The following is a 57671-nucleotide window of genomic DNA, read 5'->3' on the forward strand; positions in this document are numbered from 1 at the left end:
CGAACACCTGCTCGGCCTCGGCGGCGTTGCGGGTGAACGCCTTCTCGACGAGCACGTGCTTGCCGGCGGCGATCGCGAGGAGCGCGTGCTCGAGGTGCTCGGAGTGCGGGGTCGCGACGTACACGGCGTCGACCTGCCGGTCCTCGACGAGGTCGCGGTAGCCGATGTGGGTCGTCGGGACGCCGTGCGCGGTCGCGAAGCGCTCGCAGCGGTCCCGGTTGCGGGAGCCGACGGCGACGAGCTGCGCGCGGGTGTGCGCGTTCACCGCGTCGGCGAAGGCACCGGCGATGTTGCCGGCCCCCAGGATTCCCCAGCGGATGGACGGAGCGGTCGACGGGTCCTCGGTGCGAGCCATGCGGCCAACCTAGTACGGCACGGCTCGACGGTCCTGCGGGTCCGGGTGACGATCAGCACGTCCGGGCACAGCCCCGCGCCGCGCTCCGCCGCAGGCCGGCCGCGCGTGCAGCGGAGCCGCGGCGGGCCCGGTCAGGACTTCGCGGCCGCCTTCTTGCGCGGGGCCGCGGCCTTGCGCGCGGGGGCCTTCTTCTTGACCGGTCCGCGCGCACGCTTCTCCGCGAGGAGCTCCTGCGCGCGCTCGGGCGTGATCGACTCGACCGCGTCCTCCTTGCGGAGCGTCGCGTTCGTCTCGCCGTCGGTCACGTAGGCGCCGAAGCGGCCCTCCTTGACGACGATCGGCTTGTTCGACACCGGGTCCTCGCCGAGCTCGCGCAGCGGCGGTGCGGCGGTCGCGCCCCGGCCCCGCTTGGGCTGGGCGTAGATCGCGAGCGCCTCCTCGAGGGTGACCGTGAACATGGCCTCCTCGGACGGGAGCGTGCGCGAGTCGGTGCCGCGCTTGAGGTACGGGCCGTAGCGGCCGTTCTGGGCGGTGATCTCGGTCCCGGTCTCGGGGTCGACGCCCACGACGCGCGGGAGCGAGAGCAGGCGCAGCGCGTCCTCCAGCGTGACGGTCTGCAGGTCCATCGACTTGAGCAGCGACGCGGTGCGTGGCTTCGGTGCGGCCGCGAGGGCCCGCTTCTTCGCGGCGGCGCTCAGACCCGGGTCGATCTCGGGCTCGGGCAGCAGCTCCGTGACGTACGGGCCGTAGCGGCCGCTCTTCGCGACGACCGTCGTGCCCGTCACCGGGTCCTCGCCGAGCACGAGGTCGCCCTCGGGCTGCGTCTCGAAGAGCTCGCGGGCCTTCGGGACCGTGAGCTCGTCCGGGGCGAGGTCCTCGGGGACCGAGGCGCGTCGCGGCGCACCGTCGGGCCCGCTGAGGTCGCGGGTGTCCTCGAGGTAGGGGCCGTAGCGCCCGACGCGCAGCGTGATGCCGTCGCCGATGTCGATCGAGTTGACCTCGCGCGCGTCGATGTCGCCGAGGTTCGCGACGAGGCCGCGCAGGCCGCCGCCCTCCGCCGCACCCGGGTTCTCCCCGAAGTAGAACTGGCTCAGCCACGCGCTGCGCTCACGGTTGCCCGCGGCGATCTCGTCGAGGTCCGCCTCCATCGCGGCCGTGAAGTCGTAGTCGACGAGCCGGTCGAAGTTCTCCTCGAGCAGCCGCGTCACCGCGAACGCGAGCCAGCTCGGCACGAGCGCCTGCCCGCGGCCGGTCACGTACCCGCGGTCCTGGATCACCGAGATGGTCGCCGCGTACGTCGACGGGCGGCCGATCCCGCGCTCCTCGAGCGCCTTGACGAGGCTCGCCTCGGTGTAGCGCGGCGGCGGGGACGTGCGGTGGCCGTCGGCGGTGAGGTCGGTGCCCGTGAGCGCGTCGCCCTCGACCATGTTCGGCAGGCGGGCCTCGCGCTCCTCGGCGGCCTTGCCCTTGCCCTTGGCCTTCGCGCTGGGCTCGTCGGCGCCGCCCGTCGCACCGTCGGCCCCGTCGGCGCCTGCGACGGCCGCGGGCGCGTCGTCCTCGTAGCGGTCGGCGTCGCGCCCCTCCTCGTACGCGGCCATGAAGCCGCGGAACGTGATGACCGTGCCGGACGCGGCGAACACCGCGTCGACGTCCCCGTCACCGAGCGGCGAGCCCGAGGCGCCCGGGGCACCCAGCCGGGCCGTCGCGCCGATGCGCACCGAGGCCGTCGAGCCGCGCGCGTCCGCCATCTGCGAGGCGACCGTGCGCTTCCAGATGAGCTCGTAGAGCCGGAACTGGTCGCCCGAGAGCTCGCGCGCGACCTGCGCCGGCGTGCGGAACTGGTCACCGGCGGGCCGGATGGCCTCGTGGGCCTCCTGCGCACCCTTGGCCTTGCTCGTGTAGACGCGCGCCTTGGCGGGCACGTACTCCGCGCCGTAGAGCTCGCCGGCCTGGCGGCGCGCGGCGTCGATCGCCTGCGACGACAGCGCCGGGGAGTCCGTACGCATGTAGGTGATGTAGCCGTTCTCGTACAGGCCCTGCGCGGTCCGCATCGTCTGGCGCGAGCCCATGCGCAGCTTGCGGCTCGCCTCCTGCTGGAGGGTCGACGTCGTGAACGGCGCGGCCGGCTTGCGGGTGTACGGCTTCGTCTCGAGGCTGCGGACCTCGAACGACGACTCCCCGAGCCCCGCGACGAGCGCGCGCGCGGCGGGCTCGTCGAGGTGGCGCACGTCGGGCTGGCGGAGCCGGCCACGGTCGTCGAAGTCGCGCCCCGACGCGACGCGCTGCCCGTCGAGCTGCACGAGCCGTGCACCGAACGTCCCCGCTCGGGTCTCGTCACCGCGCGTGTCGACCTGGCCGAACGTGCCCGTCACGTCCCAGTACTCGGCGGTGCGGAACGCCATGCGCTCGCGCTCGCGCTCGACGACGAGGCGCGTCGCGACGGACTGCACGCGGCCCGCGGACAGGCCCTGGCGGACCTTGCGCCACAGCACCGGCGAGACCTCGTAGCCGTAGAGCCGGTCGAGGATGCGGCGGGTCTCCTGCGCGTCGACGAGGCGGTCGTCGAGCTCGCGGGTGTTGGCGAGCGCGCGCTCGATCGCCTCGCGGGTGATCTCGTGGAACACCATGCGCTTGACGGGGACCTTGGGCTTGAGCTCCTGGAGCAGGTGCCACGCGATGGCCTCGCCCTCGCGGTCCTCGTCGGTCGCGAGGAAGAGCTCGTCGGACTCCTTGAGCAGCCGCTTGAGCTCCGACACCTTCTTCTTCTTGTCGGCGTCCACCACGTAGTAGGGGTCGAACCCGTTGTCCACGTCGACGGCGAACTTCCCGTACGGGCCCTTCTTCATGTCCGCGGGCAGCTCGCTCGGCTGCGGCAGGTCGCGGATGTGGCCGACGCTCGCCTCGACGTCGTACCCCTCGCCGAGGTACCCCGCGATCGTGCGCGCCTTGGCGGGCGACTCCACGATGACGAGCTTGCGACCTGCGGACATGCGTTCCTGCTTCCTCGTGGGGTGGGGGACGGTTCGCAGGCCGTGCCCCCGGTGGCGGACGGTCGTCGCCCCGCGCCGGGCCGGCTGGTGCGTCGACACCGTCGCTCCGGCACTCTACGACCTTGCGTCAAGGAGCCTCGACGCGCGCGGTGGCGGCGTGCCGCACGAGGAGGATCACCGCGAACGCGAGCGCGCTCACCGCGACGACGCCGAGCACCGCCCCCGCGTACGCGGTGAGCAGGTCGGCGCGCGCCTCGAGCTCGCCGGCCCGGTCCCACGTGCGGCGCAGCGACAGCGCGGACGGGACGGCGGCGGCGACCCCGGCGAGCCCGAGCAGCAGGGCCCCGGTGCGCGAGCCGGCGACGGACGACCGCGAGCTGCGGGCGAGCGCGATCTCGCCGGTCGCGGTCCGCGGCGCGTCGCCGGGCACGCCGGGGTGGCGCGCGACGAGCACGCACGTGACGCACGTCCAGAACAGGACGACGAGCACCCCCGCGATCACGTCGCTCGGCCGGTGCCACTGCCCGACGAGCGTCGAGACGCCCGTCGCCGCGGTGTACCCGGCGCCGAGCACCGCGGCCCAGGGCCGGACGCGCGGCGGCACGACGAGCACGAGCACCGCCGAGACCGACGCGGCCGCGGTCGTGTGCCCGCTCGGCAGCGCGTTCATCTCGGGCCCGGGGACCCCGAGGTCGGGGCGGTCGGTCACGACCTTCTTGATGAGCTGCGTCGTGATGTTCGAGCCCGCGACGAGCACCACGACCTGGATCGCGAGCGCCCACCTCCGGCGGAAGACCGCGATGAGCATCGCCGCGACGAGCACGAGCGCGATGTAGCTGACCGAGACGACGTCGAGCACCGGCTCGGCGACCGTCCACAGCGCGCCCTGGCCGTACTCGGCGCCGCGCAGCACGGCCTCCTCGGTCCACTGGCCCGCCCAGGTCTCGACGAACACGCGCCACGTCGCGACGACCCCGAGCACCGCGACGACCGCCACGAGGACCCCGGGCAGGCTGCTCGCCCGACGGGGGCCGCGGTCCCCGCGGAGGCGCGCGGGGACGACCGGACGCTCACGGGGCGGGCTCGCGGAGGACACGGCTCTACGGTAGGCGACGAGCGACGGCGGCAGCGGCCGACCCGCGCCCGGCGACCCCGCCGCGGCGTCGCTCGTGGCGGCCTTCACCGGGTCCGACCGGGTCCGACCGGACGCCTCCCCGAGGGCGAGGCTGGACACGCTCGCTATCCTGCCGGTGGGGCATTTGTCCGCCGATCCCGGTCCGTCCGCGGCTCGTCGCGCCCCGCGTGGTCCCCCTGCCACACCGTCCGTCGGTCGCCGACCAACCGCAGGAGCACCATGAGCACCACCGTCGCCGAGCAGCAGCCCGACACCGTCCGCCGAGCCGAGCTCGGGTCCTTCCTGCGCCGCTGCCGCGAGCGCCTGTCCCCTGCCGACGTCGGCTTCCCGAGCGGCGGACGCCGGCGCACGCCCGGCCTGCGCCGGGAGGAGGTCGCGGTCCTCGCCCAGGTCGGGGTCTCCTGGTACACGTGGCTCGAGCAGGGCCGCGACATCGGGGTCTCCGACGGCGTCCTCGACGCGGTCGCGCGCGCGCTCCAGCTCGACGACGGGGAGACGGCGCACCTGTACCGGCTCGCGGGCAAGTGCCCGCCGGCGCGCCCGGTCCGGGCCCCCGACGACGTCGAGCGGATCCAGCGCATGATCGACGGCTTCCTGCCCCGGCCGGCGTACGTCGTCGACCGGTACTGGGACGTCGTGGCCCTCAACGGGGCGGCGCGGCGCGTCTTCGGGATCGAGGTCGGGGGCAACTGCCTCGTGCAGTTCTTCACCGACGAGGCCACCGCCCGCCGGTACCCGCACCGTGAGCTCGCCGAGCGGATGATGGTCGCGCGGTACCGCTCCCACGCCGCGACCTACCCGGACGACCCGCACTTCGCCGGGGTGGCCGACGACCTCGCGGCACGCTCCCCGAGGTTCCGCGCGCTGTGGGACGAGCACGTCGTCGGGGGCGAGGTGCACGTCGACACGGTGTACGACCACGACGACCTCGGCCGGCTCGCGTTCGAGCCCGTCACGATGCAGGTCGTCGGCGGCTCGGACCTGCGGGCGATCCTGCACCTGCCGGCCGCCGGCACCGGGACCGAGGCGGCGCTCGCCCGGCTGGGCTGAGGCCTGCGGCGGGCGAGCGGCGCTCGGGCGGACGGACGGGCGCGGGGGCGCGCGGCCGGCGGACGGGCGGGCGCGGGGGCGCTCGGGCGGGCGGACGGGCGTGGGGGCGCTCGGGCGGGCGGCGACCCTGGTGGTCCCGCACCCCGGACACCGCGGCCCTGGTCCGCACGCCGCTCCGCGCGCAGCCTTCCGGCATGACCGGACTGCGGCTCGTGTGCTTCCACCACGCCGGGGGCACGCCCCGCTCGTTCGCCCGGTGGCAGGGCGCCCTCGCCCCCGGGACCCGGGTGCACGCGCTCGGGTACACCGGGGTCCCGGGGGAGAGGGCGCCCGGCGCCGCGCTGGACGACCTCGTCGGGGACGCCGCGGCGGCGGTCGCCCGGCTGCCCGGGCCCGCGGTGCTGTACGGGCACAGCCTCGGCGCGCTCGTCGCGTTCCAGGTCGCGCTGCGGCTGACGGCGCGGGACCCGGCGCACGGGGTCCGGGCCCTGCTCGTCGGTGCCGCGGCGCCGCCCGGCACCGCCGACGCGGAGCTCGTGCGGCGCCGCGTCGTGCACGAGGTCCGGCGCGACGGCGCCCTCCCGGGGTTCGTGCGCGACCGGACGCTCGCCCACCTCGCGCTGCTGCGCGACCACGTCCCGCCGACCGGCCGGCTGCCCGTCCCGGTCGTCGGGATGGCGGGGACGCTCGACCCGCTCGTGAGCCCTCGCGCCATGCGCGGCTGGGCACGCACGACGACGTCGTGGAGCGCGCTGCACCGGGTCCCGGGCGGCCACCTGTTCCCGCACGAGTCGCCGCGCCACTTCTTCGGGGTGCTGCGCGGCGTGCTCGACGAGGTCGCCCACGACCCCCGTACCGCGCACGGTCCGCAGCCGGAGGACGCACAGAGGCGCGCGGGGCACGGGCCCGCCGAGCGGCCGCGGAGCCAGGGAGCAGCAGCACCAGGATAAGGACGCACTGCCTGCCCGACGCGCCCCTGACCAGGGTGGTGGGTGTCGCGCCGCACCGGCGACGCGGCTCCACGAGCGGCGGAGGCGACGGACGCATGGCACCCCTGATGAGGAGCGTCGGCCCGGACGTGCACGCCTCCCCGGCGGCGGCGCCGGACCCGCGGACCCGTCCGGCCCGGCCGCGCCGTCACGTGCTCGGCGACGTGCGGGTCACCGTCGTGCCCGACGGCCACGTCGAGCTCGACGTCGAGCGCCTGCTGGTCGGCGCGGACGCCGCCGCGGAGCCGTGGGCGCCCTACGCGCTCGACGGCCGCTACGTCGTCGCCTCGATCGGCGCGCTGCTCGTCGAGACGCCGCACGGCACCTACCTCGTCGACGCCGGCATCGGGTCCGTCTCGCTCGGCCGCCGGCAGACGTCGCCGCTGCTGGGGTCCCTCGTGGGCGGGGACCTCGTCGCGAACCTCGAGCGGCTCGGGTACGCACCCGCCGACATCGACGCCGTGGTCCTGACCCACCCGCACGACGACCACATGGGCTGGGTCCGGACCGACGGCCCCGCGGCACGCCCGCAGCCGTTCCGGCACGCGGTGCACCACGTCGGCGCACCCGACGCGGCGGTGTGGGCACGGCACCTCGGGCCCGCCGGTCAGCCGGGGTCCGCGCGCGTCGCGCTGCTCGACGACGGGGACCGGGTCGCGCCCGGGCTGCGGGCGCGGGTCGCACCCGGGCACACGCCCGGTCACCTCTGCCTCGAGATCGAGTCCCGCGGCGAGCGCCTCGTGGTGCTCGGCGACCTCATGCACACCGCGGCGCAGGTCGGGTCGCCCGCGACGCGCTGCACGCTCGACGACGACGCCGACCTCGCCGCGTCGACGCGGGCCTCCGTCCTCGACCGCCTCGCGCACGACGGCGACCTGGCCTACGCCGGGCACTTCGCGGACGTCGTGCTGGGGCGCGTCGTCGGCGACGGCCGGGCGCGGCGGTGGGAGCCGCTGCCCGCCTGTCCGGCCTGACCTGCGCCCGACCCGCCGGACCTCCCGACCCCCGCACGACCGTCGTCCCGTCAGCGCCTCCCACCCGCACCCACCTCGAGGAGACCTCGTGCGCATCGCCGTCGTCGGAGCCTACGGCTCGGGCAAGACCACCCTGACCGACCAGCTCGCGCACGCGCTGTCCCACCCGGTGTCGCGCGCGACCCCGATGGCGCGGCCGCTCGGGTCCACCCACGTCGCCGCGAGCGAGTGCACGCCCGCCGAGCTCGTGCAGCTCGCCGTCCGGCGGCTGGTCGAGCGCAGCGTCGAGGAGGAGCGGCACGTCGGGGCGTTCGTCTCGGACGGCTCGGTGCTGCACGACTGGGTCTACGCCGAGTGGCTCCTGCGCACCGGGTCCTACCCCGCGCAGGTCCCGGCGGACGCCGCCGGACCCCCGGTGGTGTCGTCCGACGCGTTCGACCCGCTCACGCTCGTCCACCAGGTCGCCCTGCTGAGCCGGCACCGCGTCGCCGAGCGGTACGACCTGTGGATCCACGTCCCGGTCGAGCACGCGCTGCAGGACGCCGTCCCGCCGATCAGCGAGGCGTTCCGGCACGCGACCGACCTGCGGCTGCTCGGCGTCCTGGCCGCCGAGGGCGTCCGGCCCCACGTGGTGCGCGGGACTCCCGACGCCCGGCTCGCGCAGGCCCTGGCCCTCGTCGAGGAGGTCGCTGCGGCGACCGGCGAGACCGCGCACGCCGCCGCCGGGGTGCGCCTGGCGACGGAGGCGCCGCCGGCCCCCGTCGGTGCCCGGACCTGACCCCCCGGGCACGGGCCCCGACGGGGACACCCACCCGCACGCCGCGCCCACCCCACGCACCTGCACGCCCCACGCCCCGCACGCCACCGAAGGAGACAGTCGATGCAAGAGAACCTCCACCTCGCGATCTCGGGGACCTACTCCACGGGCAAGAGCACGACGACCGAGGCGCTGTCGATCGCGACCGGCATCCCCCGGACCCACGCGATGACCTCGCGCGAGATCCTCATCGACCTCATCCCCGGCAAGACCGTCATGGAGCTCAACGCGATGGAGCTCGTGAAGCTCGGGCTGCGGCGCTTCGAGGAGCGCGTGCACAACGAGTCGCAGCCCGGCCCGTTCATCTCCGACGGCGGCGTCTTCCACGAGTGGGTCTACTTCGAGGCGCGCATGCGCGTCGGCATCAACCCGGGCGCGCCCTGGTGGTTCCAGGCCATCAAGAAGGTCACCGGCCTGCCCGTCAAGCACTTCTACCAGCGCTACACCGACACGCTCGGCGACGTCACGAAGGCCCGCGCCAAGCGCCTCTACGACGCGTACGTGCACCTCCCGGTCGAGTTCGACATGCGACCCGACGGCCACCGCCCGGTGTCCGAGCCGTTCCGCCGGCTGTCCGACGACCTCCTCATCGAGGCGCTCGAGGACCTCGAGATCCCGTACCACGTCGTCGGCGGCCCGATCCCCGAGCGCGTCGAGAAGATCGTCGCGCTGTTCGACCTGCCCGTCGTGGTCCCCGTCGACGAGGCGATCGGGCTCGCGACCGAGCGCGTCGCGGCGGCCACGAAGGTGCTCGAGGACGACGCCCGCTTCCACGAGGCGCAGCGCACCAAGTCGCTGCGCCGGCGCATCGGATACGCGCTGCGCTACTGACCCGTGCGCTCCCCCGCGCACCGCACCGCCGACCCCGCCCGGCACCCCGCACGACCCACGCCGACGTCCACGCCGCCGCCGACCCCGCGGCGGCCGTCCCACCGAGAGGCCCCCATGACCGTCCAGACCCCGGCACCCACGCCGACCCGCACCGCCGGCCACCGGCCCGGCGCCGTCCTCGCGCTCCTCGCCGCGGCGCAGGGCATCATCGCGCTCGACTACAACATCGTCTTCGTGGCGCTGCCGGAGATCGGGCGCTCGCTCGGCTTCGGCCAGCAGGACCTGCAGTGGGTCGTCTCCGCCTACGCCGTCGCGTTCGGCGGGTTCCTGCTCCTCGGGGGCCGCGCGGCGGACCTCTTCGGCCGGCGCCGCATGTTCGTGCTGGGCCTCGCGCTGTACGCGGTGTCGTCGCTCGTCGGCGGGCTCGCCGGCTCACCCGTGGTCCTCGTGCTCGCGCGCGCGGTCCAGGGCCTCGGCGGCGCGTTCCTGGCACCCGCGACCCTCTCGCTCGTCACGACGTCGTTCGCGGAGGGCCGCGAGCGCAACCGGGCCATCTCGATCTGGGGTGCGGCTGGGAGCTCGGGGATGGTCCTCGGCTCGCTGCTGGGCGGTGTGCTGACGGACCGGTTCGGCTGGCCCTCGGTGTTCTGGGTCAACGTGCTGCTCGCGGGCATCGGGGTCGTGCTGGCGTTCGTGCTGCTGGCCCGCGACCCGGCACGCACCGGCGGCGCCCGCGGGTTCGACCTGCCGGGGGCCGTGACGGCCACCGTCGGGTCGACCGCGCTCGTGCTCGCGCTGGTCCAGGCGCCCAAGGTCGGCTGGACGTCGGTCGAGACGTTCCTGACGGTCGGCGCCGCGGTCGCGGTCCTCGCGCTGTTCGTCCTGATCGAGCGTCGCTCGGCCGACCCGCTGCTGCCCCTCACGCTCTTCCGGAACCGCAGCGTGAGCGTCGGGGCGTCCCTGACCTTCCTGTTCATGGCGACCTTCGGGGCCGTCGCCTACTTCCTGACGCTGTACTTCCAGGACGTGCTCGGGTACTCGCCGCTCGCGACGGGCTTCGCCTTCGTCCTGCCGTGCGTCTTCGTCCTGCTGGGCACCATCGTCGGGGGCCGGCTCGCGACCCGCTCGGGCCTGCGCGCGGCGCTGACGGCCGGCTTCGCGATCGGGCTCGTCGGGACGCTCGTGCTGGCCGCGACGATCTCGGCGGACGGGTCGTACCTGGTCGCCGCGGGGCCGCTCGCGTTCCTCAGCCTCGGGCAGGGCATCGTCTTCACGGCGATGTACGCGGCGGCGACCAGCGGTGTCGAGGCCCAGGACCAGGGCATCGCGTCGGGCGTCGCGACGGCGGGGCAGCAGGTCGGCGGGGCCGTCGGGCTCGCCGTGCTCGTGGCCGTCGCCGGGGCTGTGACCGGCGACAGCGCGGGGGTCGACGGAATCCGGGTCGCCACGTTCGTGATCGCCGTCGGGGCGGGGCTCGGCATCGCCCTGACGGCGCTGCTGCCCCGGCGCGCCGCGTGACCGGGCCGTCGTCGCAGGACGCCGGGCGCGGCGGCGCGGGCAGCGCGGCCGACACCGGCAGCGCGGGCCGTGCGGCCCGTCCGGGCAGCGCGGGCGGCACGGCCGGTCCGGGCAGCGCAGGCGGCACGGCCAGCGCGGGCGGCACGGCCGGTCCGGGCAGCGCGGTCTTCGTGGACGTGGACGACACGCTCGTGCACGGCGTGACCCTGTTCGACTTCCTCGCGTGGTGGTACGTGCGGGAGGAGCCCGCGGGCGACGCGCTCGCGGTCCTGCGCGCCGACCTCGCCGACCTGCGGCAGCGGGGCCGTCCCCGCGCCGAGCTCAACCGCCGCGCGTTCGCGCCGTACGCGGGGCGGAGCGTCGCCCGCACGTGGGCGCTCGCCGAGGAGTGGTGGGCCGAGGGGACGGCGGCCGGGGACCCGGTCCGCGGCGAGGTCGCCGCGCGGGTGGCGGCGCACCGGGCGGACGGCGCGCGCGTCGTGCTCGTCTCCGGCTCGTTCGACGCCCCGCTCGCGCCGCTCGCCCGGGCGGTCGGTGCGCACGACGTCCTCGCGTCCGCGCCCGTCGTCACGGACGGGCGCTACACCGGCGACGTGGAGCCGCTCGTCGGGTCGGCGAAGCCGGCGGCCGTGCTGCGGTACTGCGCCCGGCACGGCGTCGACCCGGCACGCTCCTTCGCCTACGGCGACCACGAGAGCGACGTCCCGGTCCTCGCGTGCGTGGGGCACGCGGTCGTCCTCGCCGGGGACCGCGTGCTCGACGACGTCGCGCGGCGCCGGGGGTGGGAGGTCCTCGCGCGCGAGCCCGCACCGGCTCGGGTGCTCGCGGGCGCGCTCTGACCCCGCGGCCACCCACGACGCCTCGCGGCCCACCCTCGACCGCCGGACCCGCCCGACCCGCTCGACGGCCCGACCGCCCGACCCGCTCACCTCGCACCTCCCGGCGCTCCCCGCACGCCCCGCTCGCCCCAGGAAAGGACACCCGATGACGACCACACCCGTGCACGCGCTCGACGACCCCGACCGCACGGCGACCTGCGCGGCCCCGGACCGGTGGATCGGCGCGGTCGACGCCTACCTCGGCCCGCGCGAGACCCGCTTCTTCGGCTCGGGCTACCGGACGGTCGAGGCCGCCCTGCACGCCGTCCGGGTCGTGCACGTCCGGCGCGACGGCACGAGCGGGGAGCCCGGTGCCACGGGGCTCACCGCACGCGGCGTCGTCGACCCCGGGGAGCGCTGGTCCACGAAGGGCGACCACGACCTCGCCCCGCACCTGAGCACCCCGGACGTGCTGCGCCTCACCGAGGCCGTGGCGCTGCGGCTGCTCGCGACGCACCTCGCCGCGGGGCCGCCACCCGGCGCCTGGCTCGACGAGGTGCGGGTCAGTGCGGGGCGCACGCCCGTCGAGGACGAGCTGGACGGGTTCGACGTGCGCGCGACGCTCCGCGACGACGGCCCGGACACCGCGCTGCTCGACCTCACGCTCGCCACGATGACCGTGCGCGCCTCGGTGCGGGGGCTCGCCGGGGCGGCACGCCGGACGGGGCCCGCCGGCTCCCCGGCACCGCGCGGCGCCGCCGTGACCGCCGAGGTGCTGCCGCGCCCGCGCCGGCTCACCGTGGACCGGGTCCGGCTGCAGGGGTCGTCGCCGGCCGTCGCCGTCGCCGAGCTCGTCCTCGACGAGCCCCCGGGCGCCGACCACCCCGCGGGCCTGCCGGCCGGTCCGCGCCACGACCTGGGCGCCTCCGGGCACAGGGCGGTGACGCTCGTCGACCACCTCGTGACGGGGCTGCAGCTCGGCCAGGTGCTGCTCTACGAGCTCGACGGCCTGGACCGCGCCCGCAGCAGCACGCTGTGGATGCGCAGCACCACGGTGCTGCGCGCACGGCCACCGCGCGCCGCGGAGCCCCGCAGCGCCGTGCAGGCGGAGCTGCGGGGCAGCCGGGTCCTCGTCAAGGGCGGCGTCACGTGGCGCTGCGCCGACATCGTCTCCGCCGGCGGCGGCGTCACCGTCGTCTGCTCGGTCGCGCACGCTCTCCCCGGCGTGCGCTCGTGACGGCGGCGCTGCTCGCAGGTCTCGGCGGTGCGCTCGGTGCCCGCCTCGTGACCAACGACATGCTCGCCGCGACCCTCGACACCTCCGACGCGTGGATCTCGCAGCGCACGGGGATCCGCCAGCGCTACGTCGCGTCCGCCGCGGAGAGCACCGGCGACCTCGCGGTGACCGCGGGCCGCCGGGCCCTGGAGTCCGCGGGCGGCGGAGCCGTTGACCTCGTGGTCGTCGCGACGACGACCCCCGACCACCCCTGCCCGGCGACCGCGCCGACAGTCGCGTCACGGCTGGGTCTCGGCACCGTCCCCGCGTACGACGTCGCCGCGGTGTGCAGCGGGTTCCTGTACGCGCTCGCGGCGGGGACGGCGGCCGTCGAGTCCGGCCGGCACCAGCGCGTCCTCGTCGTCGGCGCGGAGACCTACAGCCGGATCGTCGACCCGACGGACCGCGGCACCGCGATCCTGTTCGGTGACGGGGCGGGCGCCGTCGTGCTCGAGAGCGGCGAGCCGGGCGACCCGGGTGCCGTCGGCAGCATCTCGCTGCACTCCGACGGCGGCCACCGCGAGCTCATCACGGTCGAGGAGGGCGGCAGCCGCCACCCCGCGGACCCCACGGGGGCACGCACCGCGCGCGGGTGGTTCACGATGCAGGGCCGTCAGGTGTTCGCGCTCGCGACCCGCGCGATGACGGCCGCGTCGCGCAGCGCCCTCGACGCCGCCGGGTGGGCCACGGGCGACGTCGACTGGCTCGTCGCGCACCAGGCGAACCGGCGGATCCTCGACGCCGTCGCGGGTGAGCTCGGCGTCGACCCCGAGCGCGCCGTCGTGCACGTCGACCGGGTCGGCAACACGTCGGCCGCGTCGATCCCGCTCGCCCTGTGCCACGCGTCGCCGGGGATGACGCGCGGCGACCGCGTCCTGCTCACCGCGTTCGGCGGGGGCGCGACGTGGGGAGCTGTGACCTTGACCTGGCCCGGGCTCGTCGCCCGGGACATCACGCCGGAGAGGGAGTGGGAGCTGTCATGAACGCCACCGTGGACTCGGTCCTCACCGTCCTGCGGGGACTCGCCCCCGCCGAGCTCGACGGGCTCGGCCCGCGCACGCCCTTCGAGGAGGCCGAGATCGACTCGCTCGTGCTCGTCGAGGCCGCGGTCAAGCTCAGCAGCGCGTACGGGGTGCACCTCGAGGACACCGACGTCGAGCAGGCGGGCACCGCTGCCGGCCTCACCGAGCTGATCCTCCGGCGCGCCGCTGCGGAGGGGTAGCGCGTGGTGTCCCGCGAGCGGGCGCGGTCCGACACGGGGCGAGCCGTCGCGGCGCGGTGCGACGCGGGGCGAGCCGTCGCGGCGCGGTCCGACGCGGCGCGGTCCGACGCGGGCCGGGCTGACGCGGGGCCGTCGGGCGTGGGTCTCCTGGAGCCGGACCCCACGTCCGTGCGCGTCGCGTGGGCCCGGACGGTGCCCGCGCACGTCGCCCTCCCCGTGCTGAGCGCTGCGGAGCGGGGCCGGCTGGCGCGGACCCGCTCCGCACCGGCACGTGACCGGTTCGCCTCCGGCCGGGCCCTCGCGCGCCTGCTCGTCGCGGAGGTGCTCGGGTGCTCGGCGCGCGAGGTCCCGCTGGCGCTGCCGCCCGGGGCGTCGCGGGGCCGGCCGTCGGTCACGGGGAGCACCCTCGACCTGTCGATCACCCACTCGGCCGGGCTGGCCGTCGTCGCGGTGCACCCCACGGGCCGCGTGGGCGTGGACGCCGAGCGCGTGCGCCGCGTCACCGCCGGGCTCGCCGCGCGCGTGCTGTCGCTCGCGGAGGCGGCGCGCCACGAGGACCCTGGCGCGCCGCTCGACGACGCGGGGCTCCTGACGTACTGGTGCCGCAAGGAGGCCGTCCTCAAGTGCGCCGGCACGGGCCACGCGGTGCGGATGACCACGCTCACGGTGTCCGCGCCGGGCCACCGGGCGACGCTCCTCGACGCGGGTGCGCCGGCCGTGGCGGGACCACTCGGCCAGCCCGACGTCGCGCTGCCCGGCTCCGCGCTGCCCGACCCCACGTCGCGCGGCCTCGCCGTGCACGACCTCACGCCGCGCGGCCTCGCCGTGCACGACCTCACGCTGCACGACGTCCCGCTGCCGCCCGGCTTCCGCGGCGCGCTCGCGCTGACCGGCGGGCCGTGCGCCCCGGTCGCGCCCGTCCGCGTCGACCTGCGCTCCGCGGCAGGACCGGCCGCTGCCCAGGGGTGGTCACAGGAGGTTCACAGGCAGCGACCAGAGGTGGCCCAGGTTCCCGGGTGACGCTGCACGCATGACGATCACGACGCCCCAGCGCGACCACCTGACCCGTGCCGACGGGACCGCGGTGCGCGCCCTCGTCGTCGACGACGAGCCCATGCTCGCCGAGCTCCTCTCGACCGCGCTGCGCTACGAGGGCTGGCAGGTCCAGTCCGCGCTGACCGGGCAGGCCGCGATCGCCGACGCGCGCCGCCTCGAGCCCGACGTGATCCTGCTCGACATCATGCTGCCCGACCTCTCGGGCCTCGAGGTCCTGCGCCGCATCCGCGCGTCGCACCCGTACGTCCCGGTGCTGTTCCTCACCGCGAAGGACGCCGTCGAGGACCGCGTCGCGGGGCTCACCGCGGGCGGCGACGACTACGTGACGAAGCCGTTCAGCCTCGAGGAGGTCGTGGCCCGGCTGCGGGCGCTGCTGCGCCGGGCCGGCGCCGTCAACCAGCGTGAGGAGGCCGTGCTCGTCGTCGGGGACCTGCGCCTCGACGAGGACAGCCACGAGGTGTCCCGGGCGGGCCGGGACATCCGGCTGACCGCGACCGAGTTCGAGCTGCTCCGCTACTTCATGCGCAACCCGCGCCGGGTGCTGTCCAAGGCGCAGATCCTCGACCGTGTGTGGCAGTACGACTTCGGCGGCCAGGCCAACATCGTCGAGCTGTACGTCTCCTACCTGCGGCGCAAGATCGACGCCGGGCACGAGCCGATGATCCACACGCTGCGCGGCGCCGGGTACGTGCTCAAGCCGGCTCCGTGACGGGGTCGCCCCGCCGCTGGACCCTCGGGCGGCGCCTCGTCGCGGTGCTCGTGGGTCTGCTCGCGCTCGTCGCGGGGGTCATGGGTGTCGTCTCGACGCTCGCACTGCGCGGGACGCTGCTCGACCAGATCGACGCGCGCCTCGAGTCCGCGAGCGCACGGGCCGCGGACGCACCGGGTCCGCGGCCGGGCGGCGCGGCGGGTGACGGCGCGGGCTCCGAGCCCGACGGCCGGCGCGTCCCGTTCGCGCTGCGCGGCCCCGGTCAGGACGTCGGCACCGTGAACCTCGGCACCGTCGACGGCGACGTCACGGCCGGGTACGTCGACGACGGCGGCACGTTCCGCCGGTTGACGCCCGCCCAGACCGCCGAGCTCGCGTCGACGCCCGCCGACTCCGTCCCGCGCACGGTCGAGGTCGACGGTCTCGGGACCTACCGGGTCGTCGCGACGACGGACTCCCGCGGCGAGCTGGTGGTGACCGGGCTGCCGACGGCGACCACCACGAGCACGGTGACCGGGTACGTCGTCGTCGAGGTCGTGGTCGCCGTCGCCGCGCTGGGTGTCGCCGCGGCGGTCGGCACGGTGCTGGTGCGGCGTGAGCTGCGCCCGCTGCACCGGGTCGCGGCGACCGCGACGCGTGTCGCCGAGCTCCCGCTCGACCGCGGCGAGGTCGTCCTCGCGGACCGCGTGCCGGCGCAGGACACCGACCCGGCGACCGAGGTGGGGCAGGTCGGCGCGGCGCTGAACCGCCTGCTCGGGCACGTGGAGTCGTCGCTGGCGGCGCGTCAGGAGTCCGAGACCCAGGTGCGGCAGTTCGTCGCGGACGCGAGCCACGAGCTGCGGACCCCGCTCGCCTCGATCCGCGGGTACGCCGAGCTCGTGCGCCGCTCGCCCGAACCGCTGCCCGTCGACGCGGTGCGGGCCGTCCAGCGCGTGGAGTCCGAGGCGCTGCGCATGACGGCGCTCGTCGAGGACCTCCTGCTGCTCGCGCGGCTCGACGCCGGGCGTGAGCTCGAGCGCGCGGAGGTCGACCTGACGGCGCTCGCGCTCGACGCGGTCGCCGACGCCCACGTCGCGGCGCCGGGCCACGTGTGGCACCTCGACGTGGACGACGACCCCGAGCACCCCCCGCTCGTGCGCGGCGACGACCACCGCCTGCGTCAGGTGCTGGTCAACCTGCTCGCGAACGCGCGCGTGCACACGCCCCCGGGCACGACGGTCGACGTGCGGGTGCGCGCCGACGCCGAGCACGTGACGGTGCGTGTGCAGGACGACGGGCCCGGCATCGCGCCCGAGCTGCTCCCCCGGCTGTTCCAGCGGTTCACGCGGGGCGACGCGTCGCGGAACCGGGCGAGCGGCTCGTCGACGGGCCTGGGGCTCGCGATCGCGCACGCGGTGGTGAGCGCGCACGGCGGGGCGATCGTGGTGGAGAGCCGGCCGGGCCGCACGGCGTTCACGGTGGAGCTGCCCGTCGCGGAGGGTGACGCGGGCTGCAGTGGCGGGCAGCGCGGTGACGCGGCGGAGCTCAGGCCGGCAGCGCGGTGACGGTGCGGCGCGCGGTGGTGTGCCGTGCGGCGCGCGGACCGCTGCGCGTGCGGGCACGGTTTCGTCGGCCGCCGGAGCTGGGGTGCTGCGCGCGCTAGCGTGGCGGGATGCGCACGTTCGTGCGGCGCGGACTCGGATCGGTGCTCCTCGGGGGCGTCGCACTGGCCGCTGCGGCGTGCCTCGCCGGGCCCGCGTCCGGGGCCGCCGAGGTGCAGAGCTGCGCGGAGGTGCTCCCTGCCTCGACCGACGGCATCCTCACGCCCGACACCGCGACGGTGCGGCCGGGCGTGCCCGCCCTCGCGATCCTGACCGGGTTCGCGCGGTGGCCGACGGGGCTGGTGGGGGGCGGCTCGGGCGAGACGTTCATGAGCTGCACCCCGTGGGCGCCGCAGGGGGCCGCCGAGGTCATGGCACCGCGGGAGCCGGCCCTGTTCCTCGTCGACGTGCCCGCGGGGGCCCCCGCCGGCGCGTACCCCCTGAGCGTCTACTTCATCGACGGTCCGGTGCCGCCCGGCACCCCGGGCACGCGCGTGCAGCTGAGCACGACCCTCACGGTCTCGCCCGGTCACGTACCGGTCCCCGGTTCGAGCGCGGTGTGCGCGCTCCCCGCCGAGGCGGCGCCCTCGGGGCGGCTGGTCCTTCCCGGCACCGTGGCACCTGGGGGGACCCTGCCGCTCGGGCTGGTCGACGCCGTCGGTCAGGTCGGCGGGTTCAACGAGTACGACACCCTCTGGGCCGTCGCGTGCGTCGACGGCGTCGCGACACCCGTCGTGCAGGACCTGTCGTCCGGCGCCACGGCCGAGGCGAGCGTCCCGGCCGGCTCGTCGCCGGGACCGCGCGCGGTGCGCCTGCTGGGTGTGCTCGACGGCAGGGCCGTCTGGTGGGACGCCACGGTCATCGTCACGGCGAGCTCAGGAGGGGCGGTCACCGGTCTGCCCAGCACAGGGGCGTCGGTACCCGCGCTCGCCGGGGCGGCCACGGGTCTGCTGGTCGCCGGCCTCGTGCTCGTGCGCGTGCGCACGACCCGGCGCCGGACGGGCGTCGCGGGCGCCTGACCGCTCGCGGGGAGCGCCCGACGGCGGAACCCGCCCGTGCGCGGGTGCGGTCCGAAACGTTTCGCCACCGCCGCACCCTCGTCAGGGCGCACTTTGTTCCGTAACTTGACAAAGCCTCGTCCGCGAGGCCGCACCGCGCGTGCGCCCGGTGCGGTGACCACCTGGAGGTTCAATGAGGAACCCGACCCTGGCGCGCCGCGCGCGCGCCCTGACGGCAGCGGTCGCCGCCGCGGCCGTCGGCGGTCTGACGGCGACGCTCCCGGCCCAGGCCGTGCACGCCGCCCCGGCCGTACCCGTCGCGGAGACCGCGACCGTCGTCGACCCCGGCGCCACCGCCGAGACGCGGTCGCTCTTCTCGTTCCTGCGCGACGTGCGCGGCGAAGGCATCCTGTTCGGCCACCAGCACACGACGTCGTTCGGCGTGACGGTCGGCGACCTGCCCGACGGCACGAGGTCCGACGTCGAGGCCGCCGTCGGCGACTTCCCGGCCGTCTTCGGGTGGGACACGCTCATCCTCGAGGGACGCGAGAAGCCCGGCGTGCTGGGCGCCCCCGTCGAGCAGAACATCGCGGTCTTCGCCGACTACATGGAGAAGGCGCACGCGTTCGGCGGCATCAACACCATCAGCGCCCACATGAACAACTTCGTCACGGGCGGCGACTTCTACGACACCGAGGGGAGCACCGTCACGGCGATCCTGCCCGGCGGCCCGAAGCACGCCGAGCTGAACGCGTACCTCGACGACATCGCCGCGCTCGCGGACCGGACGCGCGACGCCGACGGCGAGCTCATCCCGATCATCTTCCGGCCCTGGCACGAGAACGCCGGCTCCTGGTTCTGGTGGGGCGCCGCGCACGCGACCCCGGGCGAGTTCGTCGAGCTCTGGCGGTACACCGTCGAGTACCTGCGCGACACCAAGGGCGTCAGCAACTTCCTCTACGCGTACTCCCCGGGCGGGAGCTTCGGCGGCGTCGACGACGTCTACCTGCGCACCTACCCCGGCGACGCGTACGTCGACATCCTCGGCTACGACAACTACGACGGCAGCGCCACGGCCGACAGCAGCGCGTGGCTGGACGGCGTGGTCCAGGACCTCGCGATGATCGCGGACCTCGCCGACGCGAAGGGCAAGATCTCCGCGTTCACCGAGTTCGGGCCCACGGGCGGCAAGCTCCGCGCCAACGGCGAGGGCGTCAACCTGCACTGGTTCACGGACCTGCTCGACGCGATCGAGGCCGACCCGAAGGCGTCCCGCAGCGCGTACATGCCGACCTGGGCGAACTTCGACCCGCTCCGCCCGGCGATCCCGTACCCCGCGACGGGCGACCTTCCGGCGCACGAGATGCTGCCCGACTTCCAGGCGTTCGAGGCCGACCCGTTCAGCTTCTTCGCGGACGACCTCGACCTCGCCGACGTCTACGGGCGGACGGTCGAGACGACCGAGCACGCGCCGTTCGCGCACGTCGTGACCCCGGCGGCCGGCCAGCGGATCACCGCCTCCCCCGCGGTGGTCCGGGCGAAGCTCGTGGGCGGCGAGGCGACCGACGCGTGGTTCACGGTGGACGGCGACGCCACGCGCCACCCGCTCGCGCTCGACGACGAGGGCTACCTCTCGGCGGCGTGGACGCTCACGGCCGAGCAGCTCGACAACAGCACGCACACCGTGCACGTGACGGTCGAGGTCGCCGGCTCCGAGCCGCTGACCGCGAGCTCGACGGTCATCCTCGGCGCGCGCCCGGTGCTCCCGCCCGGCGTGGTCGACGACTTCGAGGGCTACGGCGACGACGAGGCCCTGCGCGCCGAGTTCTCGACCGCGGGGGTCAACACCATCTCGCTCGAGACCGGTGAGGTCGGCGGCGGCGAGAAGGCGCTCCGGCTCGACTACGACTTCACGTCGCAGACGTACACCGGGATCATCAAGAAGTTCTCGGGCGACTGGACCCGGTTCTCGGACCTGTCGATCTGGGTCCGCCCCGACGGCTCGGGCAACCGCATGGTCCTCCAGCTCGTCGCCGACGGCGTCTCCTTCGAGGCGTACCCGTCGCTCGCCGGGACTCAGGCGCAGGTCGTCACGATCCCGTTCGAGGACTGGCGCCCCGCACCGTGGGACACGTCGAACGCCGACCGGCGGCTCACGCACGACGAGCTGGCCAAGATCACGCAGTTCAACGTGTACGTCAACGAGGAGCCCGCCGCCGGGACGAGGTCCGGCAGCATCGTCTTCGACGAGGTCCGCGCGACCGGCACCGCCTCGTCCGGGTTCACGGACGTCGACGCCGACCACCCGTACTTCGCGGAGATCGCCTGGGCCAAGCGGGCCGGGATCGCCACGAGCTGGCCCGACGGGACCTACCGGCCCTCGGCCAAGGTGACGCGCGAGACGCTCGCGACGTTCCTGCACGCGCTCGTCGACCCGGAGTTCACCGCGCCCGCGACGCCCACCTTCACGGACGTCCCGACCACCCACCCGGCGTTCGAGGCGATCGAGTGGGCGGCGTCCCTGGGCCTCGTGCGCGGCGACGGGTACACCAAGTTCCGCCCCGGGAACACGGTGGCCCGCGAGGGCGTCGCCGCCGCGCTGTACGCGCTGCGCGGCACCGACGAGGTGCCCGAGCCCGGCACCCAGACGTTCACGGACGTCCGCCCGACCCGCGACGAGTGGGCGGCGATCGAGTGGGCGGCGAGCACCGGGATCATGCCCGGGTACCCGTACGACCGGTTCAAGCCGACCGGGAACGTCGACCGCGGCGAGCTCGCGGCCTTCCTCCACCGCTACGACCGGCTGCCCGCCCCACCCGTGGAGTCGGTCCCGCTGTTCGACTTCGAGGACGGCACCCAGGGCTGGACCGGCGCGGGACCCGTCGCGGCGGACGCGGGGCGGCTCGCCGTCACGAGCCCGGCCGGCGGCGGCTGGTTCGGGGTCGACGCCCCGCTCGCCGACCTCACCGGGCGCACCGAGATCCGGATGGACGTCGTCGAGACGGCCGGCGTCAACCCGAAGCTCGCGCTCAAGCTCGGGGGCAGCTGGCAGTGGTGCGAGACGGCCGAGGCCGGGTGGACCTCGGAGCCGCGGACCGGCGAGGACGCGCTGGTCTTCGACCTGACGACGCTCACCGCGGAGTGCACGGCGATGCTCGACGACGTGCGCGGCTTCAACGTCTACCTCAACGAGGGCGAGCACGTCCTCGACACCGTCGAGGCGCGCTGACCCCTCTCGGCACGTCCCTCCGGGGCGTCGGTCCGCACGGGACCGGCGCCCCGGTCGTGCGCCGCGGGTCGGGGTCCGGGGTCGTGCGCCGCGGGTCGGGGTCCGGGGCCGTGCGCCGCGGGTCGGGTCCGGGGCGGGGCGCCGCGGGTCGGGGTCCGGGGTCCGAGGTCCTGGTTCGTGCGTCGCGGGCCGTGGGTCAGAGCGGGAACGCCGCGTACACGTCCCGGATCTGGTCGACGGGCCCGGTCGCCCGGAAGACCGTCGTGCCGTTGGACCAGAGCGCGACGCCCGAGCCGTCCCCCGCGTCGACGATCGTGAAGGTGCCGACGGGCTGGCCGTCGACCACGACCTCACCGGTCTGCGGGAGCGTCACCGGGGCGGACGTCGCACCGGGCGACGGGCTCGCCGACGCGTCCGCGGGGATCCCGGCGGGGAGCGCCGTGGCCAGCGCCGCGAGCTGCGCGGCGGCCTCCTCGGGGGTCTCCCACTGACCGGACTGCACGACCACCTGCGCCGTCCCGCCGTCCGTGTACGTCTCGGTCAACGCCTCGAGCGCACCTGCGGCCGTCCACGCGTCCTCGGGGCCCGACGACGCGAGCGCGTACTGGAGCACCGAGAGCGGCAGCGCCGCGGCGAACGCCGTGGTCGACGTCCGGGCGACGGGCTGCGCGGTCGGGGTCGGGGACGCGAGCGTCACGGTCTCCGCGGCGGGCGCGGCGCCCGGCTCGTCGTCACCACCGGTGAGCACCGCGATCAGCACGCCCGCGAGCACGAGCACCGCGACCACGGCGGCGCCGATCAGGAGCAGCTTCCGGCGGCGCGCGTCCGCGTCGGCCCCGGGCCCCGGGTCGTTCGGTCCGAGCGGGGCGACGCCCTCCGCGGGCGGCGCACCCGGCGTCCCGCCCGCGGGGTGCCCAGGGGCGGAGGCGGGCGCGGCCCAGCCGGTGGACGACGGCGGCGGCTGCGGCAGGTTCCGCCGCGGCTCGCCGCTGGGTCCGGTGTGGCTCATGGACGTCTCCCCTGGTGCGCGATCGGCCCCGCGGCGTGGCGCAGGTCGGTTCGCACGGCAGCCTACTGGCGCGTCCGCGGCGGCCGGCGCACCGCCGCCGCCGGCGTCGCCCCGCGGTGGCCCTCAGCGGCGCGCCGGGAGGGTGTGTGGGTGGTGGCGTCTAGCGTGCCGACCATGACCTCCTCGACCGTCCGGCGCACCGCGTCCGGCTCCGCCGGCACGTCGACCGCCGGGCGGTCCTCCCGTACGACCCGGCCTGGGTACCGGTGCTCGGAGTGCGGCTGGACCACGTCCAAGTGGGCCGGGCGGTGCGGGGAGTGCCAGGCGTGGGGCAGCGTCGCGGAGGACGCCGGACCGGGCGGCGGTGCGCCGCGCACGCCGGTCGTGTCACCGGCGCGCAACCCCGCACGTCCCATCGCGGAGATCGACGTCGAGGCGAGCCGCGCCCGGCCGACCGGCGTCGACGAGCTCGACCGCGTGCTCGGCGGCGGGCTCGTGCCGGGCGCCGTGGTGCTGCTCGCCGGGGAGCCGGGGGTGGGCAAGTCGACCCTGCTGCTCGACGTGGCGTGCCGGGTCGCGCGCGGCACCGAGGGGCCCGGGGCTGACGGACCGGGAGCCGGGGCGGGGCGGACGGGTGCCGGGGGCGGGCGGACGGGTGCCGGGGGCGAGCGGACGGGTGCCGGGGGCGAGCGGACAGGTGCCGCCGGCGAGCCCTCGGGGCGCCGGGTCCTCTACGTGACCGGCGAGGAGTCGGCCGGGCAGGTGCGGCTGCGCGCCGAGCGCATCGGCGCGCTCGACCCCGGGCTGCTGCTCGCCGCCGAGACGGACCTGGGCACCGTGCTCGGGCACATCGAGCACGTGGCGCCCGACCTGCTCGTGCTCGACTCGGTGCAGACCATCGCGTCCGCTGCGGTCGAGGGCACCGCGGGCGGCGTGAGCCAGGTCCGCGAGGTCGCGGCGGCGCTCATCGCGGCCGCGAAGGAGCGGGACCTGCCGGTCGTGCTCGTCGGCCACGTCACCAAGGACGGCTCGGTCGCCGGCCCCCGCACGCTCGAGCACCTCGTCGACGTCGTGTGCCAGTTCGAGGGCGACCGCCACTCGCGCCTGCGTCTCCTGCGCGCGACGAAGAACCGCTTCGGCCCCACGGACGAGGTCGGCTGCTTCGACCTGTCGGAGTCCGGCATCGTCGGGCTCGCGGACCCGAGCGGGCTGTTCGTCTCGCACGAGCGCCACCACGTGCCCGGCACCTGCGTGACCGTGACGCTCGAGGGGCGCCGCCCGCTCGCGACGGAGATCCAGGCACTCGTCGCACCGAGCATGCTCGCGAACCCGCGCCGCACCACGAGCGGGGTCGACGCGAGCCGGCTCGCGATGGTCCTCGCGGTGCTCCAGCGACGCGTCGGTGCTCGGCTCGCCGACCAGGACGTCTACGTGTCGACCGTCGGGGGCGCCCGGGTCGTCGAGCCGTCCGCCGACCTCGCGCTGGCCCTCGCGACCGCGAGCTCCCGCGAGAACGTCGCGCTCCCCCGGGGACTCGTCGCGCTCGGCGAGGTCGGCCTGGCGGGCGAGCTGCGGCCCGTCACCGGTGTGCTGCGCCGGCTCTCCGAGGCGGCCCGGCTCGGCTTCGTCCGGGCGGTCGTCCCCGCCGGGTCGATCGAGCCCGGCACGGCCCCCGCGGGCATCGAGCTGCTCGAGGTCGCGGACCTCGCGGAGGCCGTCCGGGCCACGGGCGTCGCGGGAGACCGCCGCACGTGAGCCTGCAGGGGGCCAAGCCGACCGCCGCGGCTCCGCGTCCCGTGCCGGCCGCACCGCACCCCGGCGTCGCCACGCAGCCCGGCGGCGCAGCCCACCGCGGGGGCGCAGCGCACCCCAGCGGCGCAGCCCACCCCGGCGGCGCAGCCCACCCCAGCAGCGCAGCCCACCCCAGCAGCGCAGCGCACCCCAGCAGCGCAGCCCACCCCAGCGGTGCAGCCCACCCCAGCGGCGCAACCCACCCCAGCGGCGCAACCCACCCCAGCGGCGCAACCCGGACAGCCGTCGCCGGGGCGTCGGTAACGGAACCGACCGGTCCGTCCGCGTCGGCGCGCGCCGTCACCCGACCGCACGCACCCGCCCCACGCGTGGCCTTCACCCCCTCACCACCCGGGCCGCGTAGGATCGCGCGCGTGCCCACCACTCCCGCGCCGGACGACCTCCTGCGGACCACGCTCGCCGCGGTCGCGCCGGGCGGCGAGCTGCGCGACGGGCTCGAGCGCATCCTCCGGGGTCGCACCGGGGCGCTGATCGTGCTCGGTCACGACGCCACGGTCGAGTCGATCTGCTCGGGCGGGTTCGTGCTCGACGTCGAGTTCTCCTCGACCCGCCTGCGCGAGCTCGCGAAGATGGACGGCGCGATCGTCGTCGACCACGACGTCTCCCACATCGTGCGTGCCGCGGTCCAGCTGCTGCCCGACTCGACCATCGAGACGACCGAGTCCGGCACCCGCCACCGCACCGCCGAGCGGGTCGCGAAGCAGACCGGCTTCCCCGTCATCTCCGTCTCGGCGTCGATGCGGATCGTCGCGCTGTACGTCGGCGGCCTGCGGCACGTGCTCGAGGACTCCAACACGATCCTCTCCCGCGCGAACCAGGCGCTCGCGACGCTCGAGCGGTACAAGTCGCGCCTCGACGAGGTCAGCGGCACGCTGTCGGCGCTCGAGATCGAGGACCTCGTGACGGTGCGCGACGTCTCCGCCGTGGTGCAGCGCCTCGAGATGGTCCGGCGCATCTCCGAGGAGATCGAGGGCTACGTCGTCGAGCTCGGCACCGACGGGCGCCTGCTCGCGCTCCAGCTCGACGAGCTGACCGGCGGGATCGGCTCGGACCGCGAGCTCGTCACGCGCGACTACATCGACGTCCGCAAGGACCGCGACGAGGCCGGCGTCCAGGCCGCGCTCGCCGACCTCGACTCGACCGAGCTCCTCGACCTCGCGCACATCGCGCGGGTCCTCGGCCTGCCCGGCGGCGGGGACACCCTCGACGCCGCGGTCGGCCCGCGCGGCTACCGCCTGCTGTCCAAGGTCCCGCGCCTCCCGGTGGCGATCGTGGACCGGCTCGTCGGCCACTTCGGGGGCCTGCAGAAGCTGCTCGCGGCGGGCATCGACGACCTCATGGCGGTCGACGGGGTCGGCGAGCAGCGTGCCCGCGCCGTGCGTGAGGGACTCTCGCGTCTCGCCGAGTCGAGCATCCTCGAGCGCTACGTCTGACCGGCCCGGCGTCCCCACGTCTGACCGGCCCCGCGTCCGCTACGTCTGACCGGCCCGGCGCCCGCCACGTCCGGCGCCCCGCCAGGCCGGGCCCGTGCGGCGACCGACGCGGCCGCGGTCACTCCAGCACGAACACCACGGGGGCCGGTGCGATCGGACCGAGCGTGAGCGCGGCGGAGTAGGTGCCGGGCTGCGCCACCGGCTGGTCGGCCGGGCAGCCCTCGGCGGAGCGCACGCGCTGCCACTGCAGCTGGGTGGCGTCGGCCGTCCCCGGCGGGAGCAGGATCTCCCGGCCCTGCGACTCGGCAGCCGCGCAGTCCCGGCTGGACCAGATGCGGTCCGTCCCGGACGTGATGACGATCTCGCGCTGCGCCTCGCCGACGTCGATGAGGCACGCCGCCGTCCCGTCGTTCGTGAGCGTGACCGTGAGCGTCGGGATCGCGCCGGCGGCGTAGCTCGTGCCGTCCGTGGTGAGCGTGAGGCCGAGCGTCTGCGGGTCGCACGCCGTCGGTGTCGCGTCGTCGTCCTCCGGGGGCTCCGTGGTGCTGGTCGCGGGGGCGGCGTCCTGGGCGGGGTCGGCACCGGCCCCGTCGTCGGTCGAGGAACCGCCCCGCGCTGCGAACGCCCAGACCACGACCGCGACGAGCACGAGCGGGATCCCGACCACGACGATCCGTCGGAACCAGTACACGCGCGCGGGGAGCGGCCCCGCCGGCCTGAGCACACCCATGGGCCAACCCCTCCGTCGGCGCGCACCCGGCGAGCGGAGTGGGGGTCCGTCGGGACGCGGTGCCCCCACGGTACCGACGGAACGGGCGTGCGCCGTCGAGCGGTCCCGGCACGTCGCGAACCGGACAATCCGGAGCCCGGAGGCGCTGCGGGGTGCCCGCGTGCGTGCACCGGGTCCGCGGAGGCTCAGGGTCCGGCGGCGCCCGGCTCGTGCGTGCGCCCGTCCTCGGAGGTCACCCGCCCCGCTCGCGACCGGCTGGACCCGGCGTCGCCGTCGCGTCGTGCGCAGGCGCCGCCAGCCTGTGCGTCCCGAGCGGTGCGCCGCCCGGGAGAGGATGTCCGCGTGACCCACGACCCCGGCCTGCTCCTGGTCCCGCGGGTGCTCGAATGGTTCGCGGAGAACGCGCGCGACCTGCCGTGGCGGGCACCGGACCGCACCCCGTGGGGGGTCCTCGTCAGCGAGGTCATGCTCCAGCAGACCCCGGTGGTGCGCGTGGAGCCCGCGTGGCGCGCGTGGATGTCCGCGTGGCCCGAGCCGGCGGACCTCGCGGCGGCGAGCACCGCGGACGTGCTGCGCGCGTGGGACCGGCTGGGCTACCCCCGCCGGGCGCTGCGGCTCCAGGAGTGCGCGCGCACGGTCGTGACCCGCCACGGCGGCGTCGTGCCGATCGGCGAGGCGGAGCTGCTCGCCCTCCCGGGTGTCGGCAGCTACACGGCCGCCGCGGTGCGGGCGTTCGCGTACGGGCGCCGGTCGGTCGTGCTCGACACGAACGTGCGCCGCGTCCTCGCGCGCACGGCCGCCGGGGCCGCCCTGCCCGGGCCCTCGCAGACCGTCGCGGAGGTGCGCCTCGCCGAGTCGCTCGTGCCCGCGGACGACGCGACCGCCGCCCGCTGGGCCGCCGCGTCGATGGAGCTCGGCGCGCTCGTGTGCACCGCGCGGGGCCCGCGCTGCGACACGTGCCCGGTCGCGGACCTGTGCGTGTGGCGGGCGGCGGGCTACCCGCCCGACGTGCACGCGTCCCGGCGGCGGACGCAGGGGTTCGCGGGGACGGACCGCCAGGTGCGCGGGCGGGTCATGGCGCTGCTGCGGTCGGCGCTCGAGCCCGTCCCGCTCGAGGAGGTCGAGGCCGTGTGGCCGGACCGGACGCAGCTCGCGCGCTGCGTCGACGGGCTCGTCGCGGACGGTCTCGTCACGGCGGTCGAGCACCCGGGCGGCCCGGACGCCGGTCCGCCGACGTACCGGCTGCCGCACTGACGACGACGCCAGCCAGGTGCGGCGCGGGTGTCGACGCCCGGCACGTTCGCCGGCCGCGTGCGGCGGGGGCGCGCGGCGGCTCAGTCGAGCTCGACGAGCATGCGCGTGTTGCCCAGGGTGTTCGGCTTGACCCGCGCGAGGTCGAGGAACTCCGCGACGCCGTCGTCGTGCGAGCGCAGCAGCTCGGCGTACACGTCGGGCGTCACGGGCGTGCCGTCGATCACGTGGAAGCCGTGCGCCGCGAAGAAGTCGACCTCGAACGTCAGGCAGAACAGCCGCCGCAGCCCGAGCTCGCGGGCCCGCTCGACGAGCGCGTCGAGCAGCGCGTGCCCGACGCCCCGCCCGCGGTAGGACCGGTCGACCGCGAGCGTGCGGATCTCGGCGAGGTCCTGCCACATGACGTGCAGCGCGCCGCACCCGACGACGGCCGCCGCGTCCCCGGCTACCTCGACGCCCCGGGCGGCCGCCGTGCCCCCGTCAGCCGGGACCGCCTCGGCGACGAGGAACTCCTGCACGGCCTCGTAGTACCCGACCCACTCCTTCGCGAGGAGGATCCGCTCGGACGCGTACGGCTCGACGAGCCCGCGGATGGCGCGGACGTCGGCAGGGCGTGCGGGGCGCACGTGGAGGGCAGGCTCGGTCACGCGCCCCAACCTACCGACGCCGCGCCGGTGGGCCGGGCGTGCGAGCGATCCGGACACCCGCCGGTCGGCCGGGCGAATCGCGACCCCGACGCCTCGCACCGGTGGGCCGGCTGGGCGGGCGTCGACCCCGACGCCTCACGTCGGGGCGGGCGGTGCCGATGTGCGGGGGTGCAGTGCCCCGCGCCGCCGGACGTCGCCCTCCGGCAGCTCCCGTCGAGCGCCCAGAGGTCGCCATGATCCACGTCGGTGTGCTGACGCCCATCACCGGGGGGTTCTACTACGGCGACGTCGTGGCGAACGTCACGCGCGTCGTCGCCGCTGCGGGCGGGCACGTCACCCTCGTCCAGACGATCGACGCCGGGCGCTCGCGGCAGAAGCTGCCACCGGCCCCCGACGTCCCCCACATCGGGTGGGAGTCCTTCGACGGGATCGTCGCGATCGCGCAGGCCGCGAGCGCGTCGTCGCTCCGGTCGGCGATCGCCTCGGGCACGCCCGTCGTGACCGTCGGCAGCGAGATCGACCTCGACGCGGCGCAGGTCGTGGCCGACAACCGGGACGTCGTCCGCGGCGCCGTGGGCCACCTCGCCGGGCACGGGCACCGGCGGATCGCGTTCGTCGGCAACCTCTCGCAGTCGGACACCAACGCGCGGTACGAGGGGTACCGCGCGGGGGTCGAGGCGCACGGGCTGGGCGACGCGGTGCTCGTGACGACGGTCGATCACGTCGAGGCCGGCGGGCGCCTCGCGGCGGACGCGGTCCTGACGTCCGGGGCGACGGCGGTGGTCACGGGCACGGACCGGATCGCCCTGGGTCTCGCGGCCGCCCTGCGCGAGCGCGGGGTGCGGATCCCGGAGGACCTCGCGGTCGTCGGGTACGACGACGTCGAGGAGGGCTGGTGGCACGACCCGCCCCTGACGACCGTCCACCAGGCGATCGGCACGCTCGGCACCCGGGCGGCGGAGCTGCTGCTCGCGGAGCTGGGCGGGGAGCCGGACCACGGGATGCACGTCGTCGCGTCGGAGTTCGTCGCCCGCGCGACGTGCGGCTGCCCCGGGGGCGTGGGCGGGGCGGCCGACCACGGCGCTGCGGACGCGGACGAGGTCGTCGCCGCGGTCGTGCGCCACCTCGGGTCGGCGACCGGACCGGGGACGGTGCCGGACGACGACGCGCCCGGTGCGCTCGCGGCCCTCGACGACGTCCTGACCTCGACCGTCGCCCGGCTCTTCCCGTCCCCGCCGCCGCCCGAGGCGATGCTGAGCTTCGTCGAGGCGGTCGTCGACCGTTTCGCCGCGCTCGCGTCGGACGCCGCGGGCCGGGGCGACCCGGCCGCCGGGCTCCTGCGCCGCGCCGGGGCCCGGGCGATGATCGCCCTGCGCGACCACGAGCGCGGCGTCACGCTCGAGCGCACCGAACGGCTCGCGTCGTCGATCGTCGAGCAGTACGACGTGGGGATCGAGGTCCTGAGCACGTCCTCGGGCGACCCCGAGCGGCTCGGGTGGCTGAGCAAGGCGTCGGCCCGGGTCGCGTGCCTGGCGCTGTGGGAGGGCGACCCGGCGGACGGCGTCCTGCGCGTGACCGGGGTGTTCGACCCCGAGGGCCGGCTCGACGAGGTGCCGTCCGGTACGACTCGCATCGAGGAGTTCCCGCCCCGGTCGCTCGTCGAGCAGGCCGACGCGGGCGTCGGGGACGTGCTGTACGTCGTCCCGGTCCGCGGCGTGAACGGCGACCACGGCTTCCTGTGCGTGCTCGGCGCGTGCGAGCGCGGTTCGCGCTCGGACCCCGCGACGTACGCGCACTGGGCCACGACGCACAACCACTGGGCGGCGGTGCTCGGCGTCGCGCTCAAGCAGAAGGCGCTCCTGGAGCACCTCGGGCGCAGCGAGGAGCGGTACTCGCTCGCCGCGACCGCCGCCAAGGACGGGCTGTGGGAGTGGGAGGCCGGCGACGGGCGCGTCTACGTGTCCGAGCGGTGCCGGGAGCTGCTGGGCGTCACGGACGACGCCGCCGTCACGCTCGACACCTGGGTCGCCCTCGCGCACCCGCTGGACGCGGACCGGGTCGCGGCGGAGCTCACGCGCGCGGTCGCCGAGCCCGGCACCCCGGTCGAGGTCGAGTACCGCGTCGCGGGAGCGGACGGCACGACGCGCTGGGTCCTCACGCGCTGCCTCGCGGTGGCGTCCGACGGCGGGGTGCAGCGCGTCGTCGGCTCGGTCTCCGACATCCAGACGCGCAAGGACCTCGAGGAGCAGCTGCGCCAGGAGGCCTTGTACGACAACGTCACCGGGCTGCCGAACCGGCGGCTGTTCGTCGACCGGCTCGACGCCGCGCTGCGGCACCAGGGCCGGCAGGAGGCCACCGGGTTCGCGGTGCTGTTCTTCGACCTCGACGGGTTCAAGCTCGTCAACGACTCGCTCGGTCACCTCGCGGGCGACGCGCTGCTCCGCGTCGTCGCCGACCGGCTGCGCGTCGCGCTGCGCCCGCTCGACACGGCCGCGCGCTTCGGGGGCGACGAGTTCGCGGTCCTGCTCGTCGACCCGGTGCCCGAGGACGTCCTCGTGGTCGCGCGCCGCCTCCAGGACCGGCTCGCGGAGCCTGTGCAGCTCGGCGGCCAGGTCGTCGCGGTGACCGCGAGCGTCGGGGTGGCGACGTCCTCGTCCGGCTACGTCGCCGCGGACGACGTCCTGCGCGACGCCGACGCCGCGATGTACCACGCGAAGGGCACGCAGCGCGGTTCCGCGTCGGTCTTCGACCCCGACATGCACGTGCGCGCCACGGGCCGGCTGCGGGTGCGCGGGGAGCTGCGCGGGGCCCTGGCACGCGGCGAGTTCGTGGTGCACTACCAGCCGGTCGTCGCGCTCGACGGCTCGGGCGTCGAGTCGTTCGAGGCGCTCGTGCGGTGGCAGCACCCCGAGCGCGGGCTGCTGCTGCCGGGCGCGTTCCTGCCCGTGATGGAGGACGACGGCTCGATCGTGCAGCTCGGCCGGCTCGTGCTCGACGAGGTGTGCCGGCAGGTCGCGCGGTGGCGCGCGGACCGCGGCCTGCCCGTGACCGTCGCGGTGAACCTCTCGCACCGCGAGTTCTGGGCGCCGGACCTCGTCGCGGCCGTCCGGGACTCGCTCGCACGGCACGGCGTGCCGGCCGGGCACCTCGTCCTCGAGATCACCGAGTCGGTGGTGATCTCGCGGCCCGACGAGGCGCGCGACCTGCTCGAGTCCCTCGACACGCTCGGGGTCGGGCTGCACATCGACGACTTCGGCACCGGGCAGTCGTCCCTCACGGCGCTGCGGACGCTACCCGTGCACGCGATGAAGGTCGACGGCTCGTTCGTCCGGGAGCTCGCGAGCACCCCCGCGACGCGGGACCTCGTGCGCGTGATCCTCGACATGGGCCGCGTGCTCGGGCTCGAGGTGATCGCGGAGTGCGTCGAGACGGAGGAGCAGGCGGCGATCCTGCGGTCGATGGGGTGCACGGGCGCGCAGGGCTGGCTGTACGCGAGCGCGCTCCCCGGGGACGAGGCGGGTGCGCTGCTCGGCGCTCCGGCCGGCGCGGTCGGGTCGGCGCTGGTCGCGGACGCGGCGCGGCGCTGATCCTGCGTCCCGACCGTCGGCTCGCACCCGGGCACCCCGACGCCTGACCGGCGCCCGGCCGGCGCGCGAGCGGGTCGTGACCGGGTCGTCACGCGGTCGCGCCCGACCGCTCCCGACCGCGCCCGTCCGCTCCCGACCGCGCCCGTCCGCTCCCGACCGCGCCCGTCCGCTCCCGACTGCGCCCGGACGCGCCGGCTCGGCGATGATGGCCGCGTGATGTCCCGATGACCGCGCGTGCGGACACCCCCACGGTCACGGCCCGCGGCGGGCGCCGCGCCGCGGCGATCGCGCTGCTCGTCGCGGGCCAGAGCACCGCCGGCCTCGCGCTCGGGGCGGTCGGGCTGTTCCTGCCGCTGATCCGCGCGGACCTCGGCATCGGGTTCACGCAGGCGGGTGGCATCGCGGCGGCGGCGATGATCACCTACGCGCTCATGCAGGTCCCGGCCGGCCACCTCGCGGACGTCCTGGGGGCGCGCCGGCTCTTCGTCGTGGGCACGGTCGGCGTGAACCTGTGCACGCTCGGGATCGCGGCCGCGCCGTCGTACGCGTTCCTGGTCGTGGACCAGGCGGTCTCGGGGGCGTTGCGGGCGCTCGTGTTCATCCCGGGCATGGTGCTGATCACGGGTCTGTTCGCGGCGGAGCGCCGGTCGACCGCGCTCGGGGTGTTCGCGATCGGCGGCGTGTCCGGGAACGTGCTGCTCGGGGCCGTCGGGCCGCTGCTCGTGGGGCCGCTGGGGTGGCGCGGCGTGCTGGCGCTGTTCGGTGCGGCGGGCCTCGTGCTCGCGGTGGTGTACGGGGTGCTGCGCGACGCGGGCGCCCCGCAGCCGAGGCCGGCGCCGGGGGGCGAGGGCGCGCGCGACGTGCTGCGCCACCCCGTGCTGTGGGTGGCCGGGGTCGTGCAGCTCGTGCGGTTCGGGGTGGTGAACACCCTGACCTTCTGGCTGCCCACGCTGCTCGTCGAGGAGCGGGGCGCGACGCTCCGTACCGCGGGGGTCGTGATGGGTGTCGGCGGCCTGCTGATGGCACCCATGAACTATCTCGGTGGGGTGCTCGCTGACCGGACCGGGCGCCCCGCGGTGGTCGTCGGCGGCTCGCTCGCGGTGCTCGGCGCCGCCCTGGCGGTGCTCGCGGGGGCCGACGGCCTGGCCGTGACCGTCGCGTGCGTGCTCGTCGCGCACGTCGTCATGCAGCTCTACTTCGGGCCGCTGTTCTCGATCCCGGTGCGTGTGCTCGGTGCGGCGCGCGCGGGCCTGCTCACGGGTGTGTCGAACGGCTGCGCGTGCCTCGGTGCGGTGACGTTCTCGTGGGCGCTCGGCTGGACCAAGGACCTCACGGGGTCGTTCACGCCGGGGCTCGCCGGGCTCAGCGTCGCGTGCGCGCTCGCCCTGACGGCGACCTGGCGCCTGGGCCGGATGCTGCGAGCAGCGCCGTCGCGGTGAGCTCGTCGACCACGAGGTCCGTCACGACGCCCGCCCGGATCGCGGCCAGCAGCGGGACGACCTTGTTGTCCCCGGCCGCGACGCACACGCGCCGCGGGACCCGCTGGAGCTCGGCCGGGGTCGGACCGGTCGCGCGCGCGTTGAGGGGCACGTCCTCCCAGGTGCCGTCCGCGCGCAGGAACACCGTGCACACGTCCCCCACGACGCCCTCGCGGTGCAGCACGTCGATGTCGCCGTCCTCGAGGTAGCCCGCGGAGTACACGTGGCTCGGCACGGCCCCGGCCACGGCGCCGACCGAGAACACGGCGACGTCCGCGCGGGCCTGGACGTCGAGCACGCGCCGCACCGACCGCTCGCGCCACATCGCCTGCTTGGTGTCGGGGTAGTCGAAGAACGCGGGCACCGAGAAGTGGTGCACGGTGGCCCCGAACGCGGACCCGAAGCTCGAGATGAGGTCGCTCGCGTACTCGACGCCGGACGTGCGCGTGTTCGCGGCGCCGTTGAGCTGCACGACGGCGCTGCCGCGGGTGGCCTTCGGGACGAGGCGCCGGGACACCGCGGCGAGGGTCGTGCCCCAGGCGACGCCCAGCACCATGTCGGAGTCGAACCACGAGCCGAGCAGGCGCGCGGTGGTCAGCGCGACCTGGTCGAGCCGCTCGACGTGGCTCGCCTGGTCCGGGACGGGCACGACGTAGGCGTCGACGCCGAACGTCGCGGCGATCGTGCGGCCGAGCCCCGGTGCACGCGTGCTCGCGGGGCGCAGCGTGATCTCGACGAGCCCGGTCGCGCGGGCGCGCTTGAGCAGCCGGGAGACCGTCGAGCGCGAGGTGCCGAGATGGCGCGCGATCACCTCCATCTTGAGGTCCTGCAGGTAGTACATCGACGCGGCCCGCAGCACGTCCTGCTCCCGGTCGAGCGCGTCCCTGCTGTCCGCCAAGGAATCCCCCGTCGCGACGAGATGTGCACGTTCGTGCATCTCGGTTGCGCGTTCGTTCGTCACGTGACGACGATAACGAGCGGACCGAGGCCGGGGGAACCTCCCGGACGGTCCGCGTCCATGCACGCGACCAGCACGCACGGACAGCACGCACGGAACGCACCAGCACCCCGGGGGTCGGACGCACGATGAGGACTGCAGCACTGACGGCACGGCTCCGCAGCGACGCGCTCGACGCCCTGCGGAGCACCACGGAACCCGGCCAGGAGCTCGACGTGCTCGTCGTCGGCGGTGGCGTGACCGGGGCCGGCATCGCGCTCGACGCCGTCTCGCGCGGCCTCTCGACCGCGGTCGTCGAGGCCCAGGACTGGGCCAGCGGCACGTCGAGCCGGTCCAGCAAGCTCGTGCACGGCGGCCTGCGCTACCTGCAGATGCTCGACTTCCACCTCGTCCGCGAGGCCCTCACGGAGCGCGACCTGCTCATCAACCACCTCGCGCCGCACCTCGTGAAGCCCGTGAGCTTCCTGTACCCGCTCGAGAACCGCGTCTGGGAGCGCGCGTACGTCGGCGCCGGCGTCGCCCTCTACGACACCCTCGCGTCCGTCTACGGGACCAAGCGCGCGCTGCCCACGCACCGGCACCTGACCCGCAAGGGCATGGAGCGCCTGTTCCCCGACCTGCGCCACGACGCCGCGATCGGCGCCGTCCGGTACTGGGACGCGAGCGTCGACGACGCCCGGCTCACCTCCACGATCATCCGCACCGCAGTCTCCTACGGCGCGCACGCCGCGTCGCGCACGCAGGTCGTCGGGCTCCAGACCACGTCGGGCGGGGCGGTCACGGGCGCCGAGCTCGTCGACCTCGAGACCGGCGACCACATCGACGTCCGCGCCCGGCACGTCATCAACGCGACGGGCGTGTGGACCGAGGAGACGGAGTCCCTCGCCAAGAGCGACGGCGGCCTGCGCGTGCTCGCGAGCAAGGGCATCCACATCGTCGTTCCGCGCAGCCGCATCGCGGGCGACACCGGGCTGATCCTGCAGACCGAGAAGTCGGTCCTGTTCATCATCCCGTGGTCGCGCTACTGGGTCATCGGCACGACCGACACCCCGTGGGAGCAGGACCTCGTGCACCCGGTCGCGACGTCCGCGGACATCGACTACGTCATCGAGCACGCCAACGAGGTCCTGTCCCGGCCGATCACGCGCGAGGACGTCATCGGCACCTGGGCCGGCCTGCGCCCCCTGCTGCAGCCCGGCACCAAGGCGGGCACGTCGTCGGCGAAGGTCTCGCGCGAGCACACCGTCGCCTCACCCACGCCCGGCCTCACGGTCATCGCGGGCGGCAAGCTCACGACGTACCGGGTCATGGCCAAGGACGCCGTCGACTTCGCGATCGGCTCGCGCGCGACGAGCCTGCCGTCGATCACGCACGAGCTCCCGCTCGTCGGCGCCGAGGGCCTCGCGGTCCTGCAGCGCCGGTCCCGGGCCATCGGGCAGAAGTACGGCTGGGACCGCGGGCGCATGGACCACCTGCTGCACCGGTACGGGTCGCTGCTCGGCGAGCTGCTCGACCTCGTCGACGAGGACCCCGCGCTCGGCGACCCCGTGCCCGACGCCCCCGCGTACATCGGCGCGGAGATCGTGTACGCCGTCAGCCACGAGGGTGCGCTCCACCTCGACGACGTGATGATGCACCGCACGCGCCTCAACTACGAGGTCGCGGACAAGGGCGTCGCCGCGCTCGAGCACATCGTCGACCTCATCGCACCGGTGCTCGGGTGGAGCGACGCGCAGCGCGCCGCGGAGCTGGCCGGGTACCGCGAGCGCGCCGCCGCCGAGGAGGCCGCGGCCGCGCTGCCCGACGACGAGTCCGCGGTCCGCGAGCGCCTGCGTGCCGCGGACATCGCCCCGCTCGTCCCGCTCTCCGACGGGCAGGTGCCCGCCGGGTCCTGACCGCCACGTGACAGGCGAGCGGTCTCACTCCAACAGGAAGGGGCGCAACGATGGGCTCCGTCACCATGCTGCAGTTCGTCGGATCCGAGGTGGTCGGCACCGCTCTGCTGATCCTCCTCGGCGCAGGTGTCGTCGCGAACGTCATCCTCCCGCGCAACAAGGGGTTCGACGGCGGCTGGCTCCTCATCAACTTCGGGTGGGGGCTCGCGGTGTTCGTCGGTGTGTACGCGGCCTTCCGGTCGGGTGCGCACCTCAATCCCGCGGTGACGCTCGGCCTGTTCGCCGCGCAGGAGCCGTTCGCGACCGCCCGGGTCGGCGAGCGGCTGGTCGTGACCGTCGAGCCGACGTTCTCGAACATGCTGATCTACTTCGGCGCCGAGCTGCTGGGCGCGTTCATCGGTGCGGTGCTGGCCTACCTGGCGTACAAGAAGCACTTCGACGAGGACGCCGACCCGGCGACCAAGCTCGCGGTGTTCTCGACCGGCCCGGCGATCCGCTCGTACGGCTGGAACCTCGTCACCGAGGTGCTCGGCACGTTCGTGCTGGTGTTCTGGATCGTCGGCTCGGGCCGGACGCCGTCGGGGCTGGGGCCGCTCGCGGTCGCGCTCGTCGTCGTCGGCATCGGCGCGTCCCTCGGTGGTCCGACGGGGTACGCCATCAACCCGGCCCGCGACCTGGGTCCCCGCATCGCGCACGCCCTCCTGCCGATCCCGGGCAAGGGCTCGAGCGACTGGTCGTACGCGTGGGTGCCGATCGTCGGCCCGCTCCTCGGTGGTCTGCTCGGCGGCCTCGCGGGCGCCGCGTACACCTGATCCTCCCCGCACCCCCCACCCCGTCCCCACGACCCCCGGACGCGGGACCCGCGCAACGGCGCACGGGCCCCGCTCCGGGCGCTCCACCCACCCCCGGTCGACGGACCGCCGTCGCACCCCCGTCGAGCCCACCGGCTCGCCACCCGAGAGAGGTCCCCCCGCATGGCTGACTACGTCCTCGCGATCGACCAGGGCACCACGAGCACGCGCGCGATCCTGTTCGACCACTCCGGCCAGATCGTCGCCACCGGCCAGAAGGAGCACGCGCAGATCTTCCCGAGGGCCGGCTGGGTCGAGCACGACGCCAACGAGATCTGGGCCAACACCCGCGAGGTCGTCGGCCTCGCCCTGACCCGCGCGAACAAGTCGCACACCGACGTCGCCGCGGTCGGCATCACGAACCAGCGCGAGACGGCGCTCGTGTGGGACCGCACCACGGGCGAGCCCGTGTACAACGCCATCGTGTGGCAGGACACCCGCACGCAGAAGATCGCCGACGAGCTCGGGGCGCTCGGCGGGGGCGCGGACCGCTACAAGGACAAGGTCGGCCTGCCGCTCGCGACGTACTTCTCGGGCCCCAAGATCCGCTGGATCCTCGACAACGTCGAGGGCGCCCGCGAGCGCGCCGAGCGCGGGGACCTCCTGTTCGGCAACACCGACTCGTGGGTGCTGTGGAACATGACGGGCGGGGTCGACGGCGGCGTGCACGTCACGGACGTCACGAACGCGTCGCGCACGATGCTGATGAACCTCGACACGCTCACGTGGAACGAGGAGATCGCCGCGGAGATGGGCATCCCGCTCTCGATGCTCCCGGAGATCCGCTCGTCCTCCGAGGTGTACGGGCAGGGACGCCAGGGCGGGATGGTCCCGGGCGTGCCGATCGCGGGGATCCTCGGCGACCAGCAGGCCGCGACGTTCGGCCAGGCGTGCTTCGAGGTCGGCAACGCGAAGAACACCTACGGCACGGGCAACTTCATGCTGCTCAACACCGGAACCGAGCCGATCCCGTCGAAGAACGGGCTGCTCACCACCGTCGCGTACAAGATCGGCTCCGCGGACCCGATCTACGCGCTCGAGGGCTCGATCGCGGTCACCGGCTCGCTCGTGCAGTGGCTGCGCGACAACCTCGGCCTGTTCGCCGACTCGCCCGACATCGAGTACCTCGCGAGCAAGGTCGAGGACAACGGCGGCGCGTACTTCGTGCCGGCGTTCTCGGGTCTGTTCGCGCCGTACTGGCGCTCGGACGCGCGCGGTGCCCTCGTCGGGCTCACGCGGTTCGTCAACCGCAACCACATCGCGCGCGCGGCCCTGGAGGCCACGGCCTTCCAGACGCGCGAGGTGCTCGACGCGATGAACGCCGACTCGGGCGTCGCGCTCACCGAGCTCAAGGTCGACGGGGGCATGACCAGCAACGAGCTGCTCATGCAGTTCCAGGCCGACGCCCTCGGCGTCCCCGTGATCCGCCCGAAGGTCGCCGAGACGACCGCGCTCGGCGCCGCGTACGCCGCGGGCATCGCCGTCGGGTTCTGGTCCGGGGAGCAGGACGTGATCGACAACTGGGCCGAGGACAAGCGCTGGGAGCCCTCGCTCGAGTCGGGCGAGCGCGACCGGCAGTACCGCCTGTGGAAGAAGGCCGTGACGCGCACGTTCGACTGGGTGGACGACGACGTCCGCTGACGCCGCCGACCCGCTGACTCCCTGACCCGGCCCGCAGGGGTCACCCCGACGAGGGGGCCGTACGCGCCGGGCAGGCCGCTCCCACCGGGAGGGCGAGCCTGCCCGGCGCGCACAGTTCATCCCCTCATGCCCGGCGCGCGCCGCCGCCCGATGACAGGATCACGCTCATGACCACCGTTGCTGTCACCGGAGCCTGCGGCAAGGCCGGCCGCGCCGTCGTCGCCGACCTCCTCGCCCACGGGTACACCGTCCTCGCCACCGACGTCGTCGGCGTCCCCGGGGACGAGGGCGACCTCGGCACCCCGCTGGTGCACGCCGACCTGACCGACTACGGGCAGGCCATCGAGGCGCTCGCGGGCGCGCAGATGGTCGTGCACCTCGCGAACATCCCCGCGCCGGGCCGCTCGACGCCGCCCGAGACGATCAACCGCAACACGACGATGAACACCAACGTGTTCCTCGCGGCCGCGCGCCTCGGGGTCCGCAAGGTCGTGTGGGCGTCGAGCGAGACCACCCTGGGGCTGCCGTTCGCGGACGGTCCGCGGTACGTCCCCGTCGACGAGGCGCACTTCCCGCACCCCACGACGACGTACGCGCTGTCGAAGGTGCTCGGCGAGGAGACCGCGAAGCACATCTCGACGCTCACCGGCATCCCGTTCGTGGGCCTGCGGATCTCGAACATCTTCCGACCCGAGGACTACGCGCGCGTGCCCTCCTTCCAGGACGACGCGCAGGCGCGCCGGTGGAACCTGTGGGGCTACGTCGACGCGCGCGACGTCGCGCAGGCCGTGCGGCGCGCGCTCGAGACGCAGACGACCGGCTCGCACAACGTCATCGTCGCCGCGGCGGACACGATCATGGACCGGCCCTCGGCCGAGCTCCTCGACGAGGTGTTCCCCGACGCCGAGCGCCGCCGGGACGTCAGCGGCAACGAGACGCTGCTGTCGATCGACGCCGCGCGGGAGCTGCTGGGGTACTCCCCCGAGCACTCGTGGCGCGACCAGCCGGGTGCGTCGGGCGGGGCGCGGGACGACGCGGGCGCGCACGACGACGGCGGGCACGGCGATGGTGCGCACCACGACGCGGCCGGGCGCGACGACGCCCGCGCCCAGGACGACGAGGCGATCGACCCGCAGATCTGACGCCCGGGGGCTGCTGCGCCCGGGTTCAGCCCCGGCGCAGCAGCCAGCGGAGCTCGCGCGCGAGCAGACCGCGCCGCCCGTGCGACTCGTACGACTCGACGCCGTGCCCGAGCGCGTCGTACACGACCCGCCCGCGGCCGACCTCCGGGACGCCCTCACGGGCCCACGCGACGGGCTGGCGCAGGCCGTCCGCGGCGAACCAGACGAGCGGCTGCACGCCGTCGGCGACCTCGAGGTCCGTGTACCGCTCGTCGTGCAGCTCGAACGGCTGGAGGCCCGCCGTCACGGGGTGCGTCTCGTCGGGCTCGACGGTCCAGCGCTCGATCGGCGGGTGCCACGAGCGCCCCTCGACCCACCGGCCGCCGAGCAGGTGGTCCCACGCGGGGCTGTCGCGGAACGTCATCGCCGCCGCGTGCAGCCCGAGCAGCGACCCGCCGGTGCGCACGTGCTCGGCGAGCGCGCGGTGCCCGGGCGCCCAGTCGGCATCGGTCCCGTCGAACGCGGGGTCCGTGCGCCCCGCCGAGGCCAGCACCACGACGAGGTCGGGCCCGTCGTGCGCGAGCGCCTCGAGCGAACCGGGGCGGATGCCGCGCACGTCGACGTCCGTGTCCAGGGCCGTGAGCTCGCGCGCGACGCGGTACGCCGTCGCGGGCAGGTCGTGCCAGGCGTCCTCGTACCGTCCCGTGCCGACCAGGACCCACGCACGCTGCCGCATCCGGCCAGGCTACGGGTCGGGAGGCGTGCGGCGAGGGCCTTCCGGCAGGCGGCCCGGGCGGCGCCACCTCCTCAGCGGCTCGCGGTGCGACCGGCCCGGCGGCGGGCGGTGAGCCGCTGGGACTTGGCGAGGCTCCCGCAGTCGGTCATGCTGCACCACCGGCGGCTGCCGTTCTTCGACGTGTCGACGAAGAGGTACTGGCAGCCCTCCTGGGACGCGCACGCCTTGACCCGCTCGAGCGGGCCCGCGGTCGCCAGCTCGACCGCCGACCGTGCGACGAGCCAGCGCGGGAGGCGCAGGTCGGGCTCCCACGTCCACCCGAACCGCGACCCGTCGAGCTCCAGGCGCGCGTGCCGGAGCGCCTCGGTGTGGGCGTCCCGCACCGCCGCGAGGTCCGCGGGCGGGACGGCGCGCCCGGTGGCGTGCCCGTGGAAGACGCCGAACACCGCCTCGCGCAGCGACCGGAAGCGCGCCAGCTCGGAGGCCGCCACCGCGGGCTCGACCTCCGCCCGGGTGAGGAGCGTCGCTGCCTCCGCGTGGGCGAGCCCGCCGGCCCGGGCGACCCACCGGACCAGGTCGCCGTAGCCCGCGAGCCGGTCCTCCGGCACGTCGAGGACCCGCCCGTCCACGGAGTTCGCGACGTCGAGACACAGCGAGCCCCCGACGAGCTCGGGCAGACCGTGGTCGCCGTGCCGGTCCACCGCGCTGCTCGCACTCATGCCCACCCCGCTGACGATTCCAGTGAACGTTGTTTTGAGGGTAGCACGCGAGTACGCTACCTCCATACGCACTTTCACCGGTAGCGGAGGTCGGCATGAACGAGGGATGGGCGGTGCTCGGAGCACGGGCCACGTGGGCGCTGCAGCACTCGGCGATGCCGGATGCCCCGGTCGTGCCGGACGCACCGGCGCGGGAACGCCGTGGCGTCGCGCTCGTGTGGGCGGCCCGCACGCTGCGGCGCGCTGCGGAGCTGCTGGACCCGCGCCCGGAACGCCGGGGCGATCCAGGACCGGGACGCGTCGGGGACGGCGGCCGCACGGCACTCACGCCGGTCCGCGCCGAGCACGAGGGCGTCAGGCCGCTCGACCTGCCGGCCTGACGCCCGGCACGACGCCGTACCGGGCGTGCGCACGGCGCGGCCGGACGCGCCGGGCCGCCGCGGTCGCCCGCGCTCCGTCCACGTCCCGCTCGGTGGTACGGATTGCCCCTACCCTGACCTCCATGGCCGGACCCGTGACCCTGAGCGACGTCGCCCGCGAGGCAGGGGTCTCCCTCGCGACGGCGTCCCGTGCCATCAACGGCAGCGCGAACCGGACCGTGCGCGAGGACCTGCGCGAGCGCGTGCTCGCCGCGGCGTCGAGGCTCCGGTACTCCCCCGACGCGAACGCCCAGGCGATGGCCCGCGGGCGGACGACGTCGCTCGGCCTCGTCGTGCACGACATCGCGGACCCGTACTTCTCGTCGATCGCCGCCGGCGTGACGACCGCCGCCGACACCGCGGGGCTCGCCGTGACGCTCGCGAGCACGCAGCACGACGCCTCGCGCGAGACCGAGCTCGTGCAGCTCATGCACCGTCAGCGCGCCCGGGCGATCATCATCGCGGGCGGCCGGCTCGACGACGAGGACGCGAACCAGCGCCTGCGCCGCGCGCTCGCCGACTACCGTCGCGGCGGCGGCTCGGTCGCGCTCGTCGGGCAGCCGATCCTCGAGGTCGACACGGTCGTGGTCGGCAACGCCGACGGCGCGGCGGCGCTCGCGCGGGCCCTGCACGGGCTCGGCTACCGGCGCTTCGCGGTGCTCGCCGGACCCGAGGGCCACCTCACGGCGCGCGACCGGCTCGCGGGGTTCTCGGACGCGCTCAGCGACCTCGGGCTCGTGCTCGAGCCGAGCTCCGTGGTGCGCAGCGCGTTCACGCGCGACGGCGGCTACGACGGCATGCGGACGCTGCTCGGCTCGGGCGCGCAGGTCGACGTGGTGTTCGCGGTCAACGACGTCATGGCCGTCGGGGCGATGGCCGCCGCGCGCGACGCCGGGCTCGCGGTGCCGCGCGACGTCGCGGTCGCCGGGTTCGACGACATCGTGACGCTGCGCGACGTGACTCCCCCGCTGACGACCGTCCGGGTCCCGCTCGTCGACATCGGTGTCGCCGCGACCCAGCTCGCGCTCGCCGCCCCCGCCGACGAGCCCCGCCTCGTGCACGTCGAGGGCACCGTGGTGCTGCGGGCGTCGACCCCGGAGCGCACGCCCGCGGGCTGATCGACCGAGCGACGCCCGGGCGAGCGAGACCGAGCGACGCCCGGGCGAGCGAGCGAGCTGCAGCGCTCCGCCCACCCGTCGGGGCGCACCGTGCACGCACGACCTGGCGGGCCTGTCCCTGCGGCCCCGGACGCGTCAGGATGGCCTCAGGAGGTGCGCCGTGCGCAACCGAGGGATCGTGCTCGTCGTCGCCGTGCTGACGCTCGTCGGCTGCGCCACCCCGCGCGAGGGGTCGCCCGGCGGCGCAGCGTCGCCGTCCGCGACACCCGAGCCGGAACCCACCACGAGCACGTCGACCGAGGACCCCGCCGCGGCGCCCGCCCCGTCGGGGGCGTCGCTCACGGTCATGCTCGACGAGACCGGCTCGGGCGACGTCCGGACCATGACGCTCACGTGCGACCCTGCGGGCGGCGACCACCCGGACCCGGCGGCTGCCTGCGCGGCCCTCGCCGCCGCCGGCCCGGGCGCGTTCGACCCGCCGCCGGGCGACACGATGTGCACGCAGCTGTTCGGCGGACCACAGGTGGCGGTCGTCGAGGGCACGGTCGGCGGCGTGCCGGTGAGCGCCCGGTTCACCCGCACCGACGGCTGCGAGATCGGCCGCTGGGACGCGCTGGCCCCCCTGCTCGGGAGCACCGGGGGCGTCTGAGCCACCGCCCCGGACGCCGCACCGGTCCGGCGCCGGGCCGCACCGAGCCTGCGCCGGGCCTGCGCCGCGCGACGCCGGACAGGCCGCGTCGCACCGGACGCCCGCACCGCACCCCACGCACGGCGACGGCCGGGGTGCACCGTCCACCCCGGCCGTCGTCATCCCCTGCTCAGGGCTCAGCTCGTCGCGTTCTTGACCTCCGCGGTGAACTGCTCGGCGGCCTGCTCGGGCGTGAGCCGGTCGAAGAGCACCTCCCCGTTGATGCGACGGATGATCGTGGCGACCTCGCCCGACCCGACGGGCGGGACCGCGACGCCGTCGACGATCTCGTCCTGCAGGTCGGTCAGGAATTCCGCGGCCTGCTGGTCGACGGGCGAGAACTTCGGCTTGACGGCCTCACGGACCTTCAGGTTCGCGGGGAGCCCGCGGTCGGAGAGCAGGATCTCGCCGGCCTCCTCGCTGTTCACCAGGAAGTCGATGAGCTGCGCCGCGGCCTGCGGGTGCTTCGAGCTCTTCGCGATCGAGTAGTACATCGCGGGCTTGAAGTACATGCCCGTGCGCTCGTGCTCCGACTCGCCCGGGAAGCGCAGGAGCTTCAGCTCGCGGCCCGACGCGCTCGAGATGGCGCCGAGCTGGTTGGTCCACCAGACGCCCATCGCGCCGGTCTGCGTGCCGAGCAGCGAGCCCTCGGGGCCGGCGCCGTCGACCTCGACCGACTTCGCGCCGTCGGGCTGCCCGCCCGCCTTGCGCAGGTCGACCGAGAGCTGCCACCACTCGGCGAGCAGCGCGTCGTCGTAGCCGACCTCGCCGTTCTCGTCGTACAGGGCCTCGCCCTGCTGGCGCGCGTAGATCGAGAAGCCCGGCTCGTTGAACGCGTAGTCCTGCGTGCCGTAGACCGCCCCGCCGGTGTTCGCCGTGATCGTCGTGGCGATGTCGAGGTAGTCGTCCCACGTCCACGTCTTGTCGTCGGGCATCTCGACGCCCGCCGCCTCGAAGGCCGCCGGGTCGGCGAAGACCGCGTAGGCGTTGACGCCGGTCGGCACCCCGAACGTGCCCTCCTCGAACGACGCCGACTCGACGACCGACGGGTCGATGTCCTCGAGGCTCAGCGTGTCCTCGACCGTCGAGAGGTCGAGGAGGACGCCGCGCGTCGCGTAGTCGCGCAGGTACCGCTCCTCCTGCGTGATGACGTCGGGGGCGTCGTCGGCGGCGATGGACGTCGCGAGCTTGTCCCAGTAGCCGCCCCAGTCGGTGAAGTCGCCCTGCACCGTGATGTTCGGGTACTTCGCCTGGAACGCGTCGAGGACCTGTTGCGTGAGCTGGTGGCGCGTGTCGGAGCCCCACCAGGAGAAGCGGATCGTGACGGGCCCGGTCTCGGTGGGCGCCGAGGCGGGCTCGGAGGCTTCCGGCGTCGCCTCGCCCTGCCCGCACGCGGTGAGGGCGAGGGCCGCGACACCGAGCGTCGCGGCGAGCCGCACGCTGCGCCGCAGGTGCGGGCGGCGGGTCGTGAGAAGAGACATCGTGCTCCTTCAGTGGGGGTGAGGGCGGTACTCCGTGCGCACCGTCGCGCACGGTTCGAGGCCGAGCCGAGCGGTCACTTGATGCCCGTCGTGGCGATTCCCTTGACGAGGTACTTCTGACCGAAGAGGAAGACGAGGAACAGCGGGACGAGCGAGACGATCGACATCGCGAACATCGGCCCCCACGAGCTCTGGCCGGTGGCGTCGATGAAGCTGCGCAGCGCGATCGGGACCGTGTACATGTCCGGCTTGGTGAGGAAGATGAGCTGCCGGAAGAAGTCGTTCCAGGTCCAGATGAACGAGAAGATCGCGGTCGTCGCGAGCGCCGGCGTGGACAGCGGCAGCATGATCTGGAAGTAGATCCGGGCGTGCCCCGCGCCGTCGATCCGCGCGGCCTCGTCGAGCTCGCGGGGAAGCCCCCGGAAGAACTGGACCATGAGGAAGATGAAGAACGCGTCGGTGGCGAGCAGGTGCGGCACGATGATCGGCAGGAACGTGTTGATCCAGCCGAGCTCGGAGAACAGCACGTACTGCGGCACGATCACGACGTGGACCGGCAGCATGATCGACATCAGCATGATCGCGAACCAGAACTTGCGGCCCTTGAAGTTGAGCCGCGCGAACGCGTAGGCCGCGGCCGAGCACGAGAGCAGGTTCCCGAGCAGGACGCCGAGCACGAGGATCGCCGAGTTCAGCAGGTAGTGGCTGAACGGGTGCGTGAGCGCGTTCCAGCCGACCGAGTAGTTGCTGAGGTCGATCTCGGACGGGATGAGGCCCGGCTCGCGGAAGATCAGCGCGCTCGGCTTGATCGAGCTCGCGATCATCCACAGCAGCGGGTACAGCATCACGAGGCCGAAGGCGACGAGGGCCGTGTGCTTGAGGGCCGTCCTGGTGTGACCGACCCAGGGGGAACGGCGCTTGCGGCTCGCGGTGGCAGCGGCGGAGGCGGCCTCGACCGCGGCCGTCCGGTGCAGGTCGTGGTGCACGACGGGGCGGTGGACGGTGTCAGTCATTGTAGAAGACCCAGTACTTGGAGGCGATGAAGTTCAGGGCGGTCATGCCGGCGATGATGGCCAGGAGAAGCCACGCCATCGCGGACGCGTACCCCATGTCGAGCGCACCGAAACCGCGCTGGTAGAGGTACAGCGTGTAGAACATCGTGGAATCCACCGGGCCGCCGGTCCCGCCGCTGACGATGAACGCCTGCGTGAACGACTGGAACGCGTGGATGACCTGCAGCACGAGGTTGAAGAACACGATCGGGCTGAGCAGCGGGACGGTGATCGCGAGGAACTGGCGCACCTTGCCCGCGCCGTCGATCGACGCCGCCTCGTAGTACATCTCGGGGATCTGGCGCAGGCCGGCGAGGAAGATGACCATCGGCGCGCCGAACGTCCACACGTTGAGGATCACGAGGGTTCCGAGGGCGTAGTCGGGGTGCGAGACCCAGCCCTGGCCCTGGATGCCGAAGTACCCGAGGACCTGGTTGATGAGGCCGTCGGAGCCGAAGACCTGGCGCCACAGCAGTGCGATGGCGACGGAGCCCCCGAGCAGCGAGGGCAGGTAGTAGATCGACCGGTAGAGCGCGAGCCCGCGCAGCCCGCGGTCGAGCACGAGTGCGAGCCCGAGCGCTGCGGCGAGCTGGAGCGGGATCGAGACGAACACGTAGGTGAAGGTCACGCGCAGCGAGTTGTGCAGCCGGGTGTCCTCCAGCATGCGCTGGTAGTTCTCGAGGCCGATCCACTTCGGGTCCTCGAGCAGGTTGTAGTCCGTGAAGGACAGGTACAGCGACGCGAGGATCGGTCCCACGGTGATCACGGCGAGGCCGAGGAACCAGGGTGCGAGGAAGACGGCCGCCGCCTTGTTGTCGCCGCGCTCGGACGGGGCCACGGAGGCCGGTCCCTTCGTGCGGCGCAGGGTGCGGAGCTCGCTGATGGTCGCCACGTCACCACCCCCTGCGGAGGCAGGTGCGGGTGGTGGACCCGTCCCTGCCTGTCGTGCCGTGCTGGACGTTCGTCATGCGCACTCCCGGTGGATCCTCATCGATGTCCCGAGCAGGGTGGAAAGCGCTCTCCGCTTTCTGGTAGTAGTTTGGTACCAGTCCGGAATGTGTGATGTCAACCACACGGCCGGGTGCCTGAGCAGTACCCACGACCTGCCCCAGACCTGCCGGAGCAGGGGGACAGCCTGCTGACCAGCGACGACGCGAGCGGAGCCGAGCGTGCCAGAGACCGCCCCCCTGATCGACGGCCAGGGTCACCCGAACGGGTCCCCACCTGCGGGGACGCCGCTGCGTGAGCCCGCCGGGCCCCGGGGCGCGCCGGCCGGCTCGGCGCCGCGACCGGTGTCCGTGGCCCTGGTCGGGACCCACGGGCACGGCACGTCACACCTCGGGCACGTCCGCGCGCTCGCCGACGCGGGGGTCGTCCGGCTCGCCGCCGTCGTCGACCCGCACCCGCTCGCGACGCCCGCCGAGGTCGCCGAGGGCGCGGCACGCGGGCAGCGCCTCGCGTCCGCCGACGACGTGCCCGACGGCACCGTCTGGCACCCCGACCTCGCCGCGCTCCTCGCCGCCGGCCCGCCCGACGTCGTGATCCTCTGCACCCCGATCGACACCCACGCACCGCTCGCCACGGCCGCGCTCGAGGCCGGCTGCGACGTGCTCCTCGAGAAGCCGCCGACCGCGTCGCTCGCCGAGCTCGAGGAGCTCGTCGCGACGCAGGAGCGCACCGGCCGGACCGTCCAGGTCGGCTTCCAGACCTACGGCTCGCACGCCGTCGCCCGCGTGCGCGAGGTCGTCGCGAGCGGCGAGATCGGGACGGTCACGGGCGTGGGCGGCGTCGGGACGTGGCTGCGGCCGGACACGTACTGGACGCGCGCGCGGTGGGCCGGGCGACGCACGGTCGACGGGCGCGCCGTGGTCGACGGCGTCGTGACCAACCCCCTGGCGCACGCGGTCGCGACCGCGCTGCTGCTCGCCGGCGCCTCGCGCGCGCAGGACGTCGCCTCCGTCGAGCTCGACCTCGCGCGCGCCAACCCGATCGAGGCCGACGACACGTCGAGCGTCCGGGTCACCACGACCGGCGGGCTGCGGATCGCGCTCGGGCTCACGCTCTGCGCCGCCGTGCAGAGCCCGCCGCACCTCGTGGTGCACGGCACCGCCGGGCGCGTCGTCCTGCACTACACGCGCGACGTGCTCGAGATCACCGGTCCGGAGGGCACCCGCACCGAGACGTGCGCGCGCGACGACCTGCTCGAGAACCTCCTCGCGCACCGCGCCGACCCCGCGGTCCCGCTGCACGCACCGCTCGTCGCGACCGGGGCGTTCATGCGGGTGCTCGACGCGGTCCGGGCCGCCCCCGACCCCGTGGCGATCGACCCCGCGCACGTCGACGACGTGACCGACGAGGCGGGCCGGCACCTCGTGGTGCGCGGCGTCGAGGACCTGTGCGCGCAGGTCGCCGAGACGCTGGGGACGTTCGCCGAGCTCGGGGCGCCGTGGGCGCGCACCTCGACGGCCGGGGGTGCGGCGTGACGGACTCCCCCGCGCACGGCCCCGCGGGCCCGGAAGCACCCGTGAAGGCGCCGCCGTGGGAGCCGACGCCCGCGTGGGGGGAGCACGGCGTGCTCGCCCGGCTCGAGGTCGCCGGCCGCGTCGTCGCCGAGTACGCCGACGGCTCCGGGGCCCCCGCGTTCGACTCCCCGCGCCCGCACCTGCACCCCGTGCGGACGCCCGGCGGCGTCGTCGTGACCGACTCGGCGCCGCGCGACCACACCTGGCACGTCGGGCTCACCGTCGGCGTGCAGGACGTCGCCGGCAGCAACCTGTGGGGCGGGCGCACGTACGTGCGCGACGGCGGCTACACGTGGCGCCACGACCACGGCACGATCCGGCACGACGCGTGGCCCCTCGAGGAGCCGAGCCTGCGCGTCGAGGCGCTGACGTGGCTCGACGCGCAGGGCGTGCCCGTCCTCAGCGAGACGCGGACGCTGCGCTGGGGACCCGCGGGCGCGCTCGCGGCGGGGACGGGCTGGCTGCTCGAGCTGACGACCGTGCTCGCGCTCGCCCCCGGACGCACCGACCCCGTGGCGCTGGGCAGCCCTGGGTCGAACGGCCGGGCCGGCGGCGGCTACGGCGGCTTCTTCTGGCGGCTGCCCGCGTGCCTCGACGTCGACGTGCGCACGCCCCTCGGCCGGGGCGAGGAGGCCGTGCACGGGTCGAGGCCGTCGGAGGGTGCGGCCTGGGTCGCGTGGTCGGCACGGTCGCGCCCTGCCCCGGAGCCGGCTCCCCTGACGAGCGCGAGCGGCATCCCGCTCGGCGGGGTCTTCGGGCGCGACGGGTTCGGCCGCGTCGGCGCCGGCGGGTCGATCGAGGTCGCGGGCTTCGCCGACGGGACCGCGAGCGGCGTCGGCGACGGGCTCGTCCGCGCCCCCGGTCCCGCGGGCGACGCCGCCCGGGCCGCCGAGGGTGAGGCCCCGCACGACGGCGACCTCACGGTCGCCCTCGCCCCCGCGCGCGGTCAGGCGGCCGACGACCCGTGGTTCGTGCGCGTCGCCGACTACCCGGGGCTCGGCTCGGCGTGGGCGTGGTCGGAACCGGCGCTCGTCGAGCCCGGGCAGCCGTTCACCCGCGGGCTGCGCTGCCTCGTCGCCGACGGGCGCCTCACCGACGCCGAGGTCGCGGCGGCCCTGCTCGGGACCGCGGCGGCGCAGGCCGCGTCGACCGCCCGCAGCGCCGCCGGACGCTCCCGCGCCCCCGGTCGCTCCCGCGCCGCCGCGACGGGCGCCGCTGCGCACCCCGGTGCAACGGCCGCCCGCCCGGCCCCGACCTCCCCCGGCGGCGGCCCGCACCGCCCCTCACCCGACGCCCCGCCGACCCCCCAGGAGCAGCACCGATGAGCACCACCCTCCCCGAGCTCACCGACTGCGCGCTGGTCCTGCGGACCGGTGACGACGTCGCCGTCGCGACGCGCGACCTGCAGTCGGGCACCGAGATCCGGCACGACGGCGCGCCCCTCGTGATCCGGCAGAGCGTGCCCCGCGGGCACAAGCTCGCGGTGCGCGACGTCCCCGCGGGCGGCCAGGTGCACAAGTACGGGCAGTCGATCGGCCTCGCGACCCGCGACATCGCCGTCGGGGACCACGTGCACACGCACAACCTCGGCATGGACGACGTCGCCCGCGACTACGAGTTCGGCACCGCACGCGTGCGGCCCGAGCCCTGGACGGGACCGGTCCGCACGTTCCAGGGGTACCACCGCGCCGACGGGCGGGTCGGCACGCGCAACTACGTCGCGATCCTCACGTCGGTGAACTGCTCCGCGTCGTCCGCGCGGATGATCGCCGACCAGTTCCGCGGGCCCGTGCTCGACGCGTACCCGCACGTCGACGGCGTCGTCGCGCTCACGCACACCACCGGCTGCGGGCTCGTCGCGCAGAGCGAGGGCGCGCAGATCACGCTCCGCACCCTGCGCGGGTACGCGAACCACCCCAACGTCGCGGGCGTCCTCGTGCTCGGGCTCGGCTGCGAGATGCTGCCCGCGCAGTCGCTCCTCGACGGCCTCGACCTGCCCGCCGACAAGCCCGTGCGCACGCTCGTGATCCAGGAGACCGGCGGGATCCGGCGGACCGTCCGGGCGGGGGTCGAGGCGGTCCAGGGCATGCTCCCCGAGATCGACGCGCTGCGGCGCGCGCCGGCGCCGCTGTCCGCGCTCGTGCTCGGCATGAACTGCGGCGGCAGCGACGGGTACTCGGGCATCACCGCGAACCCGGCGCTCGGCTACGCCTCCGACCTGCTCGTCGCGCACGGCGCCACCACGGTCCTCGCCGAGACCCCCGAGGTCTTCGGTGCGGAGCACCTGCTCACGCGCCGCGCGGTCAGCGAGGAGGTGGGCCGCAAGCTGCTCCGGCGCATCGACTGGTGGCAGACGTACGCGGCGCAGGGCGGCGGCTCGCTCGACAACAACCCCTCGCCCGGCAACAAGGCCGGCGGCCTGACCACGATCCTCGAGAAGTCGCTCGGCGCTGTCGCCAAGGGCGGCAGCGCCGAGCTCGCCGAGGTGTACGAGTACGCCGAGCCCGTGACCGCGAAGGGCTTCACCTTCATGGACACCCCCGGCTACGACCCCGTGTCCGTGACCGGCATCGTCGCGGGCGGCTCGACCGTCGTGGTGTTCACGACCGGGCGCGGGTCGGTGCTCGGGTGCAAGCCGACGCCGTCGATCAAGGTGTGCACCAACACGGAGACCTACGACCGGATGTCCGAGGACATGGACCTGAACGCCGGGCGCATCGTCGACGGCGAGGCCACGGTGCAGCAGGTCGGCAAGGAGATCCTCGAGAAGATCATCGCCGTCGCGTCCGGCGAGCAGACCGTCTCCGAGGAGCTCGACCTCGGGCAGGACGAGTTCGTGCCGTGGCAGCTCGGGACGGTGACGTGACGCGCTGAGCACGCCGGGGCGGGCGGCACCCACATCGCGAGCCCCGGAGCAGCGACGGCCGACCCGAATGGTGCGAGCATGGGGGGAGTTCGGTCCGACGACGCATCGAGCGAGCGGGGGATCCCGTGCCGAGTCGCATGCCCACGAGCGCAGTCGGTCGCGGCCGCACGTGCGTCGTCGCCCGGGGCCCGTCGTGACCACGACGCACCCGGGGCGGACCTTCCGGCACGACCTCGTCCTCCACGACGGGCCCGAGGACCTCGTCCGGCTCATGGCGCCGTTCCTGCGGGAGGGTGCCGCGGCCGGGGAACGGACCGTCGTGCTCGGCCGACCGGACCTCGTCGACGCGCTCCTCGCCGCCGTGCCCGAGGTCACCGACGCCCTGACCCTGCGCGAGCACGACCACGAGCGCTTCGCGGGCCGCGACCTGCACCGCGCGCAGCAGCTCCTCGCCCGCCTGGGCGGTGAGGGGACCCGGGTGCGCGTGGTCAACCAGATGCCGGTCGCGACGACGCCCGAGCAGTGGCACGAGTGGCGGCGGTACGAGGCGGCCGCGAACGTCGTCCTCGCGCCGTACCGGGCGTGGGGCAAGTGCGCGCACGACGCGCGGGCCCTCGACGCCGCGATGCTCGGCGACCTCCGGGCGATGCACGACCACGTCGAGGACGCGCACGGCGGTGGCCCCAACACGGACTTCGACGCCGCAGGGGCACGCGCCGGCACCTTCCTCGACGTGCCGGCGCACCCCACGGAGGCCTCGCCGCCGACGCTCGCGCTCGTCGACCCCTCGTCGGCGGAGGCACGCCATGCGGTGCGGGACCTCGCGCTGCGCGCCGGGCTCCCCGAGACCGCCCAGGAGATCGTCATCCTCGCCACGAGCGAGGCCGTGGAGAACGCGTGGACGCACGGGCGCGCGCCGGTGCTGGTGCGGGGCTGGCTCGACCGCCCGGGGCGTGTCACCGTCGCCGTGAGCGACACCGGACCCGGCCCGCACCCGCTCGTCGGGCTCCTGCCCCACGCGGCCGGCGGCCCGTTCGACCGGGGTGGGATGTGGATGGTCCAGGTGCTCCTGCGCGACGTGCACCACCACACCGGGCCCGGTGGCTACACGGTGACCTTCAGCATCGACGACGACCCCGTGGTGCCGCCGCGCGGGTGAGCGCGCGGACGCCGTCGCACGGCGGCGGGAGGCAGCGGCGGGCGCGGCGGCGGGAACGGCCGACGCCGGGCGGTCGAGAGGCGCGGGCCGACCCGGCAGGCGCCCCCGGAGGCGTCAGTCGAGCACGTACCGCGCGAGGTGCTCCCCGGTGAGCGTCGACCGCGCGGCGACGAGGTCGGCGGGCGTGCCCTCGAACACGATCTGCCCGCCGTCGTGGCCCGCCCCCGGCCCCACGTCGATGATCCAGTCGGCGCGGGCCATGACGGCCTGGCTGTGCTCGATCACGATCACGGACTTGCCGGACTCCACGAGCCGGTCGAGCAGCCCGAGCAGCTGCTCGACGTCCGCGAGGTGCAGGCCGGTCGTCGGCTCGTCGAGCACGTACACCCCGCCCTTCTCCGACATGTGCGTCGCGAGCTTGAGCCGCTGGCGCTCACCGCCGGACAGCGTCGTGAGGGGCTGCCCGAGGCTGAGGTAGCCGAGCCCGACGTCCGCGAGCCGGTCGAGGATCGCGTGCGCCGCGGGCGTCCGCGCGTCACCCGCGCCGAAGAACTCCTCGGCCTCGGTCACGGACATCGCGAGCACCTCGCTGATGTCCTTGCCGCCCAGGTGGTACTCGAGCACCGACGCCTGGAACCGCTTGCCCTGGCACTCCTCGCACGTCGTCGCGACGCCCGCCATCATCGCGAGGTCGGTGTAGATCACGCCCGCGCCGTTGCAGGTGGGGCACGCGCCCGCGGAGTTCGCGCTGAACAGCGCCGGCTTGACCCCGTTGGCCTTGGCGAACGCCTTGCGGATCGGCTCGAGCAGCCCCGTGTACGTCGCGGGGTTGCTGCGCCGGGAGCCGCGGATCGGCACCTGGTCGATCGACACGACCTCCGCCCCGCGCGGGATCGAGCCGTGCACGAGCGAGCTCTTGCCCGAGCCGGCCACGCCGGTGACGACCACGAGCACCCCGAGCGGGATGTCGACGTCGACGCCGCGCAGGTTGTGCGTCGTCGCTCCGCGCACCTCGAGCGCCCCCGTGGGGGTGCGCACCGCGTCCTTGAGCGTCGCGCGGTAGTCGAGGTGGCGGCCCGTGAGCGTGCCGCTCGCGCGCAGCCCCTCGACGCTCCCCTCGAAGCAGATCGTGCCGCCCGCGGTCCCCGCCTGGGGACCGAGGTCGACGACGTGGTCCGCGATCTCGATGGTCTCGGGCTCGTGCTCGACGACGAGCACCGTGTTGCCCTTGTCGCGCAGGCGCCGCAGCAGGTCGTTCATGCTCTGGACGTCGTGCGGGTGCAGGCCGGTCGTCGGCTCGTCGAAGACGTACGTGATGTCGGTGAGGGACGACCCGAGGTGCCGGATCATCTTGGTCCGCTGCGCCTCGCCGCCCGAGAGCGTGCCCGACGACCGGTCGAGCGAGAGGTAGCCGAGGCCGATCTCGACGAAGGAGTCCAGCGTGTCGCGCAGCGTCTCGAGCACCGGGGCCACCGTCGGCTCGTCGAGGCCGCGCACCCACTCCGCGAGGTCGCTGATCTGCATCGCGCACGCGTCGGCGATGCTGACCCCGCCGATCTTCGAGGAGCGCGCGCCCTCGTTGAGCCTCGTGCCGTCGCAGTCGGGGCACGTCGTGAACGTGACCGCGCGGTCCACGAACGCCCGGATGTGCGGCTGCATCGCGTCCTTGTCCTTCGCGAGCAGCGACTTCTGGATCTTCGGGATCACGCCCTCGTAGGTGAGGTTGATGTTGTCGACCTTGATCTTGACCGGCTCCTTGTAGAGCAGGTCGTGCAGCTCGGCCTTCGTGAACCGGCCGAGCGGCTTGTCCGCGTCGAAGAAGCCCGACTGGCTGAAGATCCGCCCGTACCAGCCGTCGACGCTGTACCCCGGGATCGTGAGCGCACCCTCGTTGAGCGACTTCGACGCGTCGAACAGCGCCGTGAGGTCGAAGTCGGTGACCTTGCCGATGCCCTCGCAGCGCGGGCACATGCCGCCCGTGATGCTGAACTCGCGGCGCTCCTTGGTGGTCGTGCCGCCCTTCTCGTACGTGACCGCCCCGGCCCCGCTGACCGAGGCGACGTTGAACGAGAACGCCTGCGACGAGCCCACGTGCGGCTGCCCGAGGCGGCTGAACACGATCCGCAGCATCGCGTTGGCGTCGGTCGCGGTGCCGACCGTCGAGCGGGGGTTGGCGCCCATGCGCTCCTGGTCGACGATGATCGCCGTCGTCAGGCCCTCGAGGACGTCCACGTCCGGGCGCGCGAGCGTCGGCATGAAGCCCTGCACGAACGCGCTGTAGGTCTCGTTGATCATGCGCTGCGACTCGGCGGCGATCGTGCCGAACACGAGCGAGCTCTTGCCCGAGCCGGACACGCCCGTGAAGACCGTGAGGCGGCGCTTCGGGAGCTCGACGCTGACGTCCTTGAGGTTGTTCTCGCGCGCGCCGTGCACGCGGATGAGGTCGTGCGAGTCGGCGACGTGACCCGCGCCCGGCTGCGTGGACGGCTCGGTCGTGGACGGCTCGGTCTCGGTGCTCGTGGCCATGAGGGGGAGGTCTCCGTCGGTGAGGGCTGACCGGCTGGCGGCAGGGTGGGTGGTGAGCCCACGCTAGCGACGCGGGCCCACACGGGAAGACCCCCGGCACGCCCGGAAGTGAGCGCGCACCGCTGTGGCACGCTGGGGCCGTGCTGATCGAGGACCTCGTCCGGCTGCGCCGCGCGCGCGACACGATGGACCGCGACTACGCGCAGCCGCTCGACGTCCCCGCGCTCGCCCGGGTCGCGCTCATGTCGGCCGGGCACTTCTCGCGGAGCTTCCGCGAGGCCTACGGCGAGACGCCGTACAGCTACCTGATGACGCGCCGGATCGAGCGCGCGAAGGCGCTGCTGCGGCGCGGCGACCTCTCGGTGACCGAAGTCTGCATGGCGGTCGGCTGCACGTCGCTCGGCTCGTTCAGCTCGCGGTTCACCGAGCTCGTCGGGATGAGCCCGAGCGCGTACCGGGCCCGGGTGCACGACGACGCGGCGATCCCGGCGTGCGTCGCGAAGGTCGCCACGCGACCGGTCAGGAACGGAGAAGCGCGCCCCGCACCGCCGCCCCTAACGTGAGGCGCATGGACATCTCCCTCGCCTCGTGCTTCATCGCCGTCGACGACTTCGACAAGGCGCTCGTGTTCTACCGTGACGTCCTCGGGCTCGAGGTCCGCAACGACGTGGGCTTCGAGAACATGCGCTGGATCACCGTCGGCTCGCCGTCGCTGCCCGACGTGGACATCGTGCTCGAGCCGGCGCTCGCCGACCCCAACGCCTCGGCCGCCGACAAGCAGGCCGCCGCCGAGCTGCTCGCCAAGGGCATGCTCCGCGGCGTCATCTTCCGCACCGACGACGTGGACGCGACGTTCGAGCGGATCCGTGCGGCGGGCGCCGAGGTCCTCCAGGAGCCGTTCGACCAGCCGTACGGGGTGCGCGACTGCGCGTTCCGCGACCCCTCGGGGAACATGCTCCGGTTCAACCAGCCGCGCGCCTGACCGCGGCCGAGCCCGCCGCCGGGCCGCACCGGCGCACGGCCCGCGGCGGGCGGGCTCGCCGCAGTCCGGGCGCCGGCCCGGGGTGGCACGCCTGTGTCGCCTCGTGCGTGGTGCCGACGTCAGCGGAAGTGCGCGCCGCCGTTCACGTCGAGGATCGCCCCGGTGATGAACCCCGCGGCCTCGGACGCGAGGTAGACGACCGCCGCGGCGACGTCGTCGGGCACCCCCGCACGCTTGACGGCCGTCGACGCGACCGCCGCGCGCTGCGCGGGCTCGGGCGTGTGCGTCGCGTGGAACGGGGTCGCGGTGATGAACCCGGGGGCGATCGCGTTGACGGTGATCTGGCGCGGGCCCAGCTCGCGGGCGAGCCCGCGCGTGAACCCGTCCATCGCGGCCTTCGCGGTCGCGTACGCCACCGCGCCGGTGCCGCCGCCGTCCTGCGCCGCGAGCGAGCTGATCATGACGACGCGGCCGCCGTCGGGCATGAACGGCAGCACCGCGCGCGTCGCGTAGAACGCGCTGGACACGTTCAGGTCGAGGACCTGGTGCCAGTGCTGGTCGTCCATCTGGTGCACGAGCTGCCGGTCGACGAGCCCGCCCGCGTTGTTCACGAGGATGTCGATGCCGCCGCCGAGGGACTCCGCGGCCTTCGCGACGACGTGGTCGACGTCCCAGCTGTGCCGCGCGTCGAGCTGGAACGACTCGCTCGTGCGGCCGAGGCCCTCGATCGTCTCGACGACGGGCGCGGGGTCGTGCGCGAGGTGCGTGACCGCGACGTCGGCGCCGGCCCGGGCGAGCGCGATCGCGATCGCCTTCCCGATGCCGGCCGCGCCGCCGGTGACCAGCGCGCGACGACCCTCGAGGTTGTCCATCCCCACTCCTTGGGCTCACCGGAGCCGCGGGCGCCTGCGCCGGGGCGGCGGCAGGGCACGCCGAGGTCACCGGCCGTGCAGACACGGGTTGCCGGCGCGGTGCACGTCGTCGCCGGGGAGGCCGGTCGGCGGCGCTGCGGCCGTCGACGTGCCACCGGGCGCCACGTGCGGGGGCGCGCCGTGGCCGCACGGTAGCCGTCCGTGGGCTCGGGGGTCTACTCCCCCGATCGAGGGCTCCGGCGCGCCCTCGTCAGGCGCCCGCGGCGACGGCCCCGGGCTCCGGGTAGGACGCGAGCGGGAGGCGGTACGCGAGGTCGACGGCGGTCTCGACGGCCTCGTCCAGGTCGAGCCGGTGCTCGGCGACGAGGCGCGCGAGGTGGCCGGCGTCGATGCGGCGCGCGAGGTCGTGGCGCGCGGGGATCGAGAAGAAGGCGCGCGTGTCGTCGACGAACCCGGTGGTGTTGTAGAACCCCGCACTGTCCGTGACGGCCTCGCGGAACCGGCGCATGCCGTCGGGGGTGTCGAGGAACCACCACGGCGCCCCGAGCCGCATCGCCGGGTACACGCCGGC

The 57671-nt window shown here is 75.1% G+C and carries 48 protein-coding genes (2 of these 48 cut by a window edge); 33 read left to right on the forward strand and 15 right to left on the reverse strand.

The features are described from left to right. From ACWFNE_RS09515 to ACWFNE_RS09525, 3 genes are all read right to left on the reverse strand, one after another. Positions 1 to 355: the beginning of a Gfo/Idh/MocA family protein gene (locus tag ACWFNE_RS09515; RefSeq protein ID WP_452122176.1), read on the reverse strand. Its footprint begins 650 nt before the window's first position; 355 of the gene's 1005 nt are visible here — the first part of the coding sequence; it begins with the start codon at positions 353 to 355; the stop codon falls past the left edge of the window. Positions 356 to 486: 131 nt separating this feature from the next. Next, positions 487 to 3345, reverse strand: coding sequence for a type I DNA topoisomerase (gene topA, locus ACWFNE_RS09520; protein ID WP_452122177.1), 2859 nt, complete (start codon positions 3343 to 3345; stop codon positions 487 to 489). A gap of 127 nt (positions 3346 to 3472) precedes the next feature. Beyond that, positions 3473 to 4441: a phosphatase PAP2 family protein gene (locus tag ACWFNE_RS09525; RefSeq protein ID WP_452122178.1), complete on the reverse strand. Its 969-nt coding sequence runs from the start codon at positions 4439 to 4441 to the stop codon at positions 3473 to 3475. Positions 4442 to 4699: 258 nt separating this feature from the next. Here ACWFNE_RS09525 and ACWFNE_RS09530 point away from each other — a divergent pair, with 258 nt between their 5' ends. The 15 genes from ACWFNE_RS09530 to ACWFNE_RS09600 all read left to right on the forward strand — a co-directional run bounded on the left by ACWFNE_RS09530 (position 4700) and on the right by ACWFNE_RS09600 (position 21547). Continuing rightward, positions 4700 to 5530, forward strand: a complete 831-nt coding sequence (locus ACWFNE_RS09530) for a helix-turn-helix transcriptional regulator (RefSeq protein WP_452122179.1) — start codon at positions 4700 to 4702, stop codon at positions 5528 to 5530. A 194-nt stretch (positions 5531 to 5724) separates the two neighbouring features. Next, entirely contained in the window at positions 5725 to 6480 is a 756-nt protein-coding gene (locus tag ACWFNE_RS09535) for a thioesterase II family protein (protein ID WP_452122180.1), read from the forward strand. Positions 6481 to 6587: 107 nt separating this feature from the next. Then, positions 6588 to 7493 (forward strand): MBL fold metallo-hydrolase, encoded by a 906-nt coding sequence (locus tag ACWFNE_RS09540; RefSeq protein ID WP_452122181.1) that lies wholly within the window; start codon positions 6588 to 6590, stop codon positions 7491 to 7493. 88 nt (positions 7494 to 7581) lie between these two features. Beyond that, positions 7582 to 8271: an AAA family ATPase gene (locus ACWFNE_RS09545; RefSeq protein ID WP_452122182.1), complete on the forward strand. Its 690-nt coding sequence runs from the start codon at positions 7582 to 7584 to the stop codon at positions 8269 to 8271. A gap of 102 nt (positions 8272 to 8373) precedes the next feature. Beyond that, positions 8374 to 9141 (forward strand): ATP/GTP-binding protein, encoded by a 768-nt coding sequence (locus ACWFNE_RS09550; protein ID WP_452122183.1) that lies wholly within the window; start codon positions 8374 to 8376, stop codon positions 9139 to 9141. A gap of 114 nt (positions 9142 to 9255) precedes the next feature. After that, positions 9256 to 10659 (forward strand): MFS transporter, encoded by a 1404-nt coding sequence (locus ACWFNE_RS09555; RefSeq protein ID WP_452122184.1) that lies wholly within the window; start codon positions 9256 to 9258, stop codon positions 10657 to 10659. Further along, the gene (locus tag ACWFNE_RS09560) at positions 10656 to 11498 is read left to right on the forward strand and encodes an HAD family hydrolase (RefSeq protein WP_452122185.1); all 843 of its coding nucleotides are present in this window, start codon (positions 10656 to 10658) and stop codon (positions 11496 to 11498) included. Before ACWFNE_RS09555 ends, ACWFNE_RS09560 begins: the two co-directional genes overlap by 4 nt. A gap of 145 nt (positions 11499 to 11643) precedes the next feature. Next, a complete protein-coding gene (locus ACWFNE_RS09565; protein ID WP_452122186.1) occupies positions 11644 to 12714 on the forward strand; it encodes an AvrD family protein in 1071 nt (356 codons plus the stop codon). Then, positions 12711 to 13736, forward strand: coding sequence for a beta-ketoacyl-ACP synthase III (locus tag ACWFNE_RS09570; protein ID WP_452122187.1), 1026 nt, complete (start codon positions 12711 to 12713; stop codon positions 13734 to 13736). Before ACWFNE_RS09565 ends, ACWFNE_RS09570 begins: the two co-directional genes overlap by 4 nt. Beyond that, positions 13733 to 13975, forward strand: coding sequence for an acyl carrier protein (locus ACWFNE_RS09575; protein WP_452122188.1), 243 nt, complete (start codon positions 13733 to 13735; stop codon positions 13973 to 13975). The genes ACWFNE_RS09570 and ACWFNE_RS09575 overlap by 4 nt, the downstream gene beginning before the upstream one ends. Positions 13976 to 14113: 138 nt before the next feature. Continuing rightward, entirely contained in the window at positions 14114 to 14995 is an 882-nt protein-coding gene (locus ACWFNE_RS09580; protein ID WP_452122189.1) for a 4'-phosphopantetheinyl transferase family protein, read from the forward strand. Between the two features lie 10 nt (positions 14996 to 15005). Further along, positions 15006 to 15740 (forward strand): response regulator transcription factor, encoded by a 735-nt coding sequence (locus ACWFNE_RS09585; RefSeq protein ID WP_452122190.1) that lies wholly within the window; start codon positions 15006 to 15008, stop codon positions 15738 to 15740. Then, positions 15737 to 17284: a sensor histidine kinase gene (locus tag ACWFNE_RS09590; protein ID WP_452122191.1), complete on the forward strand. Its 1548-nt coding sequence runs from the start codon at positions 15737 to 15739 to the stop codon at positions 17282 to 17284. The genes ACWFNE_RS09585 and ACWFNE_RS09590 overlap by 4 nt, the downstream gene beginning before the upstream one ends. A 107-nt stretch (positions 17285 to 17391) precedes the next feature. Beyond that, on the forward strand, positions 17392 to 18339 hold the full coding sequence (locus ACWFNE_RS09595; protein WP_452122192.1) for a hypothetical protein: 948 nt from the start codon (positions 17392 to 17394) through the stop codon (positions 18337 to 18339). 172 nt (positions 18340 to 18511) lie between these two features. Next, positions 18512 to 21547: a glycosyl hydrolase gene (locus ACWFNE_RS09600; protein ID WP_452122193.1), complete on the forward strand. Its 3036-nt coding sequence runs from the start codon at positions 18512 to 18514 to the stop codon at positions 21545 to 21547. Positions 21548 to 21743: 196 nt separating this feature from the next. Here ACWFNE_RS09600 and ACWFNE_RS09605 read toward each other — a convergent pair whose 3' ends face one another. Next, positions 21744 to 22556: a hypothetical protein gene (locus tag ACWFNE_RS09605; RefSeq protein WP_452122194.1), complete on the reverse strand. Its 813-nt coding sequence runs from the start codon at positions 22554 to 22556 to the stop codon at positions 21744 to 21746. 174 nt (positions 22557 to 22730) lie between these two features. Here ACWFNE_RS09605 and ACWFNE_RS09610 point away from each other — a divergent pair, with 174 nt between their 5' ends. Both ACWFNE_RS09610 and disA read left to right on the forward strand, forming a co-directional pair. Continuing rightward, positions 22731 to 24311: a DNA repair protein RadA gene (locus ACWFNE_RS09610; RefSeq protein ID WP_452122195.1), complete on the forward strand. Its 1581-nt coding sequence runs from the start codon at positions 22731 to 22733 to the stop codon at positions 24309 to 24311. Positions 24312 to 24721: 410 nt separating this feature from the next. Then, on the forward strand, positions 24722 to 25801 hold the full coding sequence (disA, locus tag ACWFNE_RS09615; RefSeq protein ID WP_452122196.1) for a DNA integrity scanning diadenylate cyclase DisA: 1080 nt from the start codon (positions 24722 to 24724) through the stop codon (positions 25799 to 25801). 118 nt (positions 25802 to 25919) lie between these two features. On the opposite strand, the gene ACWFNE_RS09620 is transcribed toward disA, so the two are convergent. Further along, positions 25920 to 26531, reverse strand: a complete 612-nt coding sequence (locus ACWFNE_RS09620) for a hypothetical protein (RefSeq protein WP_452122197.1) — start codon at positions 26529 to 26531, stop codon at positions 25920 to 25922. 342 nt (positions 26532 to 26873) lie between these two features. Here ACWFNE_RS09620 and ACWFNE_RS09625 point away from each other — a divergent pair, with 342 nt between their 5' ends. After that, on the forward strand, positions 26874 to 27785 hold the full coding sequence (locus ACWFNE_RS09625) for an A/G-specific adenine glycosylase (protein WP_452122198.1): 912 nt from the start codon (positions 26874 to 26876) through the stop codon (positions 27783 to 27785). A gap of 80 nt (positions 27786 to 27865) precedes the next feature. Here the strand turns inward: ACWFNE_RS09625 and ACWFNE_RS09630 are convergent, their stop codons facing one another. Beyond that, the gene (locus tag ACWFNE_RS09630; protein ID WP_452122199.1) at positions 27866 to 28429 is read right to left on the reverse strand and encodes an amino-acid N-acetyltransferase; all 564 of its coding nucleotides are present in this window, start codon (positions 28427 to 28429) and stop codon (positions 27866 to 27868) included. Between the two features lie 233 nt (positions 28430 to 28662). On the opposite strand from ACWFNE_RS09630, the gene ACWFNE_RS09635 reads away from it, so the two are divergent. Then, positions 28663 to 32016, forward strand: a complete 3354-nt coding sequence (locus tag ACWFNE_RS09635) for an EAL domain-containing protein (RefSeq protein WP_452122200.1) — start codon at positions 28663 to 28665, stop codon at positions 32014 to 32016. Positions 32017 to 32240: 224 nt separating this feature from the next. Further along, positions 32241 to 33455 carry an MFS transporter gene (locus ACWFNE_RS09640; protein WP_452122201.1) on the forward strand — a complete coding sequence of 405 codons (1215 nt, stop codon included), beginning with the start codon at positions 32241 to 32243 and terminating at the stop codon, positions 33453 to 33455. Here ACWFNE_RS09640 and ACWFNE_RS09645 read toward each other — a convergent pair. Continuing rightward, positions 33379 to 34431: a sugar-binding transcriptional regulator gene (locus tag ACWFNE_RS09645; protein WP_452122375.1), complete on the reverse strand. Its 1053-nt coding sequence runs from the start codon at positions 34429 to 34431 to the stop codon at positions 33379 to 33381. The two genes, ACWFNE_RS09640 and ACWFNE_RS09645, sit on opposite strands and share 77 nt — an antisense overlap. Before the next feature lie 149 nt (positions 34432 to 34580). Between ACWFNE_RS09645 and ACWFNE_RS09650 the strand changes: the two genes are divergently transcribed. The 4 genes from ACWFNE_RS09650 to ACWFNE_RS09665 all read left to right on the forward strand — a co-directional run bounded on the left by ACWFNE_RS09650 (position 34581) and on the right by ACWFNE_RS09665 (position 39981). Beyond that, complete coding sequence (locus tag ACWFNE_RS09650; RefSeq protein ID WP_452122202.1) at positions 34581 to 36347, forward strand: glycerol-3-phosphate dehydrogenase/oxidase; 1767 nt, start codon at positions 34581 to 34583, stop codon at positions 36345 to 36347. A gap of 50 nt (positions 36348 to 36397) precedes the next feature. Next, entirely contained in the window at positions 36398 to 37159 is a 762-nt protein-coding gene (locus ACWFNE_RS09655; protein ID WP_452122203.1) for an MIP/aquaporin family protein, read from the forward strand. Positions 37160 to 37321: 162 nt separating this feature from the next. Beyond that, a complete protein-coding gene (gene glpK, locus ACWFNE_RS09660) occupies positions 37322 to 38839 on the forward strand; it encodes a glycerol kinase GlpK (protein WP_452122204.1) in 1518 nt (505 codons plus the stop codon). 167 nt (positions 38840 to 39006) lie between these two features. After that, positions 39007 to 39981 (forward strand): NAD-dependent epimerase/dehydratase family protein, encoded by a 975-nt coding sequence (locus ACWFNE_RS09665; protein WP_452122205.1) that lies wholly within the window; start codon positions 39007 to 39009, stop codon positions 39979 to 39981. Between the two features lie 25 nt (positions 39982 to 40006). Here the strand turns inward: ACWFNE_RS09665 and ACWFNE_RS09670 are convergent, their stop codons facing one another. Both ACWFNE_RS09670 and ACWFNE_RS09675 read right to left on the reverse strand, forming a co-directional pair. Further along, positions 40007 to 40696 (reverse strand): ThuA domain-containing protein, encoded by a 690-nt coding sequence (locus ACWFNE_RS09670; protein ID WP_452122206.1) that lies wholly within the window; start codon positions 40694 to 40696, stop codon positions 40007 to 40009. Between the two features lie 71 nt (positions 40697 to 40767). Then, positions 40768 to 41415 carry a CGNR zinc finger domain-containing protein gene (locus ACWFNE_RS09675; RefSeq protein ID WP_452122207.1) on the reverse strand — a complete coding sequence of 216 codons (648 nt, stop codon included), beginning with the start codon at positions 41413 to 41415 and terminating at the stop codon, positions 40768 to 40770. 95 nt (positions 41416 to 41510) lie between these two features. Here ACWFNE_RS09675 and ACWFNE_RS09680 point away from each other — a divergent pair, with 95 nt between their 5' ends. From ACWFNE_RS09680 to ACWFNE_RS09690, 3 genes are all read left to right on the forward strand, one after another. Next, the gene (locus tag ACWFNE_RS09680; RefSeq protein ID WP_452122208.1) at positions 41511 to 41795 is read left to right on the forward strand and encodes a hypothetical protein; all 285 of its coding nucleotides are present in this window, start codon (positions 41511 to 41513) and stop codon (positions 41793 to 41795) included. 122 nt (positions 41796 to 41917) lie between these two features. Next, a complete protein-coding gene (locus ACWFNE_RS09685; RefSeq protein ID WP_452122209.1) occupies positions 41918 to 42952 on the forward strand; it encodes a LacI family DNA-binding transcriptional regulator in 1035 nt (344 codons plus the stop codon). Positions 42953 to 43112: 160 nt separating this feature from the next. Then, positions 43113 to 43601, forward strand: a complete 489-nt coding sequence (locus ACWFNE_RS09690) for an SSI family serine proteinase inhibitor (protein WP_452122210.1) — start codon at positions 43113 to 43115, stop codon at positions 43599 to 43601. 176 nt (positions 43602 to 43777) lie between these two features. Here ACWFNE_RS09690 and ACWFNE_RS09695 read toward each other — a convergent pair whose 3' ends face one another. From ACWFNE_RS09695 to ACWFNE_RS09705, 3 genes are all read right to left on the reverse strand, one after another. Further along, on the reverse strand, positions 43778 to 45121 hold the full coding sequence (locus tag ACWFNE_RS09695) for an ABC transporter substrate-binding protein (protein ID WP_452122211.1): 1344 nt from the start codon (positions 45119 to 45121) through the stop codon (positions 43778 to 43780). 74 nt (positions 45122 to 45195) lie between these two features. Further along, complete coding sequence (locus ACWFNE_RS09700) at positions 45196 to 46134, reverse strand: carbohydrate ABC transporter permease (RefSeq protein WP_452122212.1); 939 nt, start codon at positions 46132 to 46134, stop codon at positions 45196 to 45198. Next, positions 46127 to 47065, reverse strand: coding sequence for a carbohydrate ABC transporter permease (locus tag ACWFNE_RS09705; protein WP_452122213.1), 939 nt, complete (start codon positions 47063 to 47065; stop codon positions 46127 to 46129). The genes ACWFNE_RS09700 and ACWFNE_RS09705 overlap by 8 nt, the downstream gene beginning before the upstream one ends. Positions 47066 to 47342: 277 nt before the next feature. On the opposite strand from ACWFNE_RS09705, the gene ACWFNE_RS09710 reads away from it, so the two are divergent. The 4 genes from ACWFNE_RS09710 to ACWFNE_RS09725 all read left to right on the forward strand — a co-directional run bounded on the left by ACWFNE_RS09710 (position 47343) and on the right by ACWFNE_RS09725 (position 52720). Then, the gene (locus ACWFNE_RS09710) at positions 47343 to 48656 is read left to right on the forward strand and encodes a Gfo/Idh/MocA family protein (protein ID WP_452122214.1); all 1314 of its coding nucleotides are present in this window, start codon (positions 47343 to 47345) and stop codon (positions 48654 to 48656) included. Further along, entirely contained in the window at positions 48653 to 50020 is a 1368-nt protein-coding gene (locus ACWFNE_RS09715) for a DUF6807 family protein (RefSeq protein ID WP_452122215.1), read from the forward strand. Before ACWFNE_RS09710 ends, ACWFNE_RS09715 begins: the two co-directional genes overlap by 4 nt. Beyond that, entirely contained in the window at positions 50017 to 51561 is a 1545-nt protein-coding gene (locus tag ACWFNE_RS09720; protein ID WP_452122216.1) for a UxaA family hydrolase, read from the forward strand. The genes ACWFNE_RS09715 and ACWFNE_RS09720 overlap by 4 nt, the downstream gene beginning before the upstream one ends. Positions 51562 to 51754: 193 nt before the next feature. Next, complete coding sequence (locus ACWFNE_RS09725; RefSeq protein ID WP_452122217.1) at positions 51755 to 52720, forward strand: MEDS domain-containing protein; 966 nt, start codon at positions 51755 to 51757, stop codon at positions 52718 to 52720. A 114-nt stretch (positions 52721 to 52834) separates the two neighbouring features. Here ACWFNE_RS09725 and ACWFNE_RS09730 read toward each other — a convergent pair whose 3' ends face one another. Further along, entirely contained in the window at positions 52835 to 55246 is a 2412-nt protein-coding gene (locus tag ACWFNE_RS09730; RefSeq protein ID WP_452122218.1) for an ATP-binding cassette domain-containing protein, read from the reverse strand. Between the two features lie 185 nt (positions 55247 to 55431). Here ACWFNE_RS09730 and ACWFNE_RS09735 point away from each other — a divergent pair, with 185 nt between their 5' ends. Then, entirely contained in the window at positions 55432 to 55809 is a 378-nt protein-coding gene (locus ACWFNE_RS09735) for a helix-turn-helix transcriptional regulator (RefSeq protein ID WP_452122376.1), read from the forward strand. A 5-nt stretch (positions 55810 to 55814) separates the two neighbouring features. After that, positions 55815 to 56228, forward strand: coding sequence for a VOC family protein (locus ACWFNE_RS09740; RefSeq protein ID WP_452122219.1), 414 nt, complete (start codon positions 55815 to 55817; stop codon positions 56226 to 56228). Between the two features lie 119 nt (positions 56229 to 56347). Here ACWFNE_RS09740 and ACWFNE_RS09745 read toward each other — a convergent pair whose 3' ends face one another. Together ACWFNE_RS09745 and uxaC are read right to left on the reverse strand one after the other, a co-directional pair. Continuing rightward, on the reverse strand, positions 56348 to 57100 hold the full coding sequence (locus ACWFNE_RS09745; protein ID WP_452122220.1) for an SDR family NAD(P)-dependent oxidoreductase: 753 nt from the start codon (positions 57098 to 57100) through the stop codon (positions 56348 to 56350). Positions 57101 to 57350: 250 nt separating this feature from the next. Next, on the reverse strand, positions 57351 to 57671 hold the 3' end of the coding sequence (gene uxaC, locus ACWFNE_RS09750; protein WP_452122221.1) for a glucuronate isomerase. Its footprint extends 1143 nt past the window's final position; the window shows 321 of its 1464 coding nt (coding positions 1144-1464); its start codon lies off the right edge, out of view; it ends in the stop codon at positions 57351 to 57353.

Source organism: Cellulomonas sp. NPDC055163 (assembly GCF_053607065.1).

Bases quoted from the DNA above. Each gene is read 5' to 3' on its own strand.
- topA (WP_452122177.1), bottom strand. From the start codon at position 3,345: ATGTCCGCAGGTCGCAAGCTCGTCATCGTGGAGTCGCCCGCCAAGGCG.
- ACWFNE_RS09530 (WP_452122179.1), top strand. From the start codon at position 4,700: ATGAGCACCACCGTCGCCGAGCAGCAGCCCGACACCGTCCGCCGAGCC.
- ACWFNE_RS09535 (WP_452122180.1), top strand. From the start codon at position 5,725: ATGACCGGACTGCGGCTCGTGTGCTTCCACCACGCCGGGGGCACGCCC.
- ACWFNE_RS09540 (WP_452122181.1), top strand. From the start codon at position 6,588: ATGAGGAGCGTCGGCCCGGACGTGCACGCCTCCCCGGCGGCGGCGCCG.
- ACWFNE_RS09550 (WP_452122183.1), top strand. From the start codon at position 8,374: ATGCAAGAGAACCTCCACCTCGCGATCTCGGGGACCTACTCCACGGGC.
- ACWFNE_RS09555 (WP_452122184.1), top strand. From the start codon at position 9,256: ATGACCGTCCAGACCCCGGCACCCACGCCGACCCGCACCGCCGGCCAC.
- ACWFNE_RS09565 (WP_452122186.1), top strand. From the start codon at position 11,644: ATGACGACCACACCCGTGCACGCGCTCGACGACCCCGACCGCACGGCG.
- ACWFNE_RS09575 (WP_452122188.1), top strand. From the start codon at position 13,733: ATGAACGCCACCGTGGACTCGGTCCTCACCGTCCTGCGGGGACTCGCC.
- ACWFNE_RS09585 (WP_452122190.1), top strand. From the start codon at position 15,006: ATGACGATCACGACGCCCCAGCGCGACCACCTGACCCGTGCCGACGGG.
- ACWFNE_RS09595 (WP_452122192.1), top strand. From the start codon at position 17,392: ATGCGCACGTTCGTGCGGCGCGGACTCGGATCGGTGCTCCTCGGGGGC.
- ACWFNE_RS09600 (WP_452122193.1), top strand. From the start codon at position 18,512: ATGAGGAACCCGACCCTGGCGCGCCGCGCGCGCGCCCTGACGGCAGCG.
- ACWFNE_RS09605 (WP_452122194.1), bottom strand. From the start codon at position 22,556: ATGAGCCACACCGGACCCAGCGGCGAGCCGCGGCGGAACCTGCCGCAG.
- ACWFNE_RS09610 (WP_452122195.1), top strand. From the start codon at position 22,731: ATGACCTCCTCGACCGTCCGGCGCACCGCGTCCGGCTCCGCCGGCACG.
- ACWFNE_RS09620 (WP_452122197.1), bottom strand. From the start codon at position 26,531: ATGGGTGTGCTCAGGCCGGCGGGGCCGCTCCCCGCGCGCGTGTACTGG.
- ACWFNE_RS09635 (WP_452122200.1), top strand. From the start codon at position 28,663: ATGATCCACGTCGGTGTGCTGACGCCCATCACCGGGGGGTTCTACTAC.
- ACWFNE_RS09640 (WP_452122201.1), top strand. From the start codon at position 32,241: ATGACCGCGCGTGCGGACACCCCCACGGTCACGGCCCGCGGCGGGCGC.
- ACWFNE_RS09645 (WP_452122375.1), bottom strand. From the start codon at position 34,431: ATGCACGAACGTGCACATCTCGTCGCGACGGGGGATTCCTTGGCGGAC.
- ACWFNE_RS09650 (WP_452122202.1), top strand. From the start codon at position 34,581: ATGAGGACTGCAGCACTGACGGCACGGCTCCGCAGCGACGCGCTCGAC.
- ACWFNE_RS09655 (WP_452122203.1), top strand. From the start codon at position 36,398: ATGGGCTCCGTCACCATGCTGCAGTTCGTCGGATCCGAGGTGGTCGGC.
- glpK (WP_452122204.1), top strand. From the start codon at position 37,322: ATGGCTGACTACGTCCTCGCGATCGACCAGGGCACCACGAGCACGCGC.
- ACWFNE_RS09665 (WP_452122205.1), top strand. From the start codon at position 39,007: ATGACCACCGTTGCTGTCACCGGAGCCTGCGGCAAGGCCGGCCGCGCC.
- ACWFNE_RS09670 (WP_452122206.1), bottom strand. From the start codon at position 40,696: ATGCGGCAGCGTGCGTGGGTCCTGGTCGGCACGGGACGGTACGAGGAC.
- ACWFNE_RS09675 (WP_452122207.1), bottom strand. From the start codon at position 41,415: ATGAGTGCGAGCAGCGCGGTGGACCGGCACGGCGACCACGGTCTGCCC.
- ACWFNE_RS09680 (WP_452122208.1), top strand. From the start codon at position 41,511: ATGAACGAGGGATGGGCGGTGCTCGGAGCACGGGCCACGTGGGCGCTG.
- ACWFNE_RS09685 (WP_452122209.1), top strand. From the start codon at position 41,918: ATGGCCGGACCCGTGACCCTGAGCGACGTCGCCCGCGAGGCAGGGGTC.
- ACWFNE_RS09695 (WP_452122211.1), bottom strand. From the start codon at position 45,121: ATGTCTCTTCTCACGACCCGCCGCCCGCACCTGCGGCGCAGCGTGCGG.
- ACWFNE_RS09700 (WP_452122212.1), bottom strand. From the start codon at position 46,134: ATGACTGACACCGTCCACCGCCCCGTCGTGCACCACGACCTGCACCGG.
- ACWFNE_RS09720 (WP_452122216.1), top strand. From the start codon at position 50,017: ATGAGCACCACCCTCCCCGAGCTCACCGACTGCGCGCTGGTCCTGCGG.
- ACWFNE_RS09730 (WP_452122218.1), bottom strand. From the start codon at position 55,246: ATGGCCACGAGCACCGAGACCGAGCCGTCCACGACCGAGCCGTCCACG.
- ACWFNE_RS09735 (WP_452122376.1), top strand. From the start codon at position 55,432: ATGGACCGCGACTACGCGCAGCCGCTCGACGTCCCCGCGCTCGCCCGG.
- ACWFNE_RS09740 (WP_452122219.1), top strand. From the start codon at position 55,815: ATGGACATCTCCCTCGCCTCGTGCTTCATCGCCGTCGACGACTTCGAC.
- ACWFNE_RS09745 (WP_452122220.1), bottom strand. From the start codon at position 57,100: ATGGACAACCTCGAGGGTCGTCGCGCGCTGGTCACCGGCGGCGCGGCC.